The sequence below is a fragment of the Microbacterium sp. SLBN-111 genome (genome assembly GCF_049739645.1).
Lineage (GTDB): Bacteria > Actinomycetota > Actinomycetes > Actinomycetales > Microbacteriaceae > Microbacterium.
The window spans coordinates 572,016-626,634 of record NZ_JBMGQH010000001.1 but is presented as its reverse complement, the minus strand read 5'-3'; the positions used below and the strand labels follow the sequence as shown (position 1 = coordinate 626,634).

The following is a 54,619-nucleotide window of genomic DNA, read 5'->3' as shown; positions in this document are numbered from 1 at the left end:
GCTCGCCGTCGGCGTCCGAGACGAGATCGCTCGAGAGGGCGCTGACCTGGGCTTCGGCCTCAGCGGCACGCGCGGAGGCCGCGCGCACCTGTTCCTGGAGTCGGCCCGTCTCCTCGGTGTGGTGGCGCACCGACTCCGCGAGCTCGGCATCGTGGTCCGCGCGCTGCTGCGCGAACATCGCCTCCGCGCGGAGTTTCTCGCGGTGCGCACTGTCTTCGGCCGTGCGGACGCGGTCCCGGAGGACCCGGACCGCGTCGTCGACGGCCTCACGGTCGTACCCACGGAATCCGACGGGGAAGCTGGGGAGGTCGCCGTCGTCGTCGCGTCGGAGGAGCTCGTCGAGAGGGGAGTCGGGCACTGCCTCGTCGCCGGGGGATACCGATCCGCGGTCGGATCCGGGCTGGTCGTCCGTCATGGGGTTCCTCTCGAACGTCGACGCGTTCCTGCGGCGCCGGCGGCACCCCTGTGGCGAACGCGGGACCGATGCCCGAGCGAAAGGGGATGCGCGGTTTCGAACCGGGTGCCGTGGCTACGAAACCGCGCATCCATGGTGGGTGACCGACATGAAGAGAAGGGATCTTGGGGGAGAACCATTCGCGATCACTCGACGACGACGATGCCACGCGAGTGGGGGCATCGTTCCCCTCGAGGGGTATACCTCACCCGAGAGATCGCCCATCAGACCTCGACCTTACGACCGCTCGGATCGATTTTCTGCGCCCGTCGCCACCGTGACCGCGTCGGCGCGCTATCGTGGCGGAATCCCTCGACGACGCCGGAGACGCCCATGACCGACACGATCGTTCGGTCGACCCGACCGGCGGTTCGCCCCGGGCGGCGCCGCGTCGTCCTTCTCGCGGGCGTCGGTGGCACGGCCGCCTTCCTCAGCGCGGGGCTCATCTGGCTCAGCCGGCTGTGGGATCCCAGCGTCCAGTACGTGAGCCAGCTCGGCGCGACGGGGATGCCCACGGCTCCGCTCTTCAACTCCGCGCTGCTTCTCCTCGGGATCGCGGCCGTGCTGGTCGATCGCGCGCTGCTCCACCGGCCCGAGGTCTACGTGACGGGCTGGCCGATCGCGGCGACACTCGTGGTCTGCGGAGCGTGCTTCGCGGTGGCATCCGTCGTCACGTGCTCGCCCGGATGCCCGGTGCCGTTCACTCCCGGGGCGCTGCCGCAGGACCTCATCCACATCAGCGCGGCCGTTCTCGGGTTTGTCCTCGCCATCGTCGCGATGGCGCAGGTCGCGCTGCTGCGGCGCCGCCCCTGGATGCGTCGGGCGAGCGTGGCGACGCTCGTCGCCGTCGCCCTCACATCTCTCACGGGTGCGATGCTCGCGCTCTTCCGCGGCGACACCGCCCTCGGCGGGAACCTCGAGTTCACGGCGGCGACGCTCGCGATCGCCTGGTTCGGTGTCTTCGGCCTGCAGGTGGTCGCGGATGAGCGCGTCACCCTCGCCCGTGCGGGCGGGGAACGCCGGAGGTCGGATGCCACGGGATAGCGTTCTCTCATGACGAGATCACGCCTGCGCCGCATCCTCGTCCTGCTCGCGCCGGTGGCGGCTGTCGTGGTCGTTCTCGTCGTCATCCACGGAGCCGGAGTCCCTCTCACGATTCCCGGCGTGATCGTCGTGGTGCTGCTGCTGGTCGTCGGCCGTCTCGTCTTCGCGGTGACGCGGAGGCGGCGCGCCGGCCGTCGCTGACCGGCGCGCCCCTCCTCACGCGTCGCTCTCGGCCTCGATCAAGCCCCACGCGTGCGCGGCTCGGATGGCGCTCGCCCGATCCGACACCTCGAGCTTGCGGTAGAGGCTCTGCAGCTGCGTCTTGACGGTGTTCGGTGAGACGACCAACGCGCGGGCGATGTCCGCGATCGTCGAGGTGGGGGTGAGCTGGGCGAGCACGACCTGCTCCCGCTTCGTCAGGTGAGGAACACTGACGGAAGAGGCGAAGAAGGAGGCGCGCTCGGCTACGCGGTCCCGAGCGCTCGGGGACAGCAGGCGGAGCACGAGCCCGCGATCCTCGGGGGCAACGGCACTCCACGGACTCCACAGGTCATGACGGGCGCTGAGCGCCTCCGCTCGCTGAGCCGTAGAACGATGGGCGGCCGTGCCGTTCAGCCGGACGTCGGCGACCATGCTCACCACGAGGCTCTCGAGGGCTGCCCGGGGCGACGAGTCCTGGTGGATGCCCCATTTGACGCTCATGACGTACGCCTCGTGGGCGCGGCCCGCGTACAGCTGAGAGAGCGCGATCGCGGGTGCGGTCGCGGCGGACAGACCGAAGGGCCCCTCGAACAGCGCGAGGGCCTTCCTCGCCTGGCGGAGGGCGATGAGGACCTTCGCGCGAGCCGTGAGCAACTGGATCGACTGGAAGTGCGACGGAGGAGTGCTGCGCGTGCGTGCCATCCACGATCGCAGCATTCCGAGGGCATCCGGGGCGGCGCCCGAGAGGAGGAAGGCGACGGCCTGGATCGACGCCGCGAACGGCCACAGCTCCCGAGCTCCGGCTGTCGCCGTCATCGAGTCGAGCCTCTCCCGCGCACCGGCGGCATCCCCGCGTTCGAGTCGGAGCCACGCGTCGGCGAGACGCGTGCCCTCCCCCCAGGGCGAGGCGAGCCAGCTGTCCTCCTGGTCGGCGTCGCACAGGGCTCCGGCGGCGCGGACGTCGCCCTCGAGGAGCGCCACGATTGCGAGCACCCCCCGCGCTCGCAGCCGCCGGGCCGGCGGTGCCAGGCGCTCGACCTGACCGAGCGCCAGACTGGCATCGCGGAGCTTCCCCATCGCGAGATGGGTCATCCCCACCTGGTACCAGCCCTCGGCGACGACGTCCTCCGCGAGGGTGGGGCGCTTGCGCAGGGCGTCCACGAGCAGGGCCGCGGACTCCGTCGCCAGGGCGAATCGTCCGGCGGCCCGCAGGAGGTTCACCCGCGTGATGAGCGCCTCGATGTTGTGCTGAGCGGCCGCTTTCGCCTCGGGGAGTCGCCCGAGCGCGCCGATGACGAGTGCGGGCGTCTCGGCGGACGCCGCGGTCTGGTCGTCGACGGCGAGCAGAGCGTCCACCGACACCGGATCGAAGCCGACGTGGCTGCGGAGCATCTCGGTCAGCGTCGCGAAGGCCGAAGCGTCGCGCGCCCAGATCTCGGGCCCGGCCGAACGCAGAATCGATCCCAGGGTCGGCCACTGCCCCGCGTCGACGGCGAGCTGCGCGGCGCGCAGAGGCTCCCCGGCGGCGACGAGGTGGTCCAGGAGACGCAGGCGTGCGTGCTCGACGAGTTCGGGTGCGCCGGCGGTGATCTCGCGGAGCCATTGCGTCCTGACCGGCTCGGCGAGAACGAGACGGGTCGTGCTGGGCCACACGAAGCCGGCGTCCTGCAACTCCGTCAGGAGTTCGCTCGTGGTGCCGGTCGTGGAGTCGATGCCGATCGCATCCGCCAGCTCCACGTTGATGTAGGGGGCGACGGCCAACAGGCGCACCTCGTCGGTGATCGGCGCGGAGAGGTGCGCCTCCATGTCCGCGGTCAGCGCCTCCGCCGCGTAGTCGGCGATGGCCTCGGCCTCGTCCCGCGTGCGGAGGGGCAGACCCTCCAGACGGAGTCGTGAGCTCGCGAGTTGAGCGAGCGCCGGCCACCCGTGCGTCCGTCGCATCAGAACGTCGATAGCGATGTCCGTGGTCTCGATGCCGTTGAGCTCGAGGACGAGGGTGAGCTCGTCCCTCGACATCAGGAGATCCGCCGGCGTGAGCACGTGCACGTCGAATTCGAGCGCGACCAGCGGACTCTCCAGGCGAGTGACGTGCCGCGTGGCGACGACCACTCGAAGGGCGGGGTCCGAGCGGAGGAGCTCCAGGACCGCGGCGGAGTCGATGCCCGGCCCATCAGTGAGGTTGTCCAGGAGCAGGACGTGCTGCGGCGGGCCGTCGCGGAAGGCCGCGGCCACCCGCTCGAGCGTCTCCGAGCCGACCGCACCGGCATCGAGGAGTTGGATGCCGATTCCCGGGTCGTCCTCGAGCGCGCCGGCGAACTGGCGCAGCAATGCGCTCTTCCCGACCCCGGCCGGACCGCGTAGGAGGACGACATCGCTTTCCAGGGCCGTGCGGAGCGCCGAGAGGGTGACGGTCCGCGGCGTCCAGAAACGGCTGGACCGCCGTGCGGCGCGGGCGGCTGCGGGAGGGGTATCCAGATCGATCAGCATCGTGTTCTCCAACTCTCAAGACGGTGGTGTCGACGGCCCGAGTTCGGGTTGCGGGCGGCGAGGAAGCGCGGGGCGGGCAGTGCGCTTCACCCGATCTTTGGGCTGATATTCGCCCTCACCTGGCACAAAGGGAGCGGTTTCATCCCCGTCGTCATCCCGCCTTCACCCCACCGACATCACACTTCGCGGGCCCGTCTCACCATCGGGCGGCCGCGGTGATTCCCCCTTTGTTTCGCCCGCATCGCGGGCTCCGAGCCCGGCGGAGCAGCCCCGCGGAGCATGCCTAAGCTGCCCACCGGCTCGACGTTCCGAGGCGGGCCGAGGCGAAAGGCGGAACCCGAGTGGACATGCAACGCGTTGCGCGAATCCTGCGCGCGTACTGGAAGACGATCGTCGCCCTGACGATCATCGGAGGGCTCGCCGGCCTGGCATGGAGTGCGCTTCAGCCGCGGGTGTACACGGCCGACGCGAGCGGGTACGTCGCCAGCGTCTCGTCCGACGGGTCGACGGGTGCCGCTCTCGCCGGGGACACGCTCGCGCTCTCGAAGGTGAAGTCCTTCATCGACATGGGCTATTGGCGAGCGGTGGCCGAAACGGCGCGCGACGAACTCGGCATAGCCGACAGCCCCGAGTCCCTCGTGGAACGCGTCCACGTCTCGAACCCCGTCGACACCGTCAACGTTCGCGTCGAGGCGACCGGTCCGACACCCGAGTCGGCGCGCGATCTCGCGCAGGCCTGGCTCCACGGCATGACGGTGCAGGTCGACCAACTGGAGTCGACGGGCGGGGGTCGGGGGGCGGTGCGCCTCGTCGCGGGTGATTCGGCACGGCTGCCGTCGGCACCCTCGTCGCCGAACGTCAAGCTCGATGTGGCCATCGGCGCGATCGTCGGCGCCGTCGCCGGTGTCGTGTTCGCCCTGGTCCGGCGCGCCTTCGACCGACGGGTGAGATCCGCGCGCGACATCTCCGACGCCGTTGATGCCTCGGTGGTCGGCATCCTGCCCGTCGACAAGGAACTCGCGGCCGGTCGCGCGGTCTTCTCCTTCGACGACATCCGCGACGGCCGCGGATCCTTCGCCCACAAGGAGGCGGTGCGGGAGCTGCGAACGAACCTGCAGTACGTCGATGTCGACCATCCCGCGCGCGTCATGGTCATCACCAGTCCTCTTCCGGGTGACGGCAAGTCGACGACGGCAGCCAATCTCGCGGTGAGCATCGCGGCGACGGGACAGTCCGTCATCCTCATCGACGCGGACCTGCGTCGGCCCGTACTCGGCGCGACCTTCGGGTTCTCCGACGACGTCGGACTCTCCGACGTCCTGGCCGGCCGCGCGCGCATCGATCAGGTCGCCCATCAGGTGGATGAGCACGGACGTCTGTTCATCGTCGCGGCCGGCCGCACGCCGCCGAATCCGAGCGAGATGGTCGGATCGCAACGCATGCAACAGCTCGCTCGGGGGCTCGCCGACGACATGGTCGTCATCATCGACTCCCCGCCGACGCTCGCCGTGGCCGACGCCGCGGTCATCGCGAGTTGGGCGGACGGCGCGGTGCTCGTCGTCACGGCCGGACGCACGACGGACGACATGCTCGTCCGGGCGGTCGGCAACATCGCCAAGACGCGGGGGAGGCTGCTGGGGGTCGTGCTGAACCGGATGCCCCTTCGCGGCGTCGATTCGAGCTATTACGGGACGCAGTACGGCGGCTACTACGGCTACGGGGTGCCCGCGTCGGCGGCCGCTCGCACGGTCTGGTGGCGTCGTCTGCTCCGCCGCGGTGAGTCCCCGGCCCCCGACGCCGACGAAGCGGCGCCCGGCCCTCGGCGGCGCTCGACGGACCTGCCGCCCGACAACGTGAGCGGCCTGCGCACGCTCTCTCAGCGGCGGAACGTTCCGGCCCTTCCGGGTGATCCGGGTCGTGAAGGGACGGAAGCCGCCGGTACCGCTCCGCAGGGTGCGCGCGACGACCTGCCTCCTCGCCGACGGCAGCGCGGCTGATCACCGCGTCCCGCAGAACGTCGAAGGCGCCGGTCCCCCTGAGGGGCCGGCGCCTTCGACGTCTGACTCAGTGCGCGGTGTCTCCCGGAGCGAGCACCGCCTTGACGGTTCGGAACAGGATGACGATGTCCCCCACGAGCGACCAGTTCTCGACGTAGAAGAGATCGAGACGGATGGAATCCTCCCAGGACAGCGCCGAGCGTCCGCTGACCTGCCAGAGACCGCTCATCCCCGGCCGGACGATGAGGCGTCGACGGGCGTCGTCGTCGTAGAAGGCCACCTCAGCGTCGCGCTGCGGGCGAGGTCCGACCAGGCTCATCTGGCCGATCAGCACGTTGATCAGCTGCGGGATCTCGTCGAGCGAGTACCTCCGGAGGATCCGTCCGACCGGAGTGATGCGCGGGTCGTTCTCGACCTTGAACAGCGGTGTTCCGTCGCGCCCCTGCGCGGCGAGGAGCTCGGGAAGGCGTGCGTCCGCCCCGTCGATCATCGATCGGAACTTGAACATCCCGAAGTGATTCCCGCCCTGACCGACGCGCTCCTGGCGGTAGAGCACCGGTCCCGGGCCGGACAGGCGCACGAGGGTGGCCAGCACGAGCAGCACCGGGCTGAGAGCGACCAACAGGACAAGGGATCCGACGATGTCGAGCGCGCGCTTGAGAACCCGCTGACGGGTCGAGTACTGGGGAGTCTCGACGTGGACGAGGGGGAGCCCCGCCACCGGACGCGTGTGGATGCGCGGACCGGCGACGTCGGTGAGGTTCACGGCGACGATCAGGTGCTGCCGTCCGGGCTCGAGGCCCCACCCGATCCTCCGGATGTCCTGGGCGTCGAGGCGTCCCCCTCCCGTGATCAGCACGCTGTCGGCGTCGAGCTCGTGGAGGCGACGCTGGAGGTGCCGGGCGTGCGCATCGTTCCAGGCTTCCTCATCGCCGGAGGGGACGAGGTGGACGCCGACGATGGTGAGGCCGACCCCGGGCTGGCGCATGATCTGGGCTGCCACGCGCGCGTTCTCCTCCGCGCTCCCGACGAGGACGACCCGCGCCGACATGTCGCCGTTCCGGCGGCGTGCGGTCAGCCAGGAGCGGGCCGCCGTGCGGGTCGCCAGCAGCGCGACCGTCCCGACCGGGAGGCTCAACAGGAAGTACCCGCGGGAGAGCTCGACCGAGGAGAGGTAGGCGATCATGGCGACGAGCCCGAACAGCTGCAGCGACGCGGCGATGACGAGGCGGTGCTCCACGACCCCGTGTCCGACCACGCGCGGGAGGCGCGTCCCCCACAGGGTGAGCGCGAGGAACCAGGCGACGCACAGAGCGCCCGAGACCGTCGTGTAGTCGATCGATGACGCCCCCACGCCGAGAGGCTGCGGTCCGAGCCAGATCAGTTGGGTTCCGAAGACGGCCCCGGTGATGACGAGGGCATCCGTCACAGCGAGCAGGCGGGCGAAGCGCGCTTCCCACGGGCGTCTTCGGGTCGTTCGCGATGGGGTGAAGGTTTTCGTTATGGCTGGTGAAGCCAACGACGAGGTGGCGAGATCCATGGGTCCTCCGCTGATCGGGCTCAGTGGCCGGAGATGATGCGCCTCTGGGCTGGAACAGAAGGCGCGGGGTTCGGGCACTCTGTCATCCGACAGATGCGCGGTTGCGATGCCCCTGATCACCGCGAATGGGGTGAACGAGCGTGGAGAGTGGTCAGCCTCGCGGCGTCCTGCTGCTCGGGCGCGGCCATCCTGCGCGCCGGTGTCGCCGGGATCGCCCCTGCCGTCACCTGAGCCGCATGCCTCGTCACCCAGCGCCCTTCGGGGAGCACAGCCCGATCCCGCACGCGGAGGGCATGTTTGCATGTTCATGTGCGCGTAGCCGACCGGTCAAGCTGGATGCATGACCGACGCGCCCGATCCCTGGAACGAGTTCGCCCGCCAGTTCGGCGCCCGTCTCCTGCAGGCCCGCGGCCAGCGGGGTCTTTCGCAAGAGCATGTCGCGCATGCCGCCGGGTTGGCGACGTTCACCTATCGCAAGCTCGAGCGCGGCGAATCCAACCCGGGGACGCCGGCGAACCCGCGCCTCCGGACCATCGTCAGCCTGGCAGAGGTGCTGGGGATCGGTCTTGCCGACCTGCTCCCGGAGCCGCCGGAGGGCATCGCGCCCGGTCGCTGACGGCGGTGTCGGAGGCTCGTGCTTCACTTCCTCTGTGCCCACCGATGATCGGGTCGCCCTCGCGGGTGACCCGAAGAGAGAGGTGTTCGGCATGAGCGATTCCGATGTCCATCCCCGTCCCGCGACCACGCGCTGCCGGTTCGCGTGGTGTACGACGCTGCACGGCAGCACGGTCCATCCCGACGACGAGGCGCACCGGAGCGCGGGCATCGGCTTCTCGACCCGCGTGCGCGGTGTCGACGAGAGAGGTCGCGGAAGGGACGCCGATGTGGAGGTGGGCGTGCTGCGCCATCCGAATGACGTGGACGACTGGATCGTGATCGAGGTGGCGGGCGGCGGCATCGCGCTGAGCCCCCGCGGTGCCGCAGAGCTGCGGCGGATCCTGACCGAGGATCCCGGAATCGCTGAGACCTTTCCGCCTGAACCCCGGCGGAGGCACCGGCCACGTCCGGTGCTTCACCCCTGCCCGAGACGTTCGGGCCCTCACCGGGGTGCGCGCGCTCGTCGGGCGGGGACGGTGAACTGGAGGAGCGGGAGGGTTCCCCGCACCATCCTGGAAGGCGGTGCCGTCATCTCCACAACGCCGACGCGTGTTCTCATCGTGTGCACCGCCAACGCGATCCGGTCTCCCTTCCTCGAGCATCTGCTCCGGGCGCGTCTCTCGGAGACGGACCTGGTCCCGCCCGTCATCGGCAGTGCCGGTTCGGCGGCCCGTCCGGGGCGCGCGGCGGAACCCCGGGTCGTCGAGATCGGCCGCGCTCACGGGCTCGACCTCGATACCCATCGGACCCGCCGACTCGATGAACACCTGCTCGCATCGAGCGTGACGGTCTTGTGCGCCGCGGCGACGCATCGGCGCACCGTGCTCGACATGCGCCCCGACCTCTTGGACTCGACCTTCACCGTCCGCGAGTTCGCCCGTCTCCTCAGCGAGCAGACCGACCCGGTGAGGGGCCGAGGAGACTGGAGCGCCTTGGCGCGGGCAGCCGCGAGACAGCGCTCGCGCCCGCGGAGAGGAGCCCGCGGCGACGACGACCTCGTGGATCCCATCGCGCAGTCGGCCGAGGTGTGGGACGCATTCGAGCGGGACGCGGTTGCGGCCGTCGACGGCATCGTCCGCCACGCGGTTCGCCTCCTCCGCCCGAAGGTGGCGGCCCTCCGTACAGACCCGCCACCCCAGACGCGACGCGAGTGGAGGGCAGCGCGCGCTCTGCTCGATTCTTCGCAGACGCAGCGGTGACGACCGGCGGTCAGCGGCGCCGGAGCGCGCCCTTTCGGTGCAGGCGTCGCGCCGTAGAGAGCCCCACGGCACCGATGACGCCGCCGACGGTGTTGGCCGCCACGTCCACGGCGCTCGAGGTGCGCCCGGGGAGGAACACCCCTTGCGTGATCTCGACGAGCAACGGCACGACCCACGCCAATCCGAGGATCACGAACGGACGCCCGGGGAACACGGACGCGAGGATCACACCGAACGGCACGAGGAGCACGACGTTCAGGGTCGGATCGATGCCGAGGGGGAACGCTGCGGGCGCGATCCGCAGAAGCGCGGCGTACAGCGGCCCGGCGTCAGCGTCGACGTGCTCCGGCCAGAACAGCAGCAGCGCGAGCGCGACGAGATACCCGGCGGCCAGGGCGGTGGCGAGGCCTCGCGCTCGAGCGGGTCGTGCCGTTATGCGCATGCCTCACGGTAGGCATCCCGATCGCGATGGACGCCCCGGTCTCCGCGCGAGATCAGAGGGTGATCGCGGCGCTCAGCGCGGCGGCCGAGGGGACGGCGTCGAGTGTCCGCGCTTCCTCGGTGTCGGCTCGGGCGATCATGCGTCCGAGGCCGATTCCGGCGGCCAGCGCAGCGACGATCCAGGTGGCGATGCCGATGACCACGGCGACAACGACAAGAACCATGGGACTTCTCCTTTGGAGTCCGGTGGTGCACAACGGGTGACTGGGTGAAACTGTAGCGGTCTGATGAGGTTCCTGAAGAGACTGCCGCGCCGCGGCGAAATGCGCTATGTCATTTCCGTCGGGCGAAGGTTCGCCGCACGACGCGGAGAAGGCCGAGGAAGCCGAACAGGCCGATGACGGCGCCGAGGATGGCGAAGAGCGTCACCGAGCCCCCGAGGACCGGCCCGCCGCCCGACACGACGAGCACGACGGCGATGACGACGGCGGCGATGGAGACGAGTGTCGTGGCCAACTCCGACGTGATCCTGCTCAGGATGCCACTGGTGTCCGTGCCGTCGTCGGAGCGGAGCGTGATTCCGATCGAACCGCGCTCGATGCCGGTCAGCAGCGCCTCGAGTCGTTGGGGCATCCGCTGCAGGCGTGCGAGGGAGATCACACTCGTCGCTTGCAGATCGGTCGCCAGACGGCTCAGCGAGATCGTGCGCCGGAGGAGGGCCGGCATCAGCGGCAGTGCGCGACCGACCATGTCGTAATCCTCGACGATCACGCGGAGGCATCCCTCCAGTGTCGCGAAGCTGCGCAGGGCTGAGGCCAGTTCCCCCGGCAGGGCGATGCGATGCTGCCGGATGACGTCGACGATCCGCGTGAAGATCGATCCCTGCCCCGCGCTGTGCACGTGTTCGGCGGTGAGCACGACACCGACGTCGTGACGGAAGGCATCCAGGTCCACGTCGCCGGGGGCGTCGACGATGAGCAGGAGCGCGTCGGTCGCGGCGACGTCGTTCTCACTCAGAGCCGCGAGGAGGAACGCCGTCATGTGCTGGCGGCGGCTGCGTTCGATGATGCCGACCGCGCCGAAGTCGATCAGGCCGAGAGTCCCCTCGGTGGTGAGCAGGACATTGCCGGGATGCAGATCGGCGTGGAAGACGCCGTAGACGAGGATCTGTTCGATGACCGTCGTCATCAGGACCTCGGCGAGGTGATCGCGTTGCTCTGTGCTCAGCGAGGCCAGGTGGTCCGCGGAGTCGCTGAGGGCGGCACCGTCGACGAGCTCCATGGTGAGGACGCGGGTGCTGGAGGCTGCGGGGAAGGCGGCAGGCACGGTGACGAGTCCCCGTCGGGCGGGCTCGGCGTCGTCGATGCGCTCGATCGTCGCACGGATCATCTCCGTGTTGCGGGCCTCGATGCGGTAGTCGAGCTCCTCCAGAAGGGTGGTGGTGAACCCCCGGGCGACGGACTCGATGTGGAGATCGCGGCCCACCCGGGTGCGCGCCTGGGCGCGATGGGCCAGGCGCCCGATGATGTCGGCATCCGCCTCCACCTGCGCCCGAGCGGCGGGACGCTGCACCTTCACCACGACGGGGGTTCCGTCGTGCAGGACCGCACGATGCACCTGTGCCACCGATGCGGCGGCGAGGGGCTCGTGGTCGATCTCCGCGAAGACCTCGTCGACGGGGCGGCCCAGGTCGGTCTCGATGACCTCGCGGACGATCTCCCAACGGAGGGTGGTCGCCTTTGTCTGCAGGGAGGCGAGAGCGCTGAGGTACGGCTCCGGGATGAGGTCGCGGCGTGTCGAGAGTACCTGGCCGAGCTTGACGAAGCTGACCCCGGCGTCGTTGATCGTCGCCACGATGGCGCGTGCCCGCTCCTCCGAGGTGCTCAGTTGCTGTTCCACCCGCGAGTGGCCGCCGTGGAACAGCCAGCCCACGCCGTGTCGGGAAGCGATCGCCAGGATGTCCAGGTAACGGCGGGTGCGCTTGCGTTGACGGAGTGCCGCGCGGATCACATCGATCGGGTTCGGCAGCGGCCGCGTCGGGAAGATCGCCTCGCTCGCGACCAGGGCGGCGACGCCGAGAGCGAAGACCCAGCTCACGGACAGGGCGATGAGTCCGATCCAGAGCCAGACGTCGTCCGCTGCGAGTGTCGCCCCGTCCGGCATTCCGGTCTGACGCAGCACCCATCCCGCGACGGGGACGCCGAGGAAGAAGACCAGGAGGCCGACCACGATGCTGCGCGGCCATCCGACGGCGGTCCCGAGGATCTGGCGGGCGACGAAGCCGACGAGGATCGCGCAGACGACCGCCACGAGGGCGATGAGCAGGGTGACGACCACGGGGTCAGCGTAGCCGCCGCCTCACGCGATGCGAATGAGCTCGCATCCGGGGCACACCCAGACGTCCGAAGACGCTCGGCGCTGCGGCTGGAGTGTGTGCAGACATCGCGGACACCTCGGGGGGAATCCGTCGGCGGTCCCGTCGTCGTGGGGGAGCGGGGAGGTGCGTGCGGAGGGGGCGGGGGGATGGTGGCGGGGGAGCATCGCGGCCTTTCTGTCGAGGGCATTTTTACATGCGCATGCGAGAGGGCGTGCGCCCCATCCACAGGGTGCCCGCGCAAACGCGAACGGGGGAGGAGTGCCGAGCACCCTCCCCCGTTCGACGCGCGGATCGCGGCCCCGCTCTAGTGGCGGAGCTTCCGAAGCGCCTTCTTCGCCCTCTTCTCCGCCTCCGCTGCGGCCCGGCGCCGACGTCGGCGCGAGCGCGGGTCGTCCCAGAGCCGGACGAGTTGGTGTCCGACCGACTCGCGGCTCTTCACCTGGACGCGAGCGGCACGCGTGCCGAGGACGTAGGCCACGATGGCGACGGCGCCCACGGCGATGATGCGGTTGCGCATGGCATCCCTCCTACTGCAGACGCTTCTGATCGTGGGCGAGCTTCGCGCGCAGGCTCGAGTGCACCGAGACGAAGGTGCGGAACTGCTGGCCGGTCAGGGTCGCGAGGTTGGTCACCAGCGTGTCCACGTCTTCCGCGATGCGGCGGGGAGACGTGTTCTGCCGAGGCGTGACGCTCACGTGGAGCACCGTCTCCTTGCGGACCTCGTTCGACGCGATGCGCGAGACCAGGATCTCGTCGCGCTCGTCGAGCGAGTTCTTCAGCGCGGCCGCGGCGAAGCCGTCCGTGATGGTGATGCGTCCCGCGTCGCTCTCCGCGCCCGTGGACTGGAGCGGGACACGGTGCTTCCCGCGCACGGCGCCCACGGCCACGAGCACGAGAACGAGCACGATCACCGCGAGGGCGGCGATGACGCCGATCCCGAAGGCGGGCTCGCCGACGCCGTCGGCCCAGCCGCGGATGCCGTCGGCGGTCCCTGTCCACGCGTCGGCCAAGCCCGGCACCGCGGCGACGGCGATGACGAGAGCGCCGAACGCGAGCAGGACGGCGGCCACGACGAACAGCACGATGCGGTTGAGGGCGCGGTTGGTGTTCCTCATCGGGAGTTCTCCTTCTCGGCATCGGCCGGCCGCTCCACGCGTACGTGCGTGCGTACGGACGGGCTCAGGTGGTAGGTCGCCACCTCGTCCTCCACGATCTGGCGGAGGCGGTCGGCATCCACGGGGATGCCGAGGGGTGGACGCACGGTCACGTCGACGGTGCGGTGGGCGACACCGACGACGACGTTCTCACGAGCGATCCCGGAGGACAGGCTCAGGTGCTGAGCGAGGGCGGAGGCCACGACGCCGTTGTCCACGACGACGGCGCGCTCCCCCCACGCCATCTCGTGCCGCGAGAGGCGGCCCGGGGCCACCGCGATCACGAGCACGATGAGACCGACGAGAGCGATGACGGCGCCGACCGCGATCTGCCCGGCGGGAACGAGAGCGGACGGCAGCCCGGCGAGGGCGTCGAAGGCGGCCCCGGGCGTCACGAGCAGCGGCGGCCGTCCCGCGAGGGACAGGGCGATCTCGACGGCGGCGTACACGGCGGCGAGGACGAGCAGCGTGACGACGACGAGCATCGCACCGGTGCGGGGCGAATGCGTCTCGCGGCGCACGACGGTGCGCAGAACGGAATCGGTCATCTCACCCTCCTTCTCTTCGGGGTCGTCGCCCCGGCGATGGTCAGATCCACGCGCGACACCTCACGCCCGAACAGGCGGGTGAGGCGGTCGTGGAGGTCGCGCTGGATGCCGTGCGCCGCCTCCAGGACGGGCGTTGCGGACCGCACGGCTTCGGTGTCGTCCAGACGCGGGATCGGAAACGGTGCCCGCACGCGGACCACGACGGTGTCGCGGGACGCGGCGATGTCGACGGACACGTCGGCGCGGTCCACACCAATGGTCTCGGCGGCGGCCTGCTCGGCCGCCTTGCGGAACACGCGATCGGCGACATCTACCCGACCGGCGGTGCGCGCGGGGGCCCCGCCCCCCGGGGCGGCGGAGGCCACCCCGGGAAGCGCGGTGGTCACGATGTGCTCCGACCCGAGAATGCGTTGGCGATGCTGCGGATGTCGATCTGGCCGGAGACGATCCGACCGACGACCGCACCGATCGCCATGAACAGGGCGACCAGCAGGAAGCCCCAGAATCCGAAGATCAGCGCGGCCGCGGCCAGGACGAGGCCGACGAGGGCGCCGGTGACGGTCGGGTTCATGACACGCGCGAGGGGGTCGAGTCGTCGTCATCGTCACCCGGGATGTGGATGTCGTTGACGTCGACGTTGACCTCGACGACCTCGAGGCCGACGAGACGGCTGATGGCACTGGCGACGCGCGCGCGCACCTGGTCGGCCACCTCCTGGATCGGGGCCGGGTACTCGACCACGATGGTGAGGTCGGCCGCGGCCTGGGTCTCGCCCACCTCGACCTTGACGCCCTGCGTCAGGTCGGTGGCGTTGATCGCGTCGCGGATCGCGCCGAAAGCGCGGGCGCCGCCGCCGCCGAGGGCGTGCACGCCGGTGACCTCGCGCGCGGCGATGCCGGCGACCTTGGCCACGACGGAGTCGGCGATGGTGGTCTTGCCGGCGGTGTCCGCGGTGGGCGTGGCGGAGCCGGTGAACGCGCGGTCCACGCGCGACGTCTGCGGCGCGGCGACGGGCGCCGCGGGCTTCTCTTCGATAGCCATCGGAGTGTCCTTCCAGTACGTTCTGCCCCGGCGATCCCAGTGATCCCGGTGCAGCGGTGTTCGCTTACTGGTGAGACGTACGCGGCGGGCGTTTCGTCACGCCGCGGTCGGAAGTTTCTTCCGCGCCCGCCGCAACGACGAACGCCCCGGCGAGGCCGGGGCGTTCGTGCATTCTGCGCGGGGTCAGGGGCGACCCATGCCGTAGTACGTCCAGCCGGCGGAGCGCCAGGCGGCGGCATCCAGGCAGTTCCGGCCGTCGACGACGATGCGACCGGCCGTGAGCTCCGCGGCGTGCGCCGGGTCGAGCTCACGACGGTACTCGTCCCACTCGGTCACGACGATCACGGCGTCCGCGTCGCGCAGGGCCTCGTCGCGGTCCTCGACGTAGGTCAGCTGCGGGTGGATGCGACGGGCGTTCTCGATCGCGGCCGGGTCCGTCAGGGTGACGTCGGCGCCGAGCCCGTGCAGGCGCACGGCGACGTCGAGAGCAGGGGAGTCGCGGATGTCGTCGCTGTGCGGCTTGAAGGCCGCGCCCAGGACGGTGACCTTCTTCTCGAACACCGAGCCGCCCAGGGCCTGGACGGTGAGATCGACGGCGCGATCACGACGCCGGAGGTTGATCGCGTCGATCTCGCGCAGGAACGCCACGGACTCACCCCGGCCGAGCTCTTCGGCGCGGGCCGAGAACGCGCGGATGTCCTTGGGGAGGCAGCCGCCGCCGAAGCCGATGCCGGCGCCGAGGAAGCGGCGCCCGATGCGCGCGTCGTGGCCGATCGCGTCGGCAAGAGTGGTCACGTCGGCGCCGGTCACCTCCGCGATTTCGGCCATCGCGTTGATGAAGCTGATCTTCGTCGCGAGGAACGCGTTCGCCGAGACCTTCACGAGCTCCGCCGTGGCGTAATCCGTGACGATGAACGGCGTGCCCTTCGCGACGGACGGGTGGTAGACCTCGCGCAGCACGTCGGCGGTGCGGGCTCCCTCCTTCGTCGGGCCGCCGTCGGCGCTCGGCACGCCCGCGACGAGACGGTCGGGGTCGACCGTGTCCTGGACGGCCCATCCCTCGCGCAGGAATTCCGGGTTCCAGACGAGGGTCGCACCCCGCTCGGACACACGCGGCGCCAGCGACTCGGCCGTACCGACCGGCACGGTCGACTTGCCGGCGACGATGTCCCCCTCGGAGAGGAAGGGGAGCAGACCGTCCACGGCCGCGTGCACGTACGTGAGGTCGGCCGCGTAGCCACCGGGCTGCTGCGGCGTTCCGACACCGATGAAATGCACCTTCGCGCCCTGGGCGGCGGCCATATCGGTGGTGAACGACAGGCGGCCCGACTCGATGCCCTCGGTGAGGATCTCCTGGAGGCCGGGCTCGAAGAACGGCGCCTCTCCCTTGGAGAGTGCGGCTACCTTCCGCTCATCGACGTCGATTCCGACCACTTCGTGTCCGATCGAGGCCATCGCCGCCGCGTGAACGGCTCCCAGGTATCCGCAACCAATCACAGAAAGACGCACGGGTCTCCTCCAGCTCTGTACCCAGACGGCGCGCGGGTGCCACGCCGTCGACCCACGCGGGGACGCGGGGAGTTCACGCGGCCGTCTCGCCCGGCGCCAGCGCGGCACGGGCGGTCTTGCCGAGGATCACGAAGTCGCCGACGAGGGTCCAGTTCTCGACGTACGACAGGTCGAGACGCACCGACTCCTCCCAGGACAGGGACGAACGACCGCTCACCTGCCACAGACCGGTGATGCCGGGCTTCGCAAGGAATCGCCGGTGCACGTGATCAGCGTAGAGGGCGACCTCGGAGGGCAGCGGCGGTCGCGGGCCGACGAGCGACATGGATCCGCCGATGACGTTGAACAGCTGAGGCAGCTCATCGAGGCTGAACTTCCGCATGATCCGCCCGATCGGCGTGACGCGCGGGTCGTTCTTCATCTTGAAGAGGACCTCGTTGCCGGCGTCCCTCTCCTCCTTGGCGAGCTGCTCGAGCATGTCCTCCGCGTTGACGACCATCGATCGGAACTTGATCATCGTGAACTCGCGACCGCGGAAGCCGACGCGCTTCTGTCGGAAGAACACCGGACCCTCGCTCGAGAGGCGTACGGCCATCGCGAGGAACGCCAGGACCGGGCTCAGGAGGATGACGCCGATGACGCTCGCGACCAGGTCGACGGTGCGCTTCAAGAACACCTGCCCGCGGGAGAAGCGCGGGGTTTCCACGTGGATGAGGGGGAGACCGGCGACCGGGCGCGTGTGCAGCCGCGGGCCGGCGATGTCGATGATGCTCGGCGCGAGCACGAGGTGCTGGCGGCCCGCCTCGAGGCTCCAGGAGATCTGCTTGACCTTGTCGGCCGGCAGCTCGTCCGCGCTGGTCACGGCGACCGTGTCCGCGCCGGTGACCTGGAGAGCGCGGGAGATGTCGCCCACGTGTCCCATGACGGGGATGTCCGTCCCCGGGATCGTGTCGGCGACCTTGCCGCTGGGCACGCAGGCTCCGACGACGCGGTAGCCGGCGTTCGGATTGCGGGCGAACTCCCGGGCGACCTGTGTGACCGAGGGGAGGGATCCGACGAGCAGCACGTTGGCCGAGTACTTCCCCCGTGAGCGCTGGACGACCAGCCACTTGCGCCAGAGCCAGCGCGTGAAGATCAGGACCAGGATGCCGACGGGCAGGCTGATCAGGAGGTATCCGCGCGCCACGTCGATCTGTGTGAGGAAGGCGATGATGGCGATCGTGCCGAACAGGCGGAAGCTGGAGTCGACGATGCGGATGTACTCCTGCGAACCCGTGCCGAGCACGCGGTCGCTGCGCGAATCGATGAAGGAGAGTGCCCACATCCACGCGACGATGAGCACCGCGGAGAACAGCCAGTAGGAGAGGTCGGAGATCCGGCTGTCGTGGCTGGCCGCGATGGCGGCATTGCCGGTCCCGAACCACGCCAACTGTGTTCCGTACACGACCCAGATCAGCGAGGCGAGGTCAGTGATGATGAGGTTGCGGCGGTAGCGCTGGCGCCAACGGTCGCGCGTCGCCGCCGAGCCCTGCGGCTCGCGGTCGAGGAAGGAAGCGCGGATCGATGTTGCTGTCGCCGCATCATCGATGTCGGCGACGGCGCTCTGCGACGTCGGTGTCGCGCCGACCTTGAGGTCAGACGTCACAGTGCTTTGGCCCCTTTCCCCGGTGATCCGGATCGTGGTTCTCGTGGTGAACGATAACAGCCTGAACTCACCCCGTGAATCACCCCTGCATGAACGAATTGTTTCCTGAGTGCTCGGCACGGTCACCCCAGATTTCCCTGAATGGCAGGGTTGTCCTCCAAACGGGGGACCGCCCCGGACACCGCGCGCGGTGGGGTGCATGGGCACTCCGGGGGCGCTCATCCCGGTTGGGCGAGCCTCACCCCGGCGCGAGACCTGCGCCCGCTACACTCGCTCCCGGTCGACGGCGCGCGGATGCCCGTGACCGCGACGCCCGGGGGGACCGCCGATGACACGTGCCGATCGGCGGACGCCGCTGCCCGCCCGCCTCGGGGCGGGGGCTCTGATCGCGGTGCTGGCATCCCTGCTCGTGGTCGGCGGATCGATCGTGGCGGCGGCCGCCCTCGGGATCTGGCCGACCGGTGCCACCGCATCGGTCGCCGCGCCGAGCCCTTCGCCGACGGACCCCGTGTCGCCGCGCCGCACCTCGTCACCTGTGGCCAGCCCGACGCCGCCGACTCCGACGGCCGCCCCGACGCCCCCTTCGCCCGCTGCCGAGACCTGCGCCGGCGACACCGTCCTCACGGTGTGGGCGCATCCGGACGACGACATCATCTTCGCCAACCCCACCATCTCGGACGCGCTCGCGGCCGGGCAGTGCGTGCGCAGCCTCTTCCTCACGGCGGGGGATGCAGGCCGGGGGCTCGGCTACGCCCGGGAGCGCGAGCAGGGCATCCTGAACGCCTACGACCACATGCGGGGCTCAGCCGGTGCGTGGGACTCGACCCTGGTCACCCTCGATGCGGGGCTACGGGTGGAACGTCGCAGTCCGCAGGGTGATCCGCGGGTGTCGGTTCTGTTCGCGCACCTGCCGGACGGGAACATCACCGACGGCGGATTCGACGCGACCGGTCATCAGACGTTGAGCAAGCTCCTCGACGGCGGGATCGGGACGATCTCCCCCATCGACGGTGGCCCGGCGGTGGACCGGCCGCATCTGTCGGCCGCGCTCGCAGAACTCGCCGCCGCGCTGCGCCCCGCCCGCACGCTCACACACGTTCCGCGGGGGAGTGCGTACGCGTCAGGCGATCATCCCGACCACTCCGTGGTCGGCACGCTGGTGCGGGACTCCATCGGCCGCGATGCGGCGGCGGCTCCCGGCATCCTCTACTTCATCGGTTATCCGTCGCAGGACCTGCCCCGCACGCTGGACGGGGCGATTCTGGATGCCAAGGTGGAGACGTATCGCCTCTACGCGCAGCACGATGACGTGGTCCGCTGCGCCGACCGGGATGCGTGCCTCAAGACCCGCAGGTTCGGGGAGTGGCTGCGGAGGTCGTACCCGGTGACCGAGGCCGACCTCCGCTTCTCCTGATCGGGGAGGGTCGCGCCCCGTCAGTGCTGGAAGGTGCCGTGGATGATCGCCCGACCCAGGGTCTGGAAGGCGAGGGTGAACGACACGACCGCGGGGGTCGCGGAGGCATCGAGGCCGAGGCTCGGTGCGCCCACCGCATGGACGACGAAGAAATAGCGGTGCGGCTGATCGCCCTCGGGAGGTGCGGCACCGAGGAAGCCGGCGTCGCCGCCGTCGTTGCGGACGTGGAACGCCCCTTCCGGCAGTCGTCCTGACGCGAAGTCCGCGGGGATCTCCCTCAGATCGCCGGGGAGGTCGACGAGAACCCAGTGCCAGAAGCCGCTCGGCGTCGGGGCGTCCGGATCGAAGCACGTGATCGTGAAGGACTCGGTGCCCTCCGGGACGTCCGACCAGCGCAGGTGCGGTGACGTGTTCCCTCGAGCGGCGACCTGGGCGTCCTTGAGCGGCTGGGCGTCGGTGACGTCGTCGCTCACGACCTCGAAGGAGGCCACCGCCGGGAGGAGCGGATACGGATCGGGGGTCTGCGGGCGGGTGAGATCAACCATGGCTGCACGCTAAGAGGTCGATCGGTGCGTGAGGGCGGGCTTGCGCCGGAACGTGTCCGCGAGTACTCACGGGCGTCGGTGGGAGCCGTTCAGCTCCAGGAGTGCGCGGGCGACGTCGTGGCATCCTTCGGGCGAGGGGAGGCCGTAATCCGTCTCGAGGACGGTCCGCAGGTCGGCGGCGAGTTCGTCGGCATCCGGGTGCTCGGCGAGAGCGGCCATGATCGGCAGCAGCAGATCGTCGTATTCGTCGTCGGGCCAGCCTTCGCCGATGAGGCGCACGCCGATCGGGTCCCACTCCCACAGGACGGCGCGGATACGACGAGCGAGCGGGGACAGCGACCGCGGCGGTGAGGACGTCTGCATGCGGCGAGTGTTCCCGTCCTCCCTAGGTGTCGGCTGGGTGGCCGCGATGAACCCGGTGCGCGTCCCCCTGTGCCCCCCGACCGGCGCGTCTCCCCCCGCCTCCCGGTGGGGTGTGGCGTGGAGTGACGCGTCTGCGGGCACCCGGCGCGATAGCGTCGTCAGGTCAGGCCGAGCGCCGACGGCCCGAATCCGTCGCGTCCGGTCGGGGGGACACAGGACGGAGCTACGGTGGAGCACGACGACCTTTCCGGGGCGGAGGGGGACAACGACGACGCCATGAAGGCCGCGCGTCGCGTGCGCGTGACGCGCCGGGGCTTGATCATCGGCGGGCTGGTCGCGGCGGTCGGTCTAGGCGGTGGGGCGCTCCTCGCACGGCAGCTGCGCCGCGCGGGCCCGCCGACCGGGGTCTGGACGCCGCTGCGGCCGATCCCCGCGCCGGCGTCGCCCGCGGGGGTCTCCCCGGCGGCCGAGGCGCCGGGGGTCAACGCGCGGGCGACGATCTGGGCCCACGCCGACGACGACATCATCTTCGCCAACCCGGAACTGTCCGAAGCGATCGGCTCCGGCGTCGTCGTCCGCGCCGTCTACGTCACCGCGGGCGACGCCGGGAAGGGGCTCGAGTACGCGAAGGATCGGGAGGCCGGCATCCGTGCCGCGTACGACCTCATGCGCGGCTCGACGGCGCCGTGGGACGAGCGCACGCTCACGCTCCTCAGCGGTGCGCGTGTCACCCGATTCGTGCCGACCGACGAGCCCCGGCTCTCGATCACGGTGCTGCGCCTTCCCGACGGCGGCTTGAACGCGAAGGGCTTCACCGCGACCGGCAACGCCGGGCTGACGCAGCTCATCAACGGCGAGGTGTCCGAGCTCGCGCCGGTCGACGGCGCACCGTCGTACGACCTTCCGCGTCTGACGGCGACGCTGGCCGAACTCCTGGGCGCCGCGCAACCCGACCGCGTGAGCACCAACGTCCCGCATGAGAGCGCCTACGCGCGCGGTGACCACCCGGACCACTCGTGCGTCGGCTCACTGGTGCGCGCGACCGCACCCGTCGTCGGCATCCCCCCGGAGGCGGTGTCGTACTACCTCGGCTACCCGTCCCAGGATCAGCCCGTCAACGTCACCGGTCCGGCTCTGGATGCCAAGGTCGACGTGTACCGCACGTACGCGGCCGACGACCCGGTGGTCCGCTGCGCCGATTCGGCGACGTGTCTCGCACAGCCCGGATTCGGCGAATGGCTGCGTCGGACGTACCCGAAGACCGAGCCCGAGCTGCGCCTGTCCTGACGGGGGCGCTCAGCGCTCGGGTTCGCGGGCGGGGAGCTGCACGGCGAGGCGGAATCCGCCGTCGGGCCGCCCCTCGGCATCGAGTCGGCCGCCGAGGAGCTCGGCGCGCTCCCGCAGTCCGCGCAGGCCCGCCGCGCCCGAGGGCAGCGGAAGGGCGGGGGCCGTGGGCGGTCCGTTCTCGACCAGAACCTCGATCGTCGTGGTCGACGTGCGGACGGTCACCCGCACGGGAGCGCCCGGCGCATGCTTCCGCGCGTTCGTCAGGCCCTCCTGCACGGTGCGGTACACGGCGCGCTGCAGCGGAGGTGCGACGTCCGTCCCGAGGTCGGTGATCAGAGCCGCGGGGAGACCGCTGTCCGCCACCAGGCGGGGAAGGTCCTGGAGAGTCGGTTGGGGCTTGTCGCCGAGCGTGGGCGCGCCGTCGGCGCGGAGCACGCTCACCATCTGTCGCAGCTCGTCCAACGTCCGGACCGCCAGCGAGCGGATCACGCCCGCGGTGCGGCGGGCGTCCGGGTCGGTCGACGAGACCTGGAGGGCGCCGGCCTGCACCGCGATCAGACTCACCTGGTGGGACACCACGTCGTGCATCTCGCGCGACAGTCTCGCGCGCTCCTGCCGAAGCACGTCCTGCTCGTCGCGGCGCCTCTCCGACTCCCGCGCCGCGGAGAGGTCCGCGATCCGGTCGCTCAGTTCGCTGCGCGTCCGGACGAGGGCGCCGAGCGCGATCGGGGTCGCGGCGTACAGCAGGGCGTAGAGGAGGGACGGCGCGAGGTAGTCGAGTTCGGGCAACTGCCAGTCCGGCAGGAGGAAGCAGACGAACGTGACGGCACCCGCCGCGAGGAGCGGCGGAAGACGGCGTTCGCGCACCGCCACGGAGTAGAGGGCGATCGGGGCGGCGATTGTCATGGCATCCACCACCAGTCCGGGGAGGACGAGCACGAAGGCGACCCAGGGGAAGCCTCGACGGAGGAACAGCCCCGCGACCGCGACCGCGGCGAGAGCGATCTCGAACGGCGTCCAGTCCGGCACGAGCACGATGACGTCGACGACGGCAGCGGCCGCCAGCGCGAGGTCGGTGACCACCGCGAACCACCGACGGCGGGTGAGCGCCGCCAGACGTCCGCGGGATTCGGGTCTCATCGTCGGTCGCCGCCCCGGCGGGCGCGCTCCGCGATGAGCGCCGCCTCCAGACGCGAGGAGACCGACAGCTTCGCGAGGATCGCGCTCACGTGGTCCTTCACCGTCGCGCCGCTGAGGTGCAGGCGCTTGCCGATCTCCGCGTTCGACTCACCCGTCGGGAGGTGTTCCAGCACGTCGCGCTCGCGTTCGGTGAGGAGGGCCACGCGCTCGGCGGCATCCAGGTCGGGTGCGCCGACGTAACCGTCGACGAGCGTGCGGGAGACCTGCGGGGAGAGCACGACCCCGCCGGCGGCGAGCGAGCGCACCATCGCCGCGAGGTGTTCGGGGGGAGTGTCCTTGACCAGGAAGCCCGACGCACCGCCCTGCAGAGCGCGCGCGATGTGCTCGTCGGTGTCGAAGGTCGTGAGGATGCCGATGACCGGGCGGTCCGGATCGTCGCGGAGGTCGGCCAGCACGTCCAGACCGCTGCGTCCCGGCATCCGGATGTCGAGGAGGACGACGTCCGGGCGTTCGCGCCGGATGACCTCGACGGCCTCGTCGCCGTCGACGGCGGCGACCACCTCGATGTCGTCCGCCGCGCCGAGGATGAGCTCGAAGCCCGAGCGGACGAGGGCTTCGTCGTCGACGATCAGGACGCGGATCACGACAGTCACCCTACGTCCGGGCCCTCATGCGCAGGTACGGGAAGGGGCGCCCCGTTCCCGGAGCGCCCCTTCCCGCGATCGCGCCTCAGTCGTCGGAGACCGTGACCGTGACCTCGATGTTGCCCCGCGTGGCGTTGGAGTACGGGCAGACCTGGTGCGCCTCGTCGGCGAGCTGCTGGGCCTGGTCGTGCTCGATGCCCGGCAGGACGACCTCGAGCAGCACGGCGAGCTGGTAGCCGCCCTGGCCGTTCGGGCCGATCTGGACGCGTCCCCCGACGGACGAGTCCTGCAGCTTCACCTTGTGGCCGCGCGCGACGGCGTGCAGGGCGCTGTGGAAGCACGCGGCGTAGCCGGCGGCGAACAGTTGCTCGGGGTTGGTGCCCGCCCCTGAGCCGCCCATCTCCTTGGGGACGGCGACGTCGAGGTCGAGGTCGCCAGCGACGACGCGGCCGTTGCGGCCTTCTCCGGTCGACAGGGCTTCGGCGGTGTAGAGGACGTCCATGGGTGGGGTTCCTTTCTCGGGGACGAACGGATGCCGTACGGCATCCGTGGGCAGGAGCGGGCGCGGCGCGCCCCTCGGTCAGGAGGCGCGGCTGCCGCCGCCGACCGCGTCGATCACGGTCTGCGGGTGGTCGCGGAGATCGCGCATCGCCACGGTCAGCTGCTGGAGCGCGCGGATCATCTCGTGGGCGCTGTCGGCGTCGGTGATGCCCGATCCGACCGCGATGCAGCGCGGGACGTGGGCGAGTTCCTCGCGCATCGCGCGTCCCCGCGGGGTGAGCGAGACCGTTACGACGCGCTCGTCGTCGGCGCGACGCTCGCGGGTGACGTACCCCGCGGCCTCCATGCGCGCGAGCATCGGCGAAAGCGTGCCCGAATCGAGCTGCAGCGCTTCACCGAGGCCGCTCACCGTCTGATCGCCGTCGTTCCACAGCGTCACGAGGGCGAGGTACTGGGGGTACGTGAGGTCCCACGGATCGAGGAGGACGCGATACGCCTGCGTGGTAGTGCGGCTGGCCGCGTACAGGGCGAAGCACACGAGGGAGTCGACGGCGGGCATGTCAAAACAATTGCACACAATTGAATTGTGCACAACTCGAATCGAACGCCGTCGGCGAAGTCAACCCCTGACGTCTCCGGCCTCACGCGCCCACCATGGGACCCATGACCCCCCGCAGCGACGCGAGTGCCGTCTCGTCGTCGGGCTTCCTGCCCGACGGAGACCGCGATGTCCTCGCCATCAACGGGCACCACTTCGACCTCGGCATCGCCGACGTGCCGGGGTTCGCCGACCTCGCCTGAGCGGCCGGTCGCGTCAGCCCGCGGACCGCACGATCGTGCCGTCCGCGACCGACACCGCGACGTCGCCCGCGTCGGTGAAGGCGACCTTCCACGCCGCGTCGGCGCCGTGCTCCAGCGAGACCTCGCCGACGCTGCCGTCGCCGTCGTGCGCGGCCGCGGCCACCCGCACCGCGTCCGCGAGCGTGGTGGGCGCGGCATCCATCGTCGCCCGGTCGTCCGGGTCGAGATCGCCGTCGTCCCGGCGATCGGTGACGGTGGGGCCGGCCAAGTCGACATCGACCTCGACCTCGCGGCCCGCGGCGGCGACGTGCACCTGCGCCGTGCCGTCCTCGATCTCGAGCTCGAACGCCCGGCCGCCCGCCTCCGATTCCGCGAGGACCACCGCGGCGATCACGGTCTCGTAGCCGACGCCCGCGGAGGGGCCGACGCCGGGGGAGGACCCGCAGCCCGCGAGGGCGAGCGAGAGCCCGAGGGTCGACAGACCGGCGGCGAGAGAGCGGAGGGATGCCATGGCGCGAGGCTAGCGACCAGGAGATGTCGCGTCCGAGTCGTTGCGTCGGCGTGCGCGATGTGCCATCGGACCGGGGCCTGTCGGGTGAGGAACCGGTGTCGCGCGGGTGGGAACAGCGGACTTCCGTCGCTCGCTCGCGCGCAGCAGCCCGGCGAGCCTCGGGTCGAGCCGTACGGTACGTCCCATGTTCGAGCCCGTCCGTGCTGCCCCCGCGCGCTCGCGTCGGCGCCCACGAGCCTGGCGCGACGGCGGATCGAGCGTCGCGGGGTGGGGCGCCGACCTCCTCGGCTGGTCCGTCGTCTCGCTCGGGGTGGGGATCCTCGGGGCTCGAGCCGGTGCCGTTCTGCTGCCCGCAGCCCTGGCGCCCTTCGTGTGCCAGGCAGTGCTGTGGGCCGCGTTCGTGGTGCCGAGCGTGTGGGCGTTCCGCCGTTCCCGCCCGCGCGGGCTCCTGCGCTTCCGCGGGGCCGATCTTCTGATCGGCGTGGTGTGGGGCGTCGTCCTGCGCTTCGCGCAGGGGGCGCTCGCGAGCGCGGCGGGCGAATCGGCGTGGCCCGCCCCCGTCGATCTCACGTCCACGCCCTTCGTCACGGAGGCGATCTTCGCGACGACCATCGCCCCCGTCCTGGAGGAGACGTTCTTCCACGGGGTGCTGCTCGTCTGCCTCTACACCGTGGTGCGACGTCTCAGCGGTCGCGTGGCCGCGGCCATCGCCGCACTCGCGGTCACGACTCTGCTCTTCGTCGCCGCCCACGGACTGGTCGCGCCGATGGGTCCCGCCGACACCGCGTCGCTCGCGCTGGTCGGTGCCGCCGCGGGAACCGGCGTGGTGGCGACGGGGCGGTTGTGGCCCGCGGTCCTCGTGCACGCGGTCTACAACCTGACCGGCATCGCCGTCGTCGTCGTGGCCTCCGTCGCGGCGTGACGAGAGCGTCGCCGTTTGGCCGTGGCATCCGGATGCCGTAGGCTAACTGTTTGGTGCCCGCCTCACTGCGAGCGGGTTGCCCGAACGTGAGCCCTCCACCGGCCCAGTTGCCCGGTCATCGACCGGAGAACCGACCACCGGAGCGGGATTCACGAACTCCTCCGTTCGATCAAGAAAGCAGCACTACTGTGACGCGCACTTTCACCCCCAAGGCCGCTGAGGTCACGCGCGAGTGGGTCGTTATCGACGCCACCGACGTCGTCCTCGGCCGTCTGGCCTCGCACGCGGCGGCCCTCCTCCGCGGCAAGCACAAGGCGACCTTCGCCAACCACATCGACTCGGGCGACTTCGTCATCGTGATCAACGCCGACAAGGTCGCGCTCACGGGTCAGAAGCTCCAGAAGAAGATGGCCTACCGCCACTCGGGTTACCCGGGCGGCCTCAAGGCCGTCAGCTACGAGGAACTCCTCGAGAAGAACCCCGTCCGCGCGGTCGAGAAGGCTGTCCGCGGCATGCTGCCCAAGAACAGCCTCGGTGCGGCGCAGCTCAAGAAGCTCAAGGTCTACCGCGGCGCCGAGCACCCCCACGGTGCTCAGCAGCCCACCGCGTACACCTTCGACCAGGTCGCCCAGTAAGCGCCGCCGGATAAGGACGAAACAGTGTCGAACATCGACCCCACCAACTACAGCACCGAGACGCCGGCCGAGCAGTCCGTCGTCGCGGCCGAGCGCCCCGTTCTCTCGGTCCCCGGCGCAGCCGTCGGCCGTCGCAAGCAGGCCATCGCCCGCGTGCGCCTGGTCCCCGGCTCCGGCACGATCACGGTCAACGGCCGCACGATCGAGGACTACTTCCCGAACAAGCTCCACCAGCAGCTCATCAACGACCCGTTCACGGTCCTCGAGCTCGCCGGCGCCTACGACGTGATCGCCCGCATCTCCGGCGGTGGCCCCTCGGGTCAGGCCGGTGCCCTGCGTCTCGGCATCGCTCGCGCGCTGAACGAGATCGACGTCGAGAACAACCGCCCGGGTCTGAAGAAGGCCGGCTTCCTGTCGCGCGACGCTCGCGTGAAGGAGCGCAAGAAGGCCGGTCTCAAGAAGGCCCGCAAGGCGCCTCAGTACTCCAAGCGCTGAGTTCGACGTTCCGGATGCCTCTGTTTGGCACGGACGGGGTGCGGGGGCTGGCCAACGGCCTCCTCACCGCCGAGCTTGCGCTGCACCTGGCCCAGGCGACCGCGGTCGTCCTGGGCCAGGGCCGTTCGGCGGAGGCGCGCAAGGCCGAAGGCCGCCGTCTCACCGCCGTCATCGCGCGCGACCCGCGGGTCTCGGGGGAGTTCCTCGCGGCCGCGGTCGCCGCGGGCCTCGCCTCCTCCGGCGTCGATGTGCTCGACGCGGGTGTCATCCCGACGCCGGCCACGGCGTTCCTGATCGCCGATCGTGACGCCGACTTCGGCGTGATGGTCTCGGCGTCGCACAACCCCGCTCCCGACAACGGGATCAAGATCTTCGCCCGCGGTGGCACGAAGCTGCCCGACATCGTCGAGGAGCGCATCGAGCGCGCCCTCGAGTGGGATCGGCTGCAGCCGACGGGCGCCGGCGTGGGCCGCATCCGTCGCTTCGCGGACGCCGAGGACCGCTACGTCGTGCACCTTCTCGGCTCCCTGCCGCACCGGCTCGACGGCATCCACGTCGTCCTCGACTGCGCGAACGGTGCGGCCGCCGGTGTCTCGCCGGAGACGTTCCGCGACGCGGGCGCGCAGGTGACCGTGATCGGCGCCGACCCCGACGGTCTCAACATCAACGACGGCGTCGGTTCGACGCACCTCGACGTCCTGTCCGAGGCCGTCGTCCGCCTCGGCGCCGACGTGGGCATCGCGCACGACGGCGACGCCGACCGCTGCCTCGCCGTGGACGCGCAGGGGAACGTCGTCGACGGCGACCAGGTCATGGCGATCCTCGCCGTGGCCATGAAGGAACGCGGCGCTCTCGCGCACGACACCCTGGTCGCGACGGTCATGAGCAACCTCGGGCTCCACCGCGCGATGGCGGCGCACGGCATCCAGGTGAAGCAGACAGCCGTCGGCGACCGCTACGTGCTCGAGGCGATGAACGAGGGCGGCTACTCGCTCGGCGGTGAGCAGTCCGGTCACGTCATCATGAGCGAGTTCGCGACGACCGGCGACGGCCTGCTCACGGGGCTGCACATCGTCGCCGAGATGGCGCGGCAGAAGAAGACGATGGCGGAGCTCGCCGCGATCATGACGGTGTACCCGCAGGTGCTCGTCAACGTCCGCGGCGTGGACCGCGACGGGGTGTCCGACGACGTCGTGCAGGAGGCCGTGCGGGCCGCAGAGGCCGAGCTGGGTGACTCCGGCCGCGTGCTGCTGCGTGCGTCCGGCACCGAGCCGCTCGTGCGCGTGATGGTGGAGGCCGCGTCCGAGGACGTCGCCCGCGCCCACGCCGATCGCCTCGCCGAGGTCGTCCGCGAGCGCCTCGCCCTCTGACGCGTGAATCGCCAGGATTTGTCGCCTTTGGGTACCCCGAGGCGACAAATCCTGGCGACTCACGCTCCGTGGGTCAGTACTCCAGCGACTCGATGTAGCGCAGGAGTACGCCCTCGCGGAGCGCCCAGGGCGAGACCTCGAGCTCGTCGACGTCCATCGCCTTCATCGCGCGCTCGACCACGATCGCGGCCGCGACGATCTGGAACGTGCGGTCCGCGGTGATGCCGGGGAGCGCCTCACGGGCGTCCGCGGGGATCCGGGCGAGCCGCGGGATCCAGTCCTTCAGCTCCCGTCGCGGCAGCACCATCCGGTCGATCCCCGACCACCCGGGCACCGGGTATCCGGCGAGCTTCGCGAGCGAGCGGATCGCCTTCGACGAGCCGATCACGTGATCCGGGCGGGGGAGGGCGGCGAAGCGCTCGGCGACCGGGGCGAGGACGGATGCCGCGTGCTGACGCAGCGCGTCGATCTCGTCCTCGCTGGGCGGGTCGTGGGGGAGGAACTGCACCGTCGAGCGGCCCGCGCCCAGCGGCACGGACTCGGCGAGCTCGGGCAGGTCGTCGGCGCCGCCCGCGATCTCGAGCGACCCGCCGCCGATGTCGAACAGCAGGATCTGGCCGGCCGACCAGCCGAACCATCGCCGCACGGCGAGGAACGTGAAGCGCGCCTCGGTCTCGCCGCCGAGCACCTGCAGGGGCTGCCCCAACACCTCCTCAATGCGCGCGATGACCTCTTCGCCGTTGGTCGCCTCGCGCACAGCGGACGTCGCGGTGGCGAGCAGTTCGTCGACGCCCTCCGCCTTCGCCCGCTCGCACGCCTGGGTCACGGCATCCACGAGGCCCGCGACTCCCTCGGCGGAGATCGAGCCGTCCGGCTCCAAGTACCGCATGAGGCGCAGGACCGAGCGGTGCGACGTCGTCGCGGTGGGCCGCCCACCCGCGCGCGCATTCGCGACCAGCAGGTGGACGGTGTTGGAACCGATGTCGAGAACCCCGAGTCGCACGCTCCGAGCGTAGCGGGAGGCCGCGGGTAGCATGGGCGGGTGTCCGCTGCCGAGACCGCTGCTCCCGCGCCGTCGCTGAGCCCCTACCGTCAGATCGATCGCGCCGATTGGGCCCGCATGGCCGGCGGCATCGAGCAGCCGCTCACCGAGACCGAGGTCGTGCAGCTGCGCGGTATCGGCGACCGGCTGGATCTCCGCGAGGTCGCCGAGGTGTATCTGCCGCTCAGCCGCCTGCTGAGCCTCTACGCCCGCGCGACGCGTCGGCTCGGCGCCGACACGAGCGCGTTCCTGGGCGAACCGGATGCCACGACCCCCTTCGTCATCGGCGTCGCCGGTTCCGTCGCGGTGGGAAAGTCCACGATTGCGCGTCTGCTGCGCGAGCTGATGAGCCGGTGGCCCGACACCCCGCGCGTCGAGCTCGTGACCACGGACGGCTTCCTCTACCCCAACGCCGAGCTCGAGCGTCGCGGCCTCATGGACCGCAAGGGCTTCCCCGAGTCCTACGACCGTCGCGCCCTCGTGGAGTTCCTCAGCGAAGTGAAGTCCGGTGCGGAAGAGGTGCGCGCGCCGTTCTACTCGCACGTGCAGTACGACATCATGCCCGACGCCCACGTCACGGTGCACCGGCCCGACGTCGTGATCGTCGAGGGGCTCAACGTGCTGCAGCCCCCGCCCACGCCGAACGACGTCGCGGTCAGCGACCTGTTCGACTTCTCCATCTACGTGGATGCCGATGCGGCCCACATCGAACGCTGGTACGTCGACCGCTTCCTGGCGCTGCGCGACAACGCGTTCACGAACCCGACGTCGTTCTTCCGCGTCTTCGCCGACATCAGCGACGAGGAGGCGGTGTCGCGCGCGCTCGGGTTCTGGCGAGAGATCAACCTGCCGAACCTCGAGGAAAATGTGCTGCCCACCCGGCACCGGGCCAAGCTGGTGCTGCAGAAGGGCGCCGACCACACCGTCGATTCGGTTCTCCTGCGCAAGCTCTGACGACTCCATCCCCGCGGGGGTTCGCTCAGGCACGGCCACGTAGACTCGGAAGCTATGTGCGGAATCATCGGTTACGTGGGTCCTCGGCAGAGCCAGGACATCCTGCTGGCGGGCTTGTCCCGGCTGGAATATCGGGGCTACGACTCCGCAGGCATCGCCGTGATCGACGGTGACGGGGGCCTCGGCATGCGCAAGCGCGCCGGCAAGCTCGCCGTGCTGCGTGACGACCTGGCATCCACGCCCCTGGCCGATGGCACCACGGGCATCGGGCACACGCGCTGGGCCACGCACGGCGGACCGACGGACGCCAACGCACACCCGCACCTCGCGGACGACGACAAGCTCGCCGTCATCCACAACGGGATCATCGAGAACTTCGCCGAGCTCAAGAGCGAGCTCGTGGGCGAAGGCGTGAGCTTCCGCAGCGAGACCGACACCGAGGTCGCGGCCGCCATGATCGGTCGCGAGTACGCCCGCACCGGCGACCTGGTCTCGGCCTTCCGTGCCGTGGTGTCGCGCCTCGAAGGTGCCTACACACTGCTCGCGATGCACAAGGACCACCCGGGCCTCGTCGTCGGCGCACGCCGCAACTCTCCGCTGGTGATCGGTCTGGGCGAGGGCGAGAACTTCCTCGGCTCCGACGTGGCCGCGTTCGTCGAGCACACCCGCAAGGCCCTCGCGATCGGCCAGGACGAGATCGTCGCGATCACGCCCGGGGGCGTCGAGGTCACCGACTTCTCCGGTGCGCCGGTCGAGGTCGAGGCCTTCGAGGTCACGTGGGACGCGTCCGCCGCAGAGAAGGGCGGCTGGTCGTCGTTCATGGCGAAGGAGGTCTCCGAGGAGCCCGAGGCCGTCGCCAACACCCTCCGCGGTCGCATCCACGAGGGTCGCGTCGAGATCCCCGAGCTCGACGGGATGGACGAGTTCCTCGCCGACATCGACCGCATCCTCGTCATCGCATGCGGCACCGCCGCCTACGCCGGCATGGTCGGCAAGTACGCGCTCGAGACGTGGACGCGCGTCCCCGTCGACGTCGAGCTCGCGCACGAGTTCCGCTACCGCGACCCGGTGCTCTCGCCCCGGACCCTCGTCGTCTCGATCAGCCAGTCCGGCGAGACCATGGACACTCTGATGGCCGTGAAGTACGCCCGGGCGCGCGGCGCGAAGACGCTGTCGATCTGCAACACGCAGGGTGCCACCATCCCGCGCGAGTCGGATGCCATCGTGTATACGCACGCCGGCCCCGAGGTCGCCGTCGCCTCGACGAAGGCCTTCGTCGCGCAGATCACGGCGTTGTACCTGCTCGCGCTGCACGTGGGTCGTGTGCGCGGCGCGGTGGACCCCGTCGCCGCCGTCGACGCGGTCACCGAGCTCGAGGCCGTCCCCGCGAAGATCGCCCGCGTGCTCGAGAACGAGCAGGCCCGCATCGAGCAGCTCGCGCACTGGATGGCCGACACCCGTTCGGTGCTGTTCCTCGGCCGCAACGTCGGGTACCCGATCGCGCTCGAGGGTGCGCTGAAGCTCAAGGAGCTGGCGTACATCCACGCGGAGGGCTTCGCCGCGGGCGAGCTCAAGCACGGGCCCATCGCGCTCATCGAGCCCGGTCAGCCGGTGTTCGTCGTGGTGCCCTCGCCGCGCGGTTCGGGCGAGATGCACAAGAAGGTCGTCTCGAACATCGAGGAGATCCGCGCCCGTGGTGCCCGCGTGATCGCGATCGCCGAAGAAGGAGATGTCGCGGTGCTCCCGGCCGCCGACGAAGTCCTCCGTATCCCGCTCGCTGCCCCGCTGTTCGAGCCGCTCCTCGCTGTCGTGCCGCTGCACATCTTCGCCATGGGCCTCGCCGAGGCCAAGGGCCTGGACGTCGACCAGCCGCGCAACCTGGCGAAGTCGGTGACGGTCGAATAGGACCGGATGGTTTGAGGGCCGGATGCCAATGGCATCCGGCCCTTCTTCCTTTTGGGGGCGATGAGGCGAAAAGGAGAGTTCTCTCATCTTCGATCGGGAACGTCGCCGGTCTGCTTACGGTGGGAGGGCGGTTATTGCTCCGCGGGGCGCGGGGAAATGACCCGACAATGATCTTCTCGGGGGTGGATGGATGCCGGACGCGATCAAGGTCGATGCGATTCCCGGCGCCGCTATCGACCCGGATGCCATCGAGGAGAACGCCCGCACGATCCGGACGATTTCCGGTCAGGTGTCGGAGCACGGTTCGAACGTGCACTTCACGTGGCAGGGGATGGCCAATGTCTACGAGGCTCCGGAATCGCCCACCCTGCTGGGGTTGATGGCCCCGGTGAGTTCGCAGGCCACGCAGGTCGGTGACAATCTCGCCGAGGTGTCGGCCGCGCTGATTGCGTTCGCCGCTGACGTGCGTCCGATCAAGGCGGAGCTGGATTCATTGCGCGCCGAGGCGCAGAGGTTCGTGGACTCGATCCAGGGCGGCGTGCGGGTGCAGGAGATCAACCCGGCGTGGACGGCGGCGCAGTCGCCGTACGGTGGCGCGACCGCGATGCCGGCGTATGAAGGTTCGTGGGGCTCCTCGACGACGGGGCCGTCGAGCACGGCGGCGCCGGAGAAGTACCGCACGGTCACGAAGGAGTGGCACGAGTCGCAGGAGCACGTCGACCGCAACAACGGGCTGATCGCGGCCGTGAATGCTCAGCAGGTGAAGCTGTGGGAGGCGGAGCGCGCGTGCGCGAACCGCATCCGCGCGCTGTACGGCGCGCAGCCGTTGCACGCCGCGACGAGCGAAGACGACGCGCTGGGCTACGGCATCTCGGAGATCCCCGGAGGCACCGAGGTGCCCTGGGGTGCCGAGGTGGAACGCACCGAGGGCTGCGGCGAAGCCACCCTCCGGTTCGTCGGAGAAGACTTCCTCTGGAACGGCATCATCGTCGGTGGCGTGTGGGGCACCATCCAGGGACTCATGACCCTCGCCGCCGGCTGGAATCCCGAGACCAAGCAGTTCGGTTCGAGAGAGGCGTGGCAAGGGGCGTGGGGCGGGCTGTTATTGCTCGGCGTCGGGTTCCTCCAGCAGTCGGAGCCGCTGAGGTCTCTCGTCTGGGCGGACGATGTCGCGGGACTCTTCGGCGGGCAGATTCTGCCCTCGGAGGTGCGGGACCTCCGTCGGGCGTCGGGGGAAGCCTGGCTGAACACGGGTAAGGCACTCATCGCATGGGACAAGTGGCAGGACGAACCGGGTGCCGCGCTGGGTGAGTCCGGTTTCAATGTCGCGACGATTCTGATCCCGGCGGGCGTCGCCGTCTCGGGGGTGAAGACTGCCGCGGGAACGGCATCCGCGCTGGGGCGGACCGGCGAGATCGCGTCGACATTCGTGCGTGGCACCGGGCACGTGGGGCAGTTCCTCGATCCGATGACGCACCTCGGTGCGGGCGTGCAGAAGATTGCGACGGGAGCCTGGCGCAGCATCGGGGGACTCGCGGATCGACTGCGCCGTGCAGTGGCGGACGACCTGTCGACGCACGTCGCGCCCCCGCTGACCCTCCCGGACGCGGCGACGGCGATGCGGACGCTGCAGGATGCGGGCGTCGACATGAACGCTGTGGTGGCGCGCACCGACAATGGCATCCCCGTCTACGAGTTCCCGCCGACCAGTGCTCTTCCTGCGGGGCGCATCGAACTGCCGCCGGGGGCGTGGCCTGAGCTCCGCGGGGGCGGAGCGGTGGATGCCGCTGTCCCGGTGCGTGAGCCTGAACTCGTGGCCGCGGGTGGCGTCCGTGGCGAGACCGGGCCCGGGCCGGTCGCCTCGATCGTCGACGAGTCGCCTCCGCGACCCGAGACGGGCGCCGGCGCCGAGTCGGGTGGCAGCCACGGGGCCGTCGCCGAGGGCGCGGGCGGCGGGCGTGGTGGGGGCCACGGCGGGAGCGGCGCAGGTTGGGGACATGGCGACGACGGGATCGGCGCGGGCCCCGGCGACGATCTCCACGGCGGAACCCCGGACGACCTCTCGGGTCACGGTCCGCACGACGACGTTCCGCCGGGGACGGACCCCGGAGACGGTGCACATTCCGGCGGGGGTGTGGATGCCGCCGTGCATCCCCGGTTCGAGCACACCCCCGAATGGCTGCAACGCATCCTCGACCGCGACGACCTGCTGCCGTGGGAACGCCAGCGGTGGAACGGTGTCGCCTTCGACTACGAACAGCGACCCCGATACCCTGAGAACGAGGTGCTCACGGCCGACGGGAAGCGACTTGACTCGTATGTCTCCGGTCGCGAGATCGTCTCGCGGAAGTACACCCAGCTGAGCGAGATATCGGAGGAGACCGCGAAGCGGTACATCGCGGAGATCGAGCGGAAGTATTCGCCGGGTACGCCATTGTCGGATGGGCGGCGCCTCCGCGGGCGCCCATTCCTCGAGGTTCCGGTCCAGGAGTTCGACGTGCCGCGTTCCATCGTGGATTATGCGCGTACTTTCCGGCCCCCGGTCCTCATCCGTGACACTCTGGGGAGAATATATGGATACGAATAAGGCTCATCGAGTTGTTTATGGTCGCGCATGGGATGACCTTGGCCTGCAAATGGGTGGAATCATATCGTCGGACGAGGCTCGTCGTCGTTTCCTCGACGGCGGCAAGGATGACTGGTTCAGCGTCGGGGCGTATGCGGATGGTGTTCCGGATGGGGCGGCGCCGGAGTACACGATGGAGGTCACCCCGCAGGGGGGGTTCATCAGTGTGAGTTTCTACGATCAGTTGTGCCGGGTGCGTATTGAGTTTCTGTTCGGGAAGACGGATGCGGGTGTGATGTTCCTCGAGGAGATATACGACTTCCGTTATGCGGATGAATCGACCTACCATCTGCGATCAGACAGTATCCTCACGACAAACTACAGATATCGCCCAGATGGGTCGATGCATTGGTATCGCGATGATGCGGTGAAGGGGGTGATCGAGGAGGCGGATTACCGCGACATCGATGTGAGCACTCATTGGGAGCCGGTGCCGGAGTTCGGGGACTGGGCGTCGATCACCCGCTTCGACCGGGCCAAGCCGGTGGGGGCGTAACGCGGGATGCGCACCGTATACGGCAGGGCCTGGGACCATATGCGTTCGCATATTGGCGGCGTGATCGGCGAGGAACAGGCACGGCTACGTTTCCTCGACGGCGGCAAGGATGACTGGTTCAGCGTCGGGGCGTATGCGGATGGTGTTCCGGATGGGGCGGCGCCGGAGTACACGATGGAGGTCACCCCTCAGGGTGGGTTCATCAGTGTGAGTTTCTACGATCAGTTGTGCCGGGTGCGTCTTGAGTTTCTGTTCGGGAAGACGGACGCGGGCGTGATGTTCCTGGAGGAGATCTACGATTTCCGTTACCCGGATGAGACGACGTATTACATCCGGTCGGGATGCGTGACGAACACGAATTACCGGTATCGCCCGGATGGGTCTATGCATTGGCGCCGGTCGGACAAGGCCGCGAACGTGAACGAGGAGGCGGATTACCGCGACATCGACGTGTCCACTCATTGGGAGCCGGTGCCGGAGTTCGGGGAGTGGGCGTCGATCACCCGCTTCGACAGGACCAAGCCGGCGTCCTGAGACTGCCCCTCCCGCCGCGCGGCCCGGACACCGTCCTCACGGCAGAATGGACAGGATGCCAGGGAGGGAGGGCGCATGATCGTCGGAATCGGCGTCGACCTGGTCGACGTGCCGCGCTTCGAGCAGCAGCTCGCGCGGACCCCGCGCCTCCTCGAGCGCCTCTTCGCGCCGGCGGAGCGCCTACTCAAGCCCCGCTCGCTGGCCGCCCGATACGCCGCGAAGGAAGCGCTGATCAAAGCGCTGGGCGGGTCCGACGGGGTGTACTGGACCGACATCGAGGTGACGCCCGAGCCCTCGGGCCGCCCGACGTTCACGCTGACCGGCGAGACCGCCGCGACGGTGTCCGCGCGGGGAATCACCGCGCTGCACCTGTCGATGTCGCACGACGCGGCGCTCGCCACCGCGTACGTCATCGCCGAGGCCGGCCTCGCCGCGTCCGAGGCCGGGCCCGCTGAACCGACCCGGGAGGGCGTCGTATGAGGATGGCATCCGGAGTCCTGCGCGAAGCGCTGATCGACGTCGACGCGATCGCCGAGAACGTGCGCCACCTGCGCCGCCTGACCGGCGTCGAGGTCATCGCGGTCGTCAAGGCCGAGGGGTACGGGCACGGCGCGCATCGCGCGGCCGTCGCGGCGCTGCGCGGTGGGGCGACCCGCATCGGCGTCTCCGACATCGACGAAGCGCTCGCCCTGCGGCGCCGAGGAATCCGCGCGCCGCTCTTCGCGTGGCTGCACGCTCCCGGTGCGTCGTTCTCCGAGGCCGTCCGCGAGGACATCGAGCTCGGGATCTCCGACATCGACCAGCTGCTGCGTGCGGGCGACGCGGCGCAGGGCGACCGGCCCGCGGCCGTGCACCTGAAGATCGAGACGGGTCTGTCGCGCAACGGCATCGCGCCCGCGGACTGGCGCGTCGTGTTCTCCGAGGCCGCGCGCCTCGAGCGCATCGGACGCCTGCGGGTCGTCGGGCTCTTCTCGCACCTGTCGAACACGAGCGAAGCCGACGACCGGGCCGCGCTGGCGAGGTTCGAGGAGGGCGTCGTGCTCGCGGCGGCTGCCGGGCTGAACCCACCGCTCCGGCACATCGCGGCGACGCACGCCGCGATCGCCCTGCCCGAGGCGCGGCTGAACGCGGTGCGCATCGGCATCGGGATCTACGGCATCTCGCCGTTCGACGACCGGTCCTCGGCGGACCTGGGTCTTCGTCCCGCGATGACGCTGCGCGGTGCGGTCGCCGCGGTCCGCCGCGTGCCCGCGGGCACCGGCGTCTCGTACGGCTACGCGTACCGCACGGAGACCGACACCACGCTGGCGCTCGTGCCCCTCGGGTACGCGGACGGCGTCCCGCGCCAGGCGTCCGGTCGCGGCCCGGTGACGATCAACGGCCGACGCTTCACGGTCGCGGGCCGCATCGCCATGGACCAATTCGTCGTCGATGTCGGCGACCACCCCGTCGCCGTCGGTGACGAGGCGGTGCTGTTCGGCGACCCGACGCTCGGCGTGCCGTCGGCGAGGGACTGGGCGGATGCCGCCGACACCATCGACTACGAGATCGTGACGCGGATCGGCGCGCGCGTGCCGCGACGGGAGGTGGGCGCGTGAGCGTTCCCGACGAGCTGCTGGGCGAGCGCGAGATCGCCGGCCCCGCCGACATGGAGGAGCTCGGCCGTGCCCTCGGCCGCGCCCTCGAGCCCGGTGACGTGGTCGTGCTCACCGGTCCGCTCGGCGCCGGCAAGACGACCCTGACCCGCGGGATCGGCGAGGGGCTCGGCATCCGTGGTCCGGTCCAGAGCCCGACGTTCGTGATCGCGCGGACGCACCCGTCGCTCGTGGGTGGCGCCCCTCTCGTGCACGTGGATGCCTATCGCCTCGGGGCCGCCGTCGAGCTCGACGACCTCGATATCGACGTGGAGCATTCGGTCGTGATCGTGGAATGGGGCCGCGGCGTCGCGGACCACCTCGCCGACGGCTGGTGGGAGATCGAGATCTCCCGCCAGACCGGCGGACGAGGCGTCGACAACGCGTGCGGCGAGATCGCCCCGCACACCCTGGACCTCGATGCGGACGCTCCGCGGACGGTGACGGTGTCGCGGAGGCCGTGAACGGTCAGGTCGGCTGGCGGTCGCGCGACGCGTTCGAGCGGCGGTCGGGCTCGGCGGTCCAGACGTCGCGCAGGGCGCGGAGCGTCTCGTACGCCTGCTCGACGTGGGCGAAGTGGCCGCTGTCGTCCAGCACGGTCTCGCGATAGCCGGGGATGCGGCGGCGGGCGTCGCGCGCGTCGTGGTGCCCGGCGAAGACGTCGTGGCGACCGCGAACGGCCCGCACCGGTGCGGTGATCCTCTTCCAGGCGGCGTCGTCGTGGGTGCGAGCGGCGCGCGCCGCGGAGAGGAAGGCCGCCGGGCGGATCTCGTCGGCGAGCGCATCCGAGACCGCCGGGTCGACGCGGTCCGGATGCCGGAACAGAGGGCGCGCGAACACGCGCAGCGCGCCGACGCGACGCAGACCACGCAGCAACGGACGGGCGAGCGGACCGAGGCCCCGGAGGATCCCCATGGCCACGACCATGCCGCCGAACGCGGGGAGCGTCAGCCATCCGGTCAAGGGGCGGCGCACCACGGCACGCACCGCGGCGCCGGTGGGGGAGACGAGCCCGACGGCGACGGTCTGCGCGGGGAATCGTGCCGCGACGTCCAGGGCGATCACGGCGCCGAGCGAGTGGCCGACGACGCGCCACCGGGGGTATCCGAGGGCGCGGGCGACCGCGACGACGGCCTCCGCGGCATCCTGCGGCGAGGGTGCCGGGCCCGGGGACTCGCCCCACCCGGGCAGGTCGATCGCGATGACGTCATCGAGCGGGATGCCGAGCCGATCGGCCGCGCTGAGGAGTGGCATCCACGTCTTCCATGACCCCGCGGCACCGTGCAGCAGCACCGTCGCGACGGTGCCGGCTGAGCGTCGGCCGGCGTGCGCGACGATCGGCCCCGCGGCCGTCGGCACCACCAGTCGGCGCAGTTGTCTTTCCATGCCTCTTGTTCGGAGCGGAGCGCCTCGCCGGATGCCTGCAGGACTCCGGCAGTTCCCGCCGATCCGCGGCCACCGATGAGCGGCGCCGCGCGTTCTGCCGGAGTTGTGCGGGGTGGGCAGATGGCCCATGTCCCACTTATTGCGGTTGGCGGCGCCCTCAGGCAGCAAGAAGTGGGACATGCCCCGCCACAAGTGGGACGAGCGCCGCCGTGCATCCGCCAGCGAGCTCGGCGCGGAACCGATGCCCATGTCCCACTTATTGCGGTTCGCGGCGCCCTCAGGCAGCAAGAAGTGGGACATGCACCGCCAGAAGTGGGACGAGGTACCCGACCCACCGCCGACGGCACCGGTGTCGGACGCCCCGGATACCCTGGAACGGTGATCATCGGCATCGACACCTCCCTCGGCACCGCGGTGGCGGCCATCGCGCGCGATGGGGAAGTGCTCGCCGACGAGCAGAGCGCCAACGCTCTCGGACACGCCGAGGTCATCGGCGACCTGCTCCGCCGCGCCGCGCAGGCGGCGCCGACGCCCACGCACGTCGCGATCGGCATGGGCCCGGGGCCGTTCACGGGACTCCGCGTCGGCATCGCCACCGCGCGCGCCTTCGCGCTGGGGCGCGGCATCCCGGTCGTCCCCGTGCCGAGTCACGACGGCGCCGCGCTCGGCATCCTGCTCTCCGACGCCCTCACCGGCACCGAGACCCCGCGCTTCGCCGTCGTCACCGACGCCCGCCGCAAAGAATTCGCGTACAGCGTCTACGACGGCGTCGACGACGACGGCCTCCCGATCCGGATCATGGATGCCACGCTCAGCCCCCGCGACGACCTCGACGCCCGGCTCGCCGAGGTCGGAGCCGAGCGCTACGACGCGACGAGCGTGTCGGCCGCGATGATCGCGCTCGCCGCGGCCCGCGCGCTCGACGCCGGTCGCGAGCTCGCCGGCTCCGAGCCGCTGTACCTCCGCAGCCCCGACGTCGTCGCGGCCCACGCCCCGAAGCGGGTGAGCGCGTGAGCACCCGCGCGGCGACGCTCGACGACCTCGACGCGATCATGGCGCTCGAACACGCATCGTTCCCGACCGACGCGTGGAGCCCCGCGATGATGCGCGAAGAGCTCGCGTCGCCGCACGGCTGGTACGTCGTCGTCGAAGAGGCCGGTCGCCTCGTCGGCTACGCGGGGCTTCGCGCCGTCCGCGGGGCGAAGGATGCCGACATCCAGACGATCACGATCGCCGAGACCGCGCGCGGTCGCGGCCGCGGCCGCGCGTTGCTGACCGAACTGCTCGAGGAAGCGGAGCGCCGCGGCGTGCACGACGTGTTCCTCGAGGTGCGCGCCGACAACCCCGTCGCGCAGGCCCTGTACACGTCGGAAGGCTTCGCCGAGGTCGGCCGCCGCCCGCGGTACTACCAGCCCGACGACGTCGACGCGATCGTCATGCAGCTCGACCTGCGCGCGTGGGCCGCGCGCCGCACGCCCGACGACGCGGCGGCAGCCGACGCGACCGGAAAGGGATGGTGCTGATGGACGCGCCCCTCGTGCTCGGCATCGAGACCAGCTGCGACGAGACCGGGATCGGGATCGTCCGCGGTCGACAGCTGCTGAGCAACACGATCGCCTCGAGCATGGACGAACACGCGCGGTACGGCGGCGTCGTGCCCGAGGTCGCGGCCCGCGCGCACCTCGAGGCGCTGCAGCCGTCGATCGACGCGGCGCTCGCCGAAGCCGGCGTGACGCTCGACGAGATCGACGCCGTCGCCGTCACGAGCGGCCCCGGACTCGCCGGTGCCCTGATGGTCGGCGTCGGCGCGGCCAAGGGCCTCGCCGTCGCCCTCGACAAGCCGCTCTATGCCGTGAACCACCTCGTCGGCCACATCGCCGCCGACATCCTCGACGCCGACGCCGGCGAACTGGAGTACCCCACGGTCGCGCTGCTCGTGAGCGGCGGCCACACGTCTCTGCTCCTCGTCCGCGACCTCACCAGCGACGTCGAACTGCTCGGTGAGACGATGGACGACGCCGCGGGCGAGGCGTTCGACAAGGTCGCGCGCCTGTTGAAGCTGCCGTACCCCGGCGGCCCCGAGATCGATCGTGCCGCGGCTTCCGGCGACCCCACCGCGATCCGCTTCCCCCGCGGGCTCTCGCGCGCCTCCGACATGGCATCCCACCGCTACGACTTCTCGTTCTCGGGCCTCAAGACCGCCGTCGCCCGGTGGGTCGAGCAGCACGAGGCGGCGGGGCAGCCGGTGCCGGTCGCCGACGTCGCGGCGTCGTTCCGCGAGGCCGTCGTCGACGTGCTCGTCACCAAGGCCCTCGACGCGTGCGACCGCTACGGGGTGCCGCGCCTCCTCCTCGGCGGGGGAGTGATCGCCAACAAGCGTCTGCGCGACGTCGCCCTCGAACGCGCCGCCGCCGCCGGCGTCGCCGTGCGCATCCCGCCGCTGCGGCTCTGCACCGACAACGGCGCCATGATCGCCGCGCTCGCCGCCGAGCTCATCGCCTCGGGTCGTCGCCCGTCGACCCTCGCCTTCGGTGCCGACTCCACGCTTCCGGTCACCGAGATCCAGGTGGCCGAGGATCCGGATGCCGTGGCCCCGGCGCCGCTCCCCGCCCGGGCGACCTCATGAGCGAGACGCAGCCGCCGCCGAGCCGGCGCGCACTCAAGGCGACCGAGGCCGAGGCAGCCCCCACGGCCGCGGAGCAGATCGCTGCCGGCGATGCGTTCGACGACCACCGGCTGCCCACGGCGCAACTCGAGCGCGCGGCGTTCGGCGAGCACGTCGTGCCGTGGAGCCCGCCGGTGCCGGTCGCACCGCCGTCCGTCGCGCCGTGGGCCCTGGCCGTCGCGATCGCCGCCCTGATCGCGTCGCTGTTCGCGGGTGTCCTGCTGCCGCTCGGCGTGATCGCGATCGTCATGTCGATCATCTCGCTGCGCCGGGCGCACGACAGCCGCCGCGTCGCGATCTGGGCGCTCGCCCTCGCGGTGCTTTCGGTGGTCTTCAGCGCCGGGTGGCTGCTGTGGGCGCTGCCGCAGCTGTCACCGGTCTGACCCGCGCAGCTCTCCGAGAACCTCCGACACGATCTCCCGGATGCCGGGATGCTCCGCGGTGCGTCCGACGCGCGGCCCCACCGCCGGCCCCGGCACCGTGTGACCGCCCCCGCGCACGATGTACAGGGTCACCGGCGGGCGCCCCGCCTCGCGATAGGCGAGGGTCTCCACCGGGACCTTCGCGGATGCCGCGGGGTCGCTTCGCTGCGGCGCGACCGTGATTCCGTTCCGCTGCGCGAAGTACTCCGCCGTCGCGACCGCGGAGAGCGTCCGGCCGTCGATCGAGAAAACCTTGCGCACCCACCACGACATCCGACCGCCCTCGAACGGAATGATCGGGTCGGCCGTCCCCGCCACGATCGCCACCGGGACGGGATGATCGGTTCGCGTGGAGAACTCCGCGCTGAAGTTCTCACGTTCGGGCATGGTCGCTGCCACGATCACGCCGCCGGCGAGGAGCTCCGGGGCATCGTGGAGAAGCCGGATGACCATCTGGCCGCCGTTGGAGAATCCGATCGCGACGACCGACCCGGTGTCGATTCCGTGGCTCTCGGCGAGCGATGACACGACCGCGCGGGCGAAGGCGATGTCATCGACGTTCTCGCGCCGGGCGGGAAAGGAACTCTGGGCCCGGGCGTCGTTCCAATTGCTCCGGTATCCGTCGAGGTAGGCGACGACGACGCGGCCCTCCGCAGCCAGAGTATCGAGCGAGTGACCCGTGAAACGCCGGTGGCTCTCGCCGGTCTGCTTCGACCCGTGGAAGACGAGGAGAATAGGTCGTTTCGCCGGTCCGTCGGCGTCGCCGACCACGACGAAGGTCCGGGTCCGGCCGCCGGCCTCGACACGCGCGTTCATGATTCCCTCCCGCCCCGCGGCCCTCTGCCCGGTGGCGTGGGAGAGCGTATAGATTGACATCGTGTCAAGGTCAAGGTGGGGTTCATGAGGATCGGCGAGGTCAGTCGGCGCAGCGGCGTGAGCCCGCGCTCCCTGCGGTACTACGAGCAGCTCGGACTCATCGCCTCCGAGCGCGAGTCCAACGGCTACCGCCGCTACGACCAGGTCGCGGTCGAGCGGGCGATCGTCATCCACATGCTGTTCGGAATGGACTTCCCGCGCGAGATCGTGACGTCGGTGCTCGCGTGCACGGGCGATGCGCCGGCCGAGGCCCACGACGCGCTGTATGCGCAGCTCGATCGGGTCCGCGCCGACCTGGGCGAGCGCATCGAGACGCTCGTGGCGACGCGGAGTCGCATCGACGAGTTCCTCGCGGAGCGCGCCTCGAGCGCCGCGGCCTGACGAGCGACTCAGCCCACGCGGTCGGCGAGCAGCGCGACGCGGCGCCCCGCGACGCGCGTCATGAGCAGCGTCGCCGATTCGTCGCCGCGCAGCGACAGGCGCGTCCGCAGCACGGCGGGGTCGACGTCCACGCCGCGCTTCTTGATCTCGAGCGTTCCGATGTGGCGTTCCCGCAGCGCCCGGGCGAGCTTCTTCGTGTCCGCGGGCAGCTCCTCGCGCACGCGGAACGACGAGACGAAGGGGCTCGTGAGCGCCGCGTCCGAGGTCAGGTAGGCGATGCCCGGCGCGAGCATCCCGGCATCCAGGGAACGAGCGACCTCCCCGATGAGCCGCGCGCGGATCACGGCGCCGTCGGGTTCGTGCACGAAGGCGCCGAGCTCGCGCGGTTCGGCATCGGGGGCGTCGGCCGGGGCCGTCAGCTCCCAGGCATCGTCGCCGCGCACGACGAGCGCGGCGCGGCGGATGCCCTCCCGCGCCAGACTTCCCGCCCACAGGACCAGCTCGATCGTGGAGCCGTCGGCGCTGATCCACTGCGCCTCGACATCGTCCGGGATCAGCTCGCGGTCGAACGCTGGTCCGAGCTTCACTCCGCCCGGACGCTCCTGCAGCAGCCCGAAGACCCAGTCCAGCGACGGCGACCACTGGTCGGCCGATACGCGCCGCGTCTCGCCGTGCCCGGCGGTGCGCCGTGCGGGGTCGAGCCACACGGCATCCGCTCCGCCGAGGTCGGCATCCTCCGCGCGCCCGTGCGCCACGGTGACGGCGTCGCCGAAGGGCGCGAGGTTGTACGCGGCGATCGCGGCCGTGACCTCGTCGGCGTCGACGGCGTGCACGCGGATGCCGAGTCCCGCGAGGCCCAGAGCATCGCCGCCGATCCCGCAGCCGAGGTCGGCCACCGACGTGACGCGCGCGGCACGGAAGCGTCCCGCATGCCGCGCCGCGATCGACAGCCGCGTCGCCTGTTCCAGCCCTGCGCGCGTGAAGAGCATGCGGTCGGCGAACGGTCCGAACTTCGCACCGGCCTTGACGCGGAGCCGGGCCTGGCCGACGACGGCGGCGACGAGATCGGGGGAGTGGCCGGCGGCGCGCAACCGCGACACCGCGCGCGCGGCTTCGTCGGTCGTGGTGAGCGGGCCCACCTCGTCGAGCAGGGTCAGCCCGGCGGGGGTGAGCAGGGCGGTCAGCTCGGCGATCTCCACCGGGCCAGCCTAGGTGCCGAAAGTGTTGGCACTCGCGTTGCGTGAGTGCCAGCGCTTCTCTACACTCGGATTAGCACTCTCCCCGCGTGAGTGCTGACAAGTCTTCTGTAACGAGAAAGAAGAGGTAGACCGTGTCGGTTTCCATCAAGCCGCTCGAGGACCGCATCGTCATCAAGCAGGTCGAGGCTGAGCAGACCACCGCGAGTGGTCTCGTCATCCCCGACACCGCCAAGGAGAAGCCGCAGGAGGGCGAGGTCGTCGCCGTCGGTCCCGGCCGTATCGACGACAACGGCAACCGTGTCCCCCTCGACGTCACCGTCGGCGACCGCGTTCTGTACAGCAAGTACGGCGGCACCGAGGTCAAGTTCGGCGCCGAGGAGTACCTCGTGCTCTCGGCCCGCGACGTCCTCGCGGTCGTCGTTCGCTGATCGCTTCGCGAATTCCTCGAAACCCCGGATGCCTCGGCATCCGGGGTTTTCGTTTGCCCGCTTACGCCCCGTGACCCGCCGCCCGGCCGGGACGCGCGCTCCCGAATACGCTGGAGGGATGACCGCGAATCTGGCCGCGCGCCTGAGTGAGACGCTCCCCGCCGGACGCATCATCGACGACCCGGCTCTCGTCGCGGCGCAGGCGACCGACTCGTCGCGGCACCCGGCTCCGCGCGCCGCTCTGGTCGTGCGGCCGCGCAGCGCCGAAGAGGTCGCCGCCGTGCTCCGCGTGGCGAACGAGACCGGGACCCCCGTGATCCCGCAGGGTGCGCGCACGGGCCTCGTCGGCGGATCCGCCGCGATCGAGGGCGCGATCCTCCTCGACCTCACCTCGATGGATGCCATCCTCGCCATCGACGTCGCCGAGGGCACCGCGGTGGTGCAGCCGGGGGTCATCGTCGCCGATCTGCAGCGCGCCGCCGCGGCCCGCGGGCTCTTCTACGCGCCGGATCCGGCTTCGGCCGAATGGGCCACGATCGGCGGGACGATCGCGACGAACGCCGGCGGCATGCGCTGCATCCGGTACGGGGTGACCCGGGATGCCGTCCTGTCGCTGCAGGTGGTCCTGGCCGACGGCTCGATCGAGCGCACGCGACCCGCGACCGTGAAGGGCGTCGCGGGGCTCGACCTGACGAGCCTCGTCGTGGGCTCCGAGGGAACGCTGGCCGTGATCACGGAGGCGACGCTCCGTCTCCTCCCCGCACCGGGCCCGGCCCGCGGTGTCCTGGGGCTGTTCCCCTCGACCGCCGCAGCGCTCGCCGCCGCGGCCGCGATCACCTCCGGCTCGCGTCTCCCGTCGACGCTCGAGTTCCTCGACGACACCGCGCTGCGCGGCATCCGGATCGCCCGTCCCGAGATCCCTCTCGACCCGGACGCGCGTTCCTGGCTGCTCGCGGTCACCGACTCCCTCGAGGGCGCGGACCACGATCTCGATCACTTCTCCGCGGTGTTCGCGGATCACGGCGCGCTGTCGGTCACCCGTGCCGACGACGAGGAGCGGCTCGACGACCTCCTCGCCGCCCGCCGCGCGCTGAACCCCGGACTGCAGGTGCTGTGGGGGGATGCCACGCACGGCGACCTCGCCGTCCCGCGGTCGCGGCTCGCCGAGTTCGCGAGCGAGGCCGAGCGCATCGGCCGCGAAACGGGTGCCGAGATCAGCCTCGCCGGGCACGTCGGGGACGGCAACCTCCACCCCACGGTCGTCTACGACGGGTCCGACCCGGTCGCGACGGAGGCCGCCCATCGCGCCGCCGCCGAACTCCTGCGGCTCGCGCAGAGCCTCGGCGGCACGGTCGCGGGGGAGCACGGCGTCGGTACCCTCAAGCTCGACGACGTGGACGGTGAGCTGTCCGCGCGGCTGCGGGCCCTGCAGCGCGAGATCAAGCGCGTCTTCGACCCCCGCGGCATCCTGAACCCGGGGCGGAAGCTCTAGACCGCCGAGCGTGCGCCGGACGAGAACGCCGCGAGGCGCTCGATCAGTTCGTCCAGCGTCGCGTCGTCCACGACGAGTCCGAGGCGCACGTGCCCGCGTCCACCCACGCCGAAGCCGTCGCCGGGGGCGATCCCGACCCGCGCTTCCTCCCGGAGCCGCTGCGCGAAGGCGACGGCATCCGTTCCCTCGGGCAGGCGCACCCACACGAAGAACGTTCCACGCGGCTCGATGACCTCCCAGCCGATGCGGCGGAGGCCCGCGACGACGAGGTCGCGGCGCCGGCGGTAGACCCCGACCAGCTCGTCGGCGGCGGACTGGTCGCCGAGCAGTGCCTCGGCTGCGGCTTCCTGCGTGGCGCCGAACATGGTGCTGAACGCGTGGGCCTGGTACCGGCGCATCGCCGAGATGAGCGACGCGTTCCCGGCGGCGAAGCCCACGCGCCACCCCGCCATGCTGTACGTCTTCGACAGCGTCTGGACCTCGACCGTGCGACCCTCGGCGCCGTCGACCGCGAGGGCGGACAGCGGGCGCTCGCCGAAGCCCAGGGACGCGTACGCGAAGTCGTGCACGAGCGCCGCTCCCACCCGCTCGGCGAAGCCGATCGCGGCCGTGAACGTTGCCGGCGTCGCCAACGCGCCCGTGGGGTTGTTCGGGTAGTTGAGCAGGACGAGGCGCGCCGCGTCGACGTGATCGAGCGCCGCGAAGTCGGGCTGGTAGTCGGGCTCGGTCAGCGGGAGCGCCTCCGCGCGCGCCTGCGCGAGGTCGACCGCCGAGGTGTACAGCGGATACCCCGGGTCGGGGAGCACGACGGTCGCACCGGGGTCGGCGAGCCCCAGCACCGCGGCCATCAGCGCCTCGTGCGAGCCGTGGAAGATCCCCACCTGCGTGTCGGGGTCGAGCTCGACCGCGTGATCGTCGCGATAGCGCTGCGCGACGCCCTCGCGCAGCGACCGGCGTCCCGCGTACGACGGATACCGATGGTTCGCGGGTTCCGCGACGAAGCCCTGCATCGCGTGCACGATGCGCTCCGGCGTCGGGAGGTCGGGGTTGCCCTTCGACACATCGATGAACCGCGGCCCCGGCAGCGCCGCGAGCCGGGCGTTCTCGGCATCCATCGCTCCCCAGAAGTTCGGGGGCAGGGCCGCCACCCGGGCGGCCGGCGCGAAGTCGACCACTATCACCGCCTCCGGAAGCGACGCGCGAGCGTCGACCCGATCGCCTGGATGCCTTGCACCAGCACGATCAGCATGAGGCACGTCACGATCATCGCGACGCCGTCGTACCGCTGGTAGCCGTACGACATGGCGAGGTCACCGAGGCCTCCCGCGCCGACGATGCCGGCCATGGCGGTCGCGTCGATGAGCCCGACGGTGGCGATGGTGATCGCGAGGATCAGCGAACCGCGCGCCTCGGGCAGGAGGAACCGCCAGAAGATCTGCAGCGGCGACGCCCCCATCGAACGGGCCGCTTCGACGACGCCCGCGGGCACCTCGAGGAGGGAGTTCTCGACGAGCCGCCCGATGTAGGGGGAGATCATGACCGTGAGGGGAACGATCGCGGCCCAGACGCCGATGCTCGTTCCGACGAGCAGGCGCGTGAACGGCAGGATCGCCACGAGCAGGATGATGAACGGCAGCGACCGGATCAGGTTGACCACGGTGCTGAGCACGACGTTGACCGGGGTGTTCTGCAGCACGCCGCCCCGGCGGGTGAGCGCGAGGATCGCGCCCAGGACGACGCCGAGGATCGACCCGATGACGAGGGAGACGCCGAGCATCTGCAGCGTCTCGCCGAGCGCGCGCAGGTACATCTCGGGGGTGACGAGCGTCCACTTGCCGTTCACGCCGTGACCTCCTCGAGCTCGACGACCCGCTCCGAGAGGTAGCGGCGCGCCTCGCGCATCTTCTCCGGGGTGCCGGTGACCTTGATGATCAGCTGGCCCACGGTGTGCTCCTGGATCTGGGTCATGTCGGCGTGGAGCATGTTCACGTCGACCCCGACATCGCGGATCAGGCCCGTGATCAGGGGCTGCTCGACCTCGGCATCCAGGAGGAGCATCCGCCAGAGACCCTCGCCGCCGAGCTGGTCGACGACCCGGCGGGGGAGCCCGCGCGGGACGATCGTGTCGACGAAATCGCGGGTCGCGTCAGCGCGGGGGCGCACGAAGGTGTCGAGCACGGTGCCGTGTTCCACGACCTCGCCGCCGGCCATGACGGCGACCTCGTGCGCGAGGTCCTTGATGACGTCCATCTCGTGGGTGACCACGAGGATCGTCGTGCCGTATTCGCGGTTGATGCGGCGCAACAGGTCGAGGATCTGCGCGGTCGTGGCGGGATCGAGCGCGCTCGTCGACTCGTCCGAGAGCAGGATCTTGGGGTTGCGGGCGAGCGCCCGCGCGATGCCGACGCGCTGCTTCTGTCCACCCGACAGGTCGCCGGGGTGGCTCGCGGCCTTGTCGGTCAGCCCGACGAAGTCGAGCACCTCGTCGGCGCGACGGCGGGCATCCGCCGGCGAGACGCCGTCGAGCCGCAGGGGGAGGGCGACGTTGTCGCGCGCCGAGAGGGTCTCGAGCAGGTTGAACTGCTGGAAGATCATGCCGGTGTTCTTCTGCGCGGCGCGCAGCGCGCGCCCGCGGAGCGACGAGATGTCGATGTCGTCGACGAGCACGCGTCCCGACGTCGGCTTCTCCAGGCCGTTGACCGTGCGGATGAGCGTGGACTTCCCCGCACCGCTGTATCCGATGACGCCGAAGATCGTTCCGGGGGCGACCTGAAGCGAGACATCCCGGAGGGCCGTCGTGGTGACGGCCCCCCGGGCGTAGCTCTTGGTCACCGCGTCGAAGACGATGCCTCCGCCCGCGGTGCCGCTCACTCGAACCAGGCCGGGAGCTGGTAGCCGGAGTAGTCGGGGGTGGACTTCACGTAGTCGATGAACTCCTGCGACTCGTACGCCGCCTTGATGGCCTGCGCCCACGGGGTGTCGACGTCGACCGAGCGCACCGCGACGACGTTGGAGAACTGCACGGGCTGGTTCTCGACGGCGAGGGCCTTGCCGTAGTCGAGGCCGCCCGAGACGATGAAGTTGCCCTGGATGGTGGCGTAGTCCACGTCCTGGAGCGCCGGGACCTGCTGTGCGTTCTCGATGGGCGTGATCTTCAGGTTCTTGGGGTTCGACGTGATGATCGACAGGTCGGCGGTGTTGGGGTCGTCGACGTCGGCGAAGTCGATCCAGCCCACGTCGCGGAGGATCAGCAGGCCGCGGTACAGGTTGGCGGGAGAGTTCGGCACGGTGACGGTCGAGCCGTCGGCCACGTCGGCGAGCGAGGTCTTCTTGCCGCCGAACAGCGCCATGCGCGGCGTCGGCACCTGCACGAGGGCGGCGTTGTCGATGTTCTCCTGCTTGTTGACGAAGTTCATGTAGACGGGGTGCTGCATGATGTTCGCGTCGATCTCGCCCGTGTTGACGGCCACGTTGACCGTGATGCCGTCGGTGAAGTCGACGGGCTCGATGCTGTAGCCCTCCTTCTCGAGGATGGGCTGGATTCCGCCCTGGAACATCTCCTTGTAGGGGCCGGGGTTGAAGCCGATCTTGATGTCCGTCTTGTCGGTCGACGCCTCGGTCGACGCGGGGCTGGACGTAGCGCCGCACGCGGTGAGACTCACGGCGAGCAGGGTCGCGGCCAGGGCGGCCGCTGCGGTACGGGCGATACTCATGGATCCTCCGGGACTCGGATGGTGCAGGACGGTGCTGCGCGATGCTGCGCGAGAGGTGGGGGGATGTCGACACAGGCGACGGGCCGACGCTATCCAGCGCGTCCGACTTCTCACGAAACGTGGTGTCACACGGGGCAACAGTTCACCCGTGGATGCCACCTCCGTCCGAGTGGCGTCTCTTGGCGCGGAATACAGGGTCTCCGGCAGAACCGCGACGCGGGGCGCACCTAGGCTGAGGAGGTGACCCCCGCCCCGCCTCCCGCCTCCGGAGCCGTCCGCGGCGGACTCTTCGCCTTCGGCGCGTACCTCCTGTGGGGCGTGCTCCCGCTGTACTTCCTGCAGCTGGATCCCACCACGCCGTGGGAGATCGTCGCGTGGCGCATCGCGCTGTCCTTCGTGTTCTGCCTCATCCTGCTCACGGTGCTGCGGGCGTGGCATCCGTTCCTGGCGATCCTGCGCCAGCCCCGGCTGCTGCTCCTCACGGCGGCGGCCGGCGTGCTGATCTACGTCAACTGGCAGACGTACGTCCTGGGCGCGCTGACGGGACACGTGATCGAAACGAGCCTCGGCTACTTCATCAACCCGATCGTCACGGTCCTGCTGGGCGTGACCGTGCTGCGGGAGCGTCTGCGCCCGGTGCAGTGGGTCGCGATCGGTCTCGCGGTCGGCGCGGTCCTGGTGATCGTCGTCGGGTACGGAAGCTTCCCGTGGATCGCGCTCACCCTCGCCCTCTCGTTCGGCGTCTACGGCCTGGTGAAGAAGCAGATCGGCCCGTCCGTGGATGCCGTGAGCGGACTGACCCTCGAGTCGATGTGGCTCCTGCCGGTCGCCATCGTGCAGCTGGCGATCGTCGGGATCACGTCCGGGCTGACGATGGGCGCCCACGGACCCCTGCACACGACGCTGCTCCTCGCCGCCGGCGCCGTCACGGCGATCCCGCTCCTGCTCTTCGCCGCGGGCGCGCGTCGTGCGCCCTTGACGGTGATGGGGCTCATCCAGTTCGTCGCCCCGATCATCCAGTTCGGCATCGGCGTGTGGGTCCTCCACGAGCCGATGACCGTCGAGCGGTGGATCGGATTCGGGCTCGTCTGGCTCGCGCTCGTCGTGCTGAGCGCGGACTCGCTGGTCGCCGCCCGAGGGCGCCGCCTGGCGGTCTCGGACGTCGCGGAACCGGTTTAGTCGCGGCGCGCGTCACGGCGGACGATCCGGCCGTTGCGACGGACGATTTCCACGCAACGGACGTGCTCTTCATAACGATTTCGGCGCAGTCGTCCAGCGAAAACACATTCGTAACACATGCCGGTTAGGTTCGAGCCACTTGCGTGGCGTGGCCGCGCTTCATCATCGAAAGGACGAGCCAGATGGTTCAATCCAAGAAGGCGTGGTTCGCCGTCGCAGCGCTGGCTGCAGCAGCCACCCTCACGCTCGCCGGCTGTGGCGGCGGGAGCAGTGACGCCGGATCCTCGGAGTCGGCCGCACCCGCGGGCAGCTACACGAGCCAGGACTGCGCGAGCGACGCCACGAGCGCGACGACCCTCAAGGTCGGCACGATCCTGCCGCAGACCGGCACGCTCGCCTTCCTCGGCCCGCCCGAGATCGCCGGCGTCGGCCTCGCCGTCAGCGACATCGTCGAGGCGGGGGACTCGGCCTGCACGTTCTGGACCGACTCGGGTGACTCCACCGACATGGCGGTCTCCTCGGCCTCCGCCGACAAGCTCATCGACGCCAAGGTGTCGGTCGCGATCGGTGCCGCGTCCTCCTCGGTCTCGCTGAACGTCGTCGACAAGCTCGCGGCCGCGCCGATCGTCCAGATCTCGCCCGCCAACACGTCGGCCGAACTGTCCGGCAAGTCTCCGTTCTACTTCCGCACCGCTCCGCCGGACACCGTGCAGGGCTCGGCGCTCGGTCAGCTCATCGTCGGTGACGGCCACCAGAACGTCGCCTTCCTCGTCTTCCAACGACGCGTACGGCACGGGTCTCCGTGACGTCATCCAGAAGACGGTCGAAGAGGCCGGCGGCACGGTGACGTACGGCGGCACCGGCAAGGGCCAGGAGTTCCCGCCCGGACAGACCACGTTCTCGTCCGAGGTCACCGCGGCCATCGCCTCCAAGCCCGACGCCATCGTCGTCATCGCGTTCGACGAGACCAAGGCCATCGTTCCCGAACTCGTTTCGCAGAGCTGGGACATGAAGTCGACGTACTACACCGACGGCAACACGTCGGACTACTCGAAGGTGTTCGACAAGGGCACGCTCGAGGGCGCGAAGGGCACCATCCCCGGTGCCAACGCGGCTGACGACTTCAAGAAGCGTCTCTCCGACTGGCACCAGAGCGTCGAGGGCTCGGCCCTGTCCGACTACTCGTACGGTGCGGAGTCCTACGACGCGACCATCCTCGCGGCCCTCGCGGCCAAGAAGGGCGGCGCGACCGACCCGACGACCATCCAGAAGAACCTGGCTGCCGTCTCGGGTGCCTCCGGCGGCACCGAGTGCACCACGTACAAGGAGTGCGCGGACCTGATCGCCAAGGGCGACAGCATCCAGTACAAGGGTGTCTCCGGCGTCGGCCCGTTCAACGCGAAGAACGACCCGTCGAGCGCCTTCATCGGCATCTACGACTTCGACGCCGACAACAAGCCCGTGTGGAAGAGCGCGGTCGAGGGTAAGTCCTAAGCACCCTCGCTTCACGCCGATGGGGCGGTCCCGGTTCGCCGGGGCCGCCCTTTCGCGTGCCCGGTGGGGCGTGTGCCCGTGCAGGGGCACCGGGGGAGTGGCATCCATCCTGCCCAGGCACCGGGGGAGTGGCATCCATCCCTCCTGCCGAACGACGATGCCCCCGGCCGGAGCCGGGGGCATCGAACGAGCGAGGCGCGGGTCAGGCAGCGCCCTCGACGTCGGTCGCGAGCGTGCCGAGGTACAGCTGGATCACCTTGGGGTCGTTCGCGAGCTCGCGGCCCCCGTGCCCGTGTAGGCGTCCTTCCCCTGGTCGAGGACGTACGCGCGGTCGCAGATCTGCAGGCAGCGACGGGCGTTCTGCTCGACCATGATCACCGAGACGCCGGCCTTGTTGATGCGGCGCGTGCGGATGAACGTCTCGTCCTGGCGGACGGGGGAGAGTCCGGCCGACGGCTCGTCGAGCAGCAGCACGGACGGGTCCATCATGAGGGCGCGGGCCATCGCGACGGACTGGCGCTCGCCGCCCGAGAGCGAACCCGCGCGCTGACCACGACGGTCGGCGAGCACGGGGAAGATTTCGAAGATGCGCTCCAGCTGCGTCTGGAACTCCCGCGGCTTCTGGTAGATGCCCATCTGGAGGTTCTCTTCGATCGTCAGCGACGGGAAGACGTTGTTCGTCTGCGGGACGAATCCGACGCCCTGCTTCACGAGACGGTTCGGCTTCCAGCCGGTGATGTCCGTGCCCTTCAGCGACACCGAACCCTGACGGATCGACACCTGGCCGAACACCGCCTTGAGGAACGTCGACTTGCCGGCGCCGTTGGGGCCGATGATGCCGATGAGCTCACCGGGGTGGGCGACGATGTTGACGCCGTTGAGGATGTTGATGCCGGGCAGGTACCCGGCGTGCAGGTCCTTGGCGACGAGAACCGGCTGCGATTCGGTGGGCGTGCTCACGAGCGCGTCTCCTTTCCGAGAGCCTCGTCGACGCGAGCCTCCTCTTTGGCGTCTTCCTCGGCGGCTTCCTCCGCGAGGGCGATCGCCGTCGTGTCCGAGAGCAGGGCGTCGTCGCCGAGGTCGGTGTCGTGGTGGGCGCCGAGATAGGCGTCCACCACGGCCTGCTGCGACATGACCTCGCCGGCCGTGCCTTCCGCCACGATCGTGCCCTGGGCCATCACGACGACCCAGTCCGAGATGTGGCGGACCATGTGCATGTCGTGCTCGACGAACAGGACGGTGGTGCCGTCGTCGCGCAGGGCCTGGATGTG

Annotated in this window: 60 protein-coding genes and 1 pseudogene (2 of these 61 only partly in view); 30 read left to right on the top strand and 31 right to left on the bottom strand. The window is 70.6% G+C overall.

Features of this window, described 5'->3' with window-relative positions:
* Positions 1–415, bottom strand: the 5' end (the start) of a protein-coding gene (locus RKD05_RS02950) for a cell division initiation protein (RefSeq protein WP_424707933.1). It extends 899 nt beyond the left edge of the window; 415 of the gene's 1,314 nt are visible here — the first part of the coding sequence; its start codon is at positions 413–415; its stop codon lies beyond the left edge, outside the window.
* Positions 416–787: 372 nt separating this feature from the next.
* Between RKD05_RS02950 and RKD05_RS02945 the strand changes: the two genes are divergently transcribed.
* Positions 788–1,498, top strand: a complete 711-nt coding sequence (locus RKD05_RS02945) for a DUF998 domain-containing protein (protein WP_424707932.1) — start codon at positions 788–790, stop codon at positions 1,496–1,498.
* 9 nt (positions 1,499–1,507) lie between these two features.
* Positions 1,508–1,699, top strand: coding sequence for a hypothetical protein (locus RKD05_RS02940; protein WP_424707930.1), 192 nt, complete (start codon positions 1,508–1,510; stop codon positions 1,697–1,699).
* 15 nt (positions 1,700–1,714) lie between these two features.
* On the opposite strand, the gene RKD05_RS02935 is transcribed toward RKD05_RS02940, so the two are convergent.
* Positions 1,715–4,186 (bottom strand): LuxR C-terminal-related transcriptional regulator, encoded by a 2,472-nt coding sequence (locus tag RKD05_RS02935; RefSeq protein ID WP_424707928.1) that lies wholly within the window; start codon positions 4,184–4,186, stop codon positions 1,715–1,717.
* Between the two features lie 347 nt (positions 4,187–4,533).
* Between RKD05_RS02935 and RKD05_RS02930 the strand changes: the two genes are divergently transcribed.
* Positions 4,534–6,183 carry a polysaccharide biosynthesis tyrosine autokinase gene (locus RKD05_RS02930; protein WP_424711760.1) on the top strand — a complete coding sequence of 550 codons (1,650 nt, stop codon included), beginning with the start codon at positions 4,534–4,536 and terminating at the stop codon, positions 6,181–6,183.
* A 67-nt stretch (positions 6,184–6,250) separates the two neighbouring features.
* Here the strand turns inward: RKD05_RS02930 and RKD05_RS02925 are convergent, their stop codons facing one another.
* Positions 6,251–7,612: a sugar transferase gene (locus tag RKD05_RS02925; protein ID WP_424707927.1), complete on the bottom strand. Its 1,362-nt coding sequence runs from the start codon at positions 7,610–7,612 to the stop codon at positions 6,251–6,253.
* Between the two features lie 451 nt (positions 7,613–8,063).
* Here RKD05_RS02925 and RKD05_RS02920 point away from each other — a divergent pair, with 451 nt between their 5' ends.
* Both RKD05_RS02920 and RKD05_RS02915 read left to right on the top strand, forming a co-directional pair.
* Complete coding sequence (locus RKD05_RS02920; RefSeq protein WP_424707925.1) at positions 8,064–8,339, top strand: helix-turn-helix domain-containing protein; 276 nt, start codon at positions 8,064–8,066, stop codon at positions 8,337–8,339.
* Between the two features lie 601 nt (positions 8,340–8,940).
* Positions 8,941–9,579, top strand: coding sequence for a hypothetical protein (locus tag RKD05_RS02915; RefSeq protein WP_424707923.1), 639 nt, complete (start codon positions 8,941–8,943; stop codon positions 9,577–9,579).
* A 10-nt stretch (positions 9,580–9,589) separates the two neighbouring features.
* Here RKD05_RS02915 and RKD05_RS02910 read toward each other — a convergent pair whose 3' ends face one another.
* From RKD05_RS02910 to RKD05_RS02860, 11 genes are all read right to left on the bottom strand, one after another.
* Positions 9,590–10,021, bottom strand: coding sequence for a VanZ family protein (locus RKD05_RS02910; protein WP_424707922.1), 432 nt, complete (start codon positions 10,019–10,021; stop codon positions 9,590–9,592).
* Positions 10,022–10,073: 52 nt separating this feature from the next.
* A complete protein-coding gene (locus RKD05_RS02905; protein ID WP_424707921.1) occupies positions 10,074–10,244 on the bottom strand; it encodes a hypothetical protein in 171 nt (56 codons plus the stop codon).
* Between the two features lie 109 nt (positions 10,245–10,353).
* Positions 10,354–12,357 carry an ABC1 kinase family protein gene (locus tag RKD05_RS02900; RefSeq protein ID WP_424707919.1) on the bottom strand — a complete coding sequence of 668 codons (2,004 nt, stop codon included), beginning with the start codon at positions 12,355–12,357 and terminating at the stop codon, positions 10,354–10,356.
* 344 nt (positions 12,358–12,701) lie between these two features.
* Positions 12,702–12,914, bottom strand: coding sequence for a hypothetical protein (locus tag RKD05_RS02895; protein WP_424707918.1), 213 nt, complete (start codon positions 12,912–12,914; stop codon positions 12,702–12,704).
* A 10-nt stretch (positions 12,915–12,924) separates the two neighbouring features.
* Positions 12,925–13,512: a hypothetical protein gene (locus RKD05_RS02890; protein WP_424707916.1), complete on the bottom strand. Its 588-nt coding sequence runs from the start codon at positions 13,510–13,512 to the stop codon at positions 12,925–12,927.
* The gene (locus tag RKD05_RS02885) at positions 13,509–14,099 is read right to left on the bottom strand and encodes a DNA/RNA endonuclease G (protein ID WP_424707915.1); all 591 of its coding nucleotides are present in this window, start codon (positions 14,097–14,099) and stop codon (positions 13,509–13,511) included. Before RKD05_RS02885 ends, RKD05_RS02890 begins: the two co-directional genes overlap by 4 nt.
* Positions 14,096–14,485: a hypothetical protein gene (locus RKD05_RS02880; protein ID WP_424707913.1), complete on the bottom strand. Its 390-nt coding sequence runs from the start codon at positions 14,483–14,485 to the stop codon at positions 14,096–14,098. The genes RKD05_RS02885 and RKD05_RS02880 overlap by 4 nt, the downstream gene beginning before the upstream one ends.
* On the bottom strand, positions 14,482–14,670 hold the full coding sequence (locus RKD05_RS02875; RefSeq protein ID WP_022878139.1) for a DUF2273 domain-containing protein: 189 nt from the start codon (positions 14,668–14,670) through the stop codon (positions 14,482–14,484). The genes RKD05_RS02880 and RKD05_RS02875 overlap by 4 nt, the downstream gene beginning before the upstream one ends.
* Positions 14,667–15,140, bottom strand: a complete 474-nt coding sequence (locus RKD05_RS02870; protein ID WP_424707912.1) for an Asp23/Gls24 family envelope stress response protein — start codon at positions 15,138–15,140, stop codon at positions 14,667–14,669. Before RKD05_RS02870 ends, RKD05_RS02875 begins: the two co-directional genes overlap by 4 nt.
* Before the next feature lie 183 nt (positions 15,141–15,323).
* Positions 15,324–16,649: a UDP-glucose dehydrogenase family protein gene (locus RKD05_RS02865; RefSeq protein ID WP_424707910.1), complete on the bottom strand. Its 1,326-nt coding sequence runs from the start codon at positions 16,647–16,649 to the stop codon at positions 15,324–15,326.
* A gap of 73 nt (positions 16,650–16,722) precedes the next feature.
* Positions 16,723–18,294, bottom strand: a complete 1,572-nt coding sequence (locus RKD05_RS02860; protein ID WP_424707909.1) for a sugar transferase — start codon at positions 18,292–18,294, stop codon at positions 16,723–16,725.
* Between the two features lie 328 nt (positions 18,295–18,622).
* Here RKD05_RS02860 and RKD05_RS02855 point away from each other — a divergent pair, with 328 nt between their 5' ends.
* A complete protein-coding gene (locus RKD05_RS02855; RefSeq protein ID WP_424707907.1) occupies positions 18,623–19,708 on the top strand; it encodes a PIG-L family deacetylase in 1,086 nt (361 codons plus the stop codon).
* A gap of 20 nt (positions 19,709–19,728) precedes the next feature.
* Here the strand turns inward: RKD05_RS02855 and RKD05_RS02850 are convergent, their stop codons facing one another.
* Both RKD05_RS02850 and RKD05_RS02845 read right to left on the bottom strand, forming a co-directional pair.
* Positions 19,729–20,253 (bottom strand): YbhB/YbcL family Raf kinase inhibitor-like protein, encoded by a 525-nt coding sequence (locus tag RKD05_RS02850; protein ID WP_424707905.1) that lies wholly within the window; start codon positions 20,251–20,253, stop codon positions 19,729–19,731.
* Positions 20,254–20,319: 66 nt separating this feature from the next.
* Positions 20,320–20,616, bottom strand: a complete 297-nt coding sequence (locus RKD05_RS02845; RefSeq protein WP_424707903.1) for a hypothetical protein — start codon at positions 20,614–20,616, stop codon at positions 20,320–20,322.
* Positions 20,617–20,844: 228 nt separating this feature from the next.
* On the opposite strand from RKD05_RS02845, the gene RKD05_RS02840 reads away from it, so the two are divergent.
* Complete coding sequence (locus RKD05_RS02840; RefSeq protein ID WP_424707901.1) at positions 20,845–21,903, top strand: PIG-L family deacetylase; 1,059 nt, start codon at positions 20,845–20,847, stop codon at positions 21,901–21,903.
* Between the two features lie 9 nt (positions 21,904–21,912).
* Here the strand turns inward: RKD05_RS02840 and RKD05_RS02835 are convergent, their stop codons facing one another.
* The 4 genes from RKD05_RS02835 to RKD05_RS02820 form a co-directional block, all read right to left on the bottom strand.
* Entirely contained in the window at positions 21,913–23,043 is a 1,131-nt protein-coding gene (locus RKD05_RS02835; RefSeq protein WP_424707900.1) for a sensor histidine kinase, read from the bottom strand.
* On the bottom strand, positions 23,040–23,687 hold the full coding sequence (locus RKD05_RS02830) for a response regulator (protein WP_424707899.1): 648 nt from the start codon (positions 23,685–23,687) through the stop codon (positions 23,040–23,042). The genes RKD05_RS02835 and RKD05_RS02830 overlap by 4 nt, the downstream gene beginning before the upstream one ends.
* An 85-nt stretch (positions 23,688–23,772) precedes the next feature.
* Complete coding sequence (locus RKD05_RS02825; protein ID WP_063256456.1) at positions 23,773–24,189, bottom strand: organic hydroperoxide resistance protein; 417 nt, start codon at positions 24,187–24,189, stop codon at positions 23,773–23,775.
* 78 nt (positions 24,190–24,267) lie between these two features.
* Entirely contained in the window at positions 24,268–24,747 is a 480-nt protein-coding gene (locus tag RKD05_RS02820; protein WP_424707898.1) for a MarR family winged helix-turn-helix transcriptional regulator, read from the bottom strand.
* A gap of 104 nt (positions 24,748–24,851) precedes the next feature.
* On the opposite strand from RKD05_RS02820, the gene RKD05_RS02815 reads away from it, so the two are divergent.
* A complete protein-coding gene (locus tag RKD05_RS02815) occupies positions 24,852–24,989 on the top strand; it encodes a hypothetical protein (RefSeq protein ID WP_424707897.1) in 138 nt (45 codons plus the stop codon).
* A 13-nt stretch (positions 24,990–25,002) separates the two neighbouring features.
* Here the strand turns inward: RKD05_RS02815 and RKD05_RS02810 are convergent, their stop codons facing one another.
* A complete protein-coding gene (locus RKD05_RS02810) occupies positions 25,003–25,500 on the bottom strand; it encodes a hypothetical protein (RefSeq protein ID WP_424707896.1) in 498 nt (165 codons plus the stop codon).
* 184 nt (positions 25,501–25,684) lie between these two features.
* Between RKD05_RS02810 and RKD05_RS02805 the strand changes: the two genes are divergently transcribed.
* From RKD05_RS02805 to glmM, 4 genes are all read left to right on the top strand, one after another.
* Positions 25,685–26,422, top strand: a complete 738-nt coding sequence (locus RKD05_RS02805) for a CPBP family intramembrane glutamic endopeptidase (protein ID WP_424707894.1) — start codon at positions 25,685–25,687, stop codon at positions 26,420–26,422.
* A 188-nt stretch (positions 26,423–26,610) separates the two neighbouring features.
* Positions 26,611–27,057, top strand: a complete 447-nt coding sequence (gene rplM, locus RKD05_RS02800) for a 50S ribosomal protein L13 (RefSeq protein ID WP_022877308.1) — start codon at positions 26,611–26,613, stop codon at positions 27,055–27,057.
* Between the two features lie 24 nt (positions 27,058–27,081).
* A complete protein-coding gene (rpsI, locus tag RKD05_RS02795; protein ID WP_022877309.1) occupies positions 27,082–27,552 on the top strand; it encodes a 30S ribosomal protein S9 in 471 nt (156 codons plus the stop codon).
* A gap of 14 nt (positions 27,553–27,566) precedes the next feature.
* The gene (gene glmM, locus RKD05_RS02790) at positions 27,567–28,922 is read left to right on the top strand and encodes a phosphoglucosamine mutase (RefSeq protein WP_424707893.1); all 1,356 of its coding nucleotides are present in this window, start codon (positions 27,567–27,569) and stop codon (positions 28,920–28,922) included.
* Positions 28,923–28,995: 73 nt separating this feature from the next.
* Here glmM and RKD05_RS02785 read toward each other — a convergent pair whose 3' ends face one another.
* Positions 28,996–29,925: a Ppx/GppA phosphatase family protein gene (locus RKD05_RS02785; protein WP_022877311.1), complete on the bottom strand. Its 930-nt coding sequence runs from the start codon at positions 29,923–29,925 to the stop codon at positions 28,996–28,998.
* A 39-nt stretch (positions 29,926–29,964) separates the two neighbouring features.
* Here RKD05_RS02785 and coaA point away from each other — a divergent pair, with 39 nt between their 5' ends.
* From coaA to tsaE, 8 genes are all read left to right on the top strand, one after another.
* Complete coding sequence (coaA, locus tag RKD05_RS02780; protein ID WP_424707891.1) at positions 29,965–30,918, top strand: type I pantothenate kinase; 954 nt, start codon at positions 29,965–29,967, stop codon at positions 30,916–30,918.
* Between the two features lie 54 nt (positions 30,919–30,972).
* Positions 30,973–32,823: a glutamine--fructose-6-phosphate transaminase (isomerizing) gene (gene glmS / locus RKD05_RS02775; protein ID WP_424707889.1), complete on the top strand. Its 1,851-nt coding sequence runs from the start codon at positions 30,973–30,975 to the stop codon at positions 32,821–32,823.
* A 190-nt stretch (positions 32,824–33,013) separates the two neighbouring features.
* A complete protein-coding gene (locus tag RKD05_RS02770) occupies positions 33,014–35,410 on the top strand; it encodes a hypothetical protein (RefSeq protein ID WP_424707888.1) in 2,397 nt (798 codons plus the stop codon).
* Positions 35,397–35,945 carry a hypothetical protein gene (locus RKD05_RS02765; RefSeq protein ID WP_424707887.1) on the top strand — a complete coding sequence of 183 codons (549 nt, stop codon included), beginning with the start codon at positions 35,397–35,399 and terminating at the stop codon, positions 35,943–35,945. Before RKD05_RS02770 ends, RKD05_RS02765 begins: the two co-directional genes overlap by 14 nt.
* Before the next feature lie 60 nt (positions 35,946–36,005).
* Complete coding sequence (locus RKD05_RS02760; RefSeq protein ID WP_424707886.1) at positions 36,006–36,479, top strand: hypothetical protein; 474 nt, start codon at positions 36,006–36,008, stop codon at positions 36,477–36,479.
* A gap of 75 nt (positions 36,480–36,554) precedes the next feature.
* Positions 36,555–36,959, top strand: a complete 405-nt coding sequence (locus RKD05_RS02755; RefSeq protein WP_424707884.1) for a holo-ACP synthase — start codon at positions 36,555–36,557, stop codon at positions 36,957–36,959.
* Positions 36,956–38,077 (top strand): alanine racemase, encoded by a 1,122-nt coding sequence (gene alr / locus RKD05_RS02750; RefSeq protein ID WP_424707883.1) that lies wholly within the window; start codon positions 36,956–36,958, stop codon positions 38,075–38,077. The genes RKD05_RS02755 and alr overlap by 4 nt, the downstream gene beginning before the upstream one ends.
* Complete coding sequence (gene tsaE / locus RKD05_RS02745; RefSeq protein WP_424707881.1) at positions 38,074–38,577, top strand: tRNA (adenosine(37)-N6)-threonylcarbamoyltransferase complex ATPase subunit type 1 TsaE; 504 nt, start codon at positions 38,074–38,076, stop codon at positions 38,575–38,577. The genes alr and tsaE overlap by 4 nt, the downstream gene beginning before the upstream one ends.
* Positions 38,578–38,581: 4 nt before the next feature.
* On the opposite strand, the gene RKD05_RS02740 is transcribed toward tsaE, so the two are convergent.
* Positions 38,582–39,499, bottom strand: a complete 918-nt coding sequence (locus RKD05_RS02740; protein ID WP_424707880.1) for an alpha/beta fold hydrolase — start codon at positions 39,497–39,499, stop codon at positions 38,582–38,584.
* Positions 39,500–39,877: 378 nt separating this feature from the next.
* On the opposite strand from RKD05_RS02740, the gene tsaB reads away from it, so the two are divergent.
* The 4 genes from tsaB to RKD05_RS02720 are packed head-to-tail and all read left to right on the top strand — an operon-like array spanning position 39,878 to position 42,547.
* On the top strand, positions 39,878–40,513 hold the full coding sequence (gene tsaB / locus RKD05_RS02735) for a tRNA (adenosine(37)-N6)-threonylcarbamoyltransferase complex dimerization subunit type 1 TsaB (protein WP_424707879.1): 636 nt from the start codon (positions 39,878–39,880) through the stop codon (positions 40,511–40,513).
* Positions 40,510–41,022, top strand: coding sequence for a ribosomal protein S18-alanine N-acetyltransferase (gene rimI, locus RKD05_RS02730; RefSeq protein WP_424707877.1), 513 nt, complete (start codon positions 40,510–40,512; stop codon positions 41,020–41,022). The genes tsaB and rimI overlap by 4 nt, the downstream gene beginning before the upstream one ends.
* Complete coding sequence (gene tsaD, locus RKD05_RS02725) at positions 41,022–42,125, top strand: tRNA (adenosine(37)-N6)-threonylcarbamoyltransferase complex transferase subunit TsaD (RefSeq protein ID WP_424707876.1); 1,104 nt, start codon at positions 41,022–41,024, stop codon at positions 42,123–42,125. Before rimI ends, tsaD begins: the two co-directional genes overlap by 1 nt.
* Positions 42,122–42,547 carry a hypothetical protein gene (locus tag RKD05_RS02720; RefSeq protein ID WP_424707875.1) on the top strand — a complete coding sequence of 142 codons (426 nt, stop codon included), beginning with the start codon at positions 42,122–42,124 and terminating at the stop codon, positions 42,545–42,547. The genes tsaD and RKD05_RS02720 overlap by 4 nt, the downstream gene beginning before the upstream one ends.
* On the opposite strand, the gene RKD05_RS02715 is transcribed toward RKD05_RS02720, so the two are convergent.
* Entirely contained in the window at positions 42,536–43,402 is an 867-nt protein-coding gene (locus RKD05_RS02715; RefSeq protein WP_424707874.1) for an alpha/beta hydrolase family esterase, read from the bottom strand. The two genes, RKD05_RS02720 and RKD05_RS02715, sit on opposite strands and share 12 nt — an antisense overlap.
* An 84-nt stretch (positions 43,403–43,486) precedes the next feature.
* On the opposite strand from RKD05_RS02715, the gene RKD05_RS02710 reads away from it, so the two are divergent.
* Complete coding sequence (locus RKD05_RS02710) at positions 43,487–43,843, top strand: MerR family DNA-binding transcriptional regulator (protein ID WP_424707873.1); 357 nt, start codon at positions 43,487–43,489, stop codon at positions 43,841–43,843.
* 8 nt (positions 43,844–43,851) lie between these two features.
* Here the strand turns inward: RKD05_RS02710 and RKD05_RS02705 are convergent, their stop codons facing one another.
* Positions 43,852–45,042 (bottom strand): class I SAM-dependent methyltransferase, encoded by a 1,191-nt coding sequence (locus RKD05_RS02705; protein WP_424707872.1) that lies wholly within the window; start codon positions 45,040–45,042, stop codon positions 43,852–43,854.
* A gap of 131 nt (positions 45,043–45,173) precedes the next feature.
* Here RKD05_RS02705 and groES point away from each other — a divergent pair, with 131 nt between their 5' ends.
* Both groES and RKD05_RS02695 read left to right on the top strand, forming a co-directional pair.
* On the top strand, positions 45,174–45,470 hold the full coding sequence (groES, locus tag RKD05_RS02700) for a co-chaperone GroES (RefSeq protein WP_022877322.1): 297 nt from the start codon (positions 45,174–45,176) through the stop codon (positions 45,468–45,470).
* A 118-nt stretch (positions 45,471–45,588) separates the two neighbouring features.
* Positions 45,589–46,962 carry an FAD-binding oxidoreductase gene (locus tag RKD05_RS02695; RefSeq protein WP_424707871.1) on the top strand — a complete coding sequence of 458 codons (1,374 nt, stop codon included), beginning with the start codon at positions 45,589–45,591 and terminating at the stop codon, positions 46,960–46,962.
* On the opposite strand, the gene RKD05_RS02690 is transcribed toward RKD05_RS02695, so the two are convergent.
* Genes RKD05_RS02690 through RKD05_RS02675 form a run of 4 tightly spaced genes read right to left on the bottom strand, consistent with a single transcriptional unit; the run spans position 46,959 to position 50,675 of the window.
* Positions 46,959–48,137 carry an aminotransferase class I/II-fold pyridoxal phosphate-dependent enzyme gene (locus RKD05_RS02690; protein ID WP_424707870.1) on the bottom strand — a complete coding sequence of 393 codons (1,179 nt, stop codon included), beginning with the start codon at positions 48,135–48,137 and terminating at the stop codon, positions 46,959–46,961. The genes RKD05_RS02695 and RKD05_RS02690 overlap by 4 nt on opposite strands.
* A 2-nt stretch (positions 48,138–48,139) precedes the next feature.
* Positions 48,140–48,805, bottom strand: coding sequence for a methionine ABC transporter permease (locus RKD05_RS02685; protein ID WP_424707869.1), 666 nt, complete (start codon positions 48,803–48,805; stop codon positions 48,140–48,142).
* Positions 48,802–49,833: a methionine ABC transporter ATP-binding protein gene (locus RKD05_RS02680; RefSeq protein ID WP_424707868.1), complete on the bottom strand. Its 1,032-nt coding sequence runs from the start codon at positions 49,831–49,833 to the stop codon at positions 48,802–48,804. Before RKD05_RS02680 ends, RKD05_RS02685 begins: the two co-directional genes overlap by 4 nt.
* Positions 49,830–50,675, bottom strand: coding sequence for a MetQ/NlpA family ABC transporter substrate-binding protein (locus tag RKD05_RS02675; RefSeq protein ID WP_424707867.1), 846 nt, complete (start codon positions 50,673–50,675; stop codon positions 49,830–49,832). The genes RKD05_RS02680 and RKD05_RS02675 overlap by 4 nt, the downstream gene beginning before the upstream one ends.
* Before the next feature lie 240 nt (positions 50,676–50,915).
* On the opposite strand from RKD05_RS02675, the gene rarD reads away from it, so the two are divergent.
* The 3 genes from rarD to RKD05_RS02660 all read left to right on the top strand — a co-directional run bounded on the left by rarD (position 50,916) and on the right by RKD05_RS02660 (position 53,348).
* The gene (gene rarD, locus RKD05_RS02670) at positions 50,916–51,854 is read left to right on the top strand and encodes an EamA family transporter RarD (RefSeq protein ID WP_424707866.1); all 939 of its coding nucleotides are present in this window, start codon (positions 50,916–50,918) and stop codon (positions 51,852–51,854) included.
* A 182-nt stretch (positions 51,855–52,036) separates the two neighbouring features.
* Positions 52,037–52,660: an ABC transporter substrate-binding protein gene (locus RKD05_RS02665; RefSeq protein WP_424707865.1), complete on the top strand. Its 624-nt coding sequence runs from the start codon at positions 52,037–52,039 to the stop codon at positions 52,658–52,660.
* Positions 52,596–53,348, top strand: a complete 753-nt coding sequence (locus RKD05_RS02660) for a hypothetical protein (protein ID WP_424707864.1) — start codon at positions 52,596–52,598, stop codon at positions 53,346–53,348. The genes RKD05_RS02665 and RKD05_RS02660 overlap by 65 nt, the downstream gene beginning before the upstream one ends.
* A gap of 202 nt (positions 53,349–53,550) precedes the next feature.
* Here RKD05_RS02660 and RKD05_RS02655 read toward each other — a convergent pair.
* Both RKD05_RS02655 and RKD05_RS02650 read right to left on the bottom strand, forming a co-directional pair.
* Positions 53,551–54,308, bottom strand: a pseudogene (locus tag RKD05_RS02655) (ABC transporter ATP-binding protein).
* Positions 54,305–54,619, bottom strand: the final stretch of a protein-coding gene (locus tag RKD05_RS02650; protein ID WP_022877332.1) for an ABC transporter ATP-binding protein. Its footprint extends 693 nt past the window's final position; the window shows 315 of its 1,008 coding nt (coding positions 694–1,008); its start codon lies off the right edge, out of view; the stop codon is at positions 54,305–54,307. Before RKD05_RS02650 ends, RKD05_RS02655 begins: the two are co-directional and overlap by 4 nt.

Excerpts from the sequence above, each read along its gene's own strand:
- RKD05_RS02945 (WP_424707932.1), top strand. The coding sequence starts at position 788 with ATGACCGACACGATCGTTCGGTCGACCCGACCGGCGGTTCGCCCCGGG.
- RKD05_RS02940 (WP_424707930.1), top strand. The coding sequence starts at position 1,508 with ATGACGAGATCACGCCTGCGCCGCATCCTCGTCCTGCTCGCGCCGGTG.
- RKD05_RS02935 (WP_424707928.1), bottom strand. The coding sequence starts at position 4,186 with ATGCTGATCGATCTGGATACCCCTCCCGCAGCCGCCCGCGCCGCACGG.
- RKD05_RS02930 (WP_424711760.1), top strand. The coding sequence starts at position 4,534 with ATGCAACGCGTTGCGCGAATCCTGCGCGCGTACTGGAAGACGATCGTC.
- RKD05_RS02920 (WP_424707925.1), top strand. The coding sequence starts at position 8,064 with ATGACCGACGCGCCCGATCCCTGGAACGAGTTCGCCCGCCAGTTCGGC.
- RKD05_RS02910 (WP_424707922.1), bottom strand. The coding sequence starts at position 10,021 with ATGCGCATAACGGCACGACCCGCTCGAGCGCGAGGCCTCGCCACCGCC.
- RKD05_RS02905 (WP_424707921.1), bottom strand. The coding sequence starts at position 10,244 with ATGGTTCTTGTCGTTGTCGCCGTGGTCATCGGCATCGCCACCTGGATC.
- RKD05_RS02895 (WP_424707918.1), bottom strand. The coding sequence starts at position 12,914 with ATGCGCAACCGCATCATCGCCGTGGGCGCCGTCGCCATCGTGGCCTAC.
- RKD05_RS02890 (WP_424707916.1), bottom strand. The coding sequence starts at position 13,512 with ATGAGGAACACCAACCGCGCCCTCAACCGCATCGTGCTGTTCGTCGTG.
- RKD05_RS02885 (WP_424707915.1), bottom strand. The coding sequence starts at position 14,099 with ATGACCGATTCCGTTCTGCGCACCGTCGTGCGCCGCGAGACGCATTCG.
- RKD05_RS02875 (WP_022878139.1), bottom strand. The coding sequence starts at position 14,670 with ATGAACCCGACCGTCACCGGCGCCCTCGTCGGCCTCGTCCTGGCCGCG.
- RKD05_RS02870 (WP_424707912.1), bottom strand. The coding sequence starts at position 15,140 with ATGGCTATCGAAGAGAAGCCCGCGGCGCCCGTCGCCGCGCCGCAGACG.
- RKD05_RS02855 (WP_424707907.1), top strand. The coding sequence starts at position 18,623 with ATGACACGTGCCGATCGGCGGACGCCGCTGCCCGCCCGCCTCGGGGCG.
- RKD05_RS02850 (WP_424707905.1), bottom strand. The coding sequence starts at position 20,253 with ATGGTTGATCTCACCCGCCCGCAGACCCCCGATCCGTATCCGCTCCTC.
- RKD05_RS02845 (WP_424707903.1), bottom strand. The coding sequence starts at position 20,616 with ATGCAGACGTCCTCACCGCCGCGGTCGCTGTCCCCGCTCGCTCGTCGT.
- RKD05_RS02835 (WP_424707900.1), bottom strand. The coding sequence starts at position 23,043 with ATGAGACCCGAATCCCGCGGACGTCTGGCGGCGCTCACCCGCCGTCGG.
- RKD05_RS02825 (WP_063256456.1), bottom strand. The coding sequence starts at position 24,189 with ATGGACGTCCTCTACACCGCCGAAGCCCTGTCGACCGGAGAAGGCCGC.
- RKD05_RS02820 (WP_424707898.1), bottom strand. The coding sequence starts at position 24,747 with ATGCCCGCCGTCGACTCCCTCGTGTGCTTCGCCCTGTACGCGGCCAGC.
- RKD05_RS02815 (WP_424707897.1), top strand. The coding sequence starts at position 24,852 with ATGACCCCCCGCAGCGACGCGAGTGCCGTCTCGTCGTCGGGCTTCCTG.
- RKD05_RS02810 (WP_424707896.1), bottom strand. The coding sequence starts at position 25,500 with ATGGCATCCCTCCGCTCTCTCGCCGCCGGTCTGTCGACCCTCGGGCTC.
- RKD05_RS02805 (WP_424707894.1), top strand. The coding sequence starts at position 25,685 with ATGTTCGAGCCCGTCCGTGCTGCCCCCGCGCGCTCGCGTCGGCGCCCA.
- glmM (WP_424707893.1), top strand. The coding sequence starts at position 27,567 with ATGCCTCTGTTTGGCACGGACGGGGTGCGGGGGCTGGCCAACGGCCTC.
- glmS (WP_424707889.1), top strand. The coding sequence starts at position 30,973 with ATGTGCGGAATCATCGGTTACGTGGGTCCTCGGCAGAGCCAGGACATC.
- RKD05_RS02770 (WP_424707888.1), top strand. The coding sequence starts at position 33,014 with ATGCCGGACGCGATCAAGGTCGATGCGATTCCCGGCGCCGCTATCGAC.
- RKD05_RS02765 (WP_424707887.1), top strand. The coding sequence starts at position 35,397 with ATGGATACGAATAAGGCTCATCGAGTTGTTTATGGTCGCGCATGGGAT.
- RKD05_RS02755 (WP_424707884.1), top strand. The coding sequence starts at position 36,555 with ATGATCGTCGGAATCGGCGTCGACCTGGTCGACGTGCCGCGCTTCGAG.
- alr (WP_424707883.1), top strand. The coding sequence starts at position 36,956 with ATGAGGATGGCATCCGGAGTCCTGCGCGAAGCGCTGATCGACGTCGAC.
- RKD05_RS02740 (WP_424707880.1), bottom strand. The coding sequence starts at position 39,499 with ATGGAAAGACAACTGCGCCGACTGGTGGTGCCGACGGCCGCGGGGCCG.
- tsaD (WP_424707876.1), top strand. The coding sequence starts at position 41,022 with ATGGACGCGCCCCTCGTGCTCGGCATCGAGACCAGCTGCGACGAGACC.
- RKD05_RS02720 (WP_424707875.1), top strand. The coding sequence starts at position 42,122 with ATGAGCGAGACGCAGCCGCCGCCGAGCCGGCGCGCACTCAAGGCGACC.
- RKD05_RS02715 (WP_424707874.1), bottom strand. The coding sequence starts at position 43,402 with ATGAACGCGCGTGTCGAGGCCGGCGGCCGGACCCGGACCTTCGTCGTG.
- RKD05_RS02710 (WP_424707873.1), top strand. The coding sequence starts at position 43,487 with ATGAGGATCGGCGAGGTCAGTCGGCGCAGCGGCGTGAGCCCGCGCTCC.
- RKD05_RS02695 (WP_424707871.1), top strand. The coding sequence starts at position 45,589 with ATGACCGCGAATCTGGCCGCGCGCCTGAGTGAGACGCTCCCCGCCGGA.
- RKD05_RS02675 (WP_424707867.1), bottom strand. The coding sequence starts at position 50,675 with ATGAGTATCGCCCGTACCGCAGCGGCCGCCCTGGCCGCGACCCTGCTC.
- RKD05_RS02665 (WP_424707865.1), top strand. The coding sequence starts at position 52,037 with ATGGTTCAATCCAAGAAGGCGTGGTTCGCCGTCGCAGCGCTGGCTGCA.